The organism is Pseudomonas frigoris (assembly GCF_047758635.1).
Lineage (GTDB): Bacteria > Pseudomonadota > Gammaproteobacteria > Pseudomonadales > Pseudomonadaceae > Aquipseudomonas > Aquipseudomonas frigoris.
Genome location: NZ_CP180479.1, coordinates 3083921 through 3141591, shown reverse-complemented (window position 1 = coordinate 3141591; position 57671 = coordinate 3083921). Strand labels below are relative to the sequence as shown.

Below are 57671 nucleotides of genomic sequence, written 5' to 3'. Positions count from 1 at the left end.
CTACACCGACTGGACCATCGGCCACGTTCACGCCGGCGCTCTGGGTTGGGTGGCAATGATCACCTTCGGCTCGCTGTACCACATGGTCCCGAAAGTCTTCGGCCGCAAGCAGATGTACAGCACGCCGCTGATCAACCTGCACTTCTGGCTGGCGACCATCGGCACCGTGCTGTACATCGCCTCGATGTGGGTCAACGGCATCACCCAGGGCCTGATGTGGCGGGCGATCAACGACGACGGCACGCTGACCTACTCCTTCGTCGAAGCCTTGCAGGCCAGCCATCCAGGGTTCGTGGTGCGCTTCGCCGGCGGTGTGTTCTTCCTCAGCGGCATGTTGCTGATGGCTTACAACGTCTGGCGCACAGTGCGGGTTTCGGACGTTGAAATGGCCCACCGCGAAGCGCAGATTGCCTGAGGCAAGGGGCTTGAGATGATTGAGGTCGTGCTGAATGTGTTGGGCGTCGCGGGGCTTTGGCTGGCGGTTGAATACTGCCTGAAACACCAGACAACAGAGAGTCTGGATGAAGCCAGTTTGATTCCGTTTGCCGATGACCCGGAGGTGGCGCGGCGAGTGGAATTGGCGACGGGCAAGCGTGTGAAGACGGTGGCGCCGGAAGAAGCGAAACCGGGTTGGGTCAACCTCGAAATTTGACGCAACGCAAATCCAATGTGGGAGCGGCGATGCGGCGATCCGACTTGCTCGCGAAGGCGGACTGTCATTCAACATTGATGTTGAATGTTATGGCCTCTTCGCGAGCAAGCCCGCTCCCACAGGGTATGTGTCAGGTCAGAGAGTTCAGCTGCGTTCGCGGGGAATCAGGCTCTGCAACTGCTGCGCCAAAAAGTTCGCATCGAACGCAAATGTATCCGGGTCTTTCAAGCCATTGGTCTTGCGCCATTGCCAGCTACTGGACGGTGGCAGGCACACCAGCGAAATGCTGCCGTAGCGCGCGGCCGTCAGGCCCATTACGGCCAGTGAAATCTGACCACCGGCACCCATCACATCCGGCACAAACTCCACCGGTTTACCGGCAATCACAATGGACAGCTTCTCGGTCTTGAAGGTTGACGTCTCGACCGGAACGCTCGGCCCCGAGGCGACATAGGCCTCGCGGCTCACCTCCAGCAGATTCGGCGCCTGGACCGGTTCCAGCCATTGCTGGATCTGATCGAACAGTTCACCAATGCGCGTCGCCCACACGGCCGATTGCGACTCGAACAGTTGCTTCTTGTGCGCTTCGCTTTCTGCGTAATGGCGAAGCATCTCACCCAGTTGCTGTACGTCGTCCATTGCGGTGTTCCTTTGTTGAAGCGGTGCTGCGGACTTTGAGCATGGCAGATGCGCGCTGCCGGCGTACGACTAAAAGCGTGAACGGTATTGGCTGGGGGTCATGGCCAGGTATTTGCGAAAGGCACTGCCCATGTGGGACTGATGGGCGAACCCCGCGTCCAGGGCGATGTCGGCCAGGGACAGGTCGGTGTGTTCGATCATCCGGCGTGCCGCCTGAAGCCGCACTTCAACGAGGTAAGCGTGGGGTGTCAGGCCGATGGCCCGGGTAAAGTCGCGCAGGAAGCGCAGCTCGTTTTGTCCGTAGGTGGCGGCCAATTGTTCCAGGGTCAGGGGTTCGTGGAACTGCTCGGCGATCTGATCCAGCACTTGGGTGAAAACCCTGGACGTGACACGTTGCGCGGTATTGGTCTTCGGGTTCATCAAACCAACGAATTCCACCGCCCTTTGCTCAAGCGCCAGCCTGTCCGGTTGCGGAGCGAGCAACAGACGCCGCAGTTCCCGGCCCAGCATCAGCGCGCGGCGATTGCCTGTAGACTGCACACGGCGGTCAACCGAGGGTAAACACTGATTAGCCAACGGCTCGTCCAGACGCATCAGCAGGTATTCGCCACCGCTGGCCGATTCGGAAAACACCTCCACGCCGACCGGGGTGTAAGCCAGTACGCCAGGCAAGGTGTCGAAATCCACCCGATGATCCGAATCGATGGCGTGCACGCCGTGTTGACGTTCCAGCGTCACCCCAAGGGTTTGCCACTGCACAGGGTCACGCGCGCTGTAAGCCGCACGGGGCAAAAGCTGCAAGCAGAGTCTGCCGCCCAGCAGCTCCTGGCTCAGCGCCGCTGGCATGTGAAATTTCCTGATAGATCGCGATGAAGAGCCACGGGTACTCTCAAATAAGGGCATGCTCGAACAAGGGTTGCCATCAACAGGAGCACGACATGCGCACCATCGGCCTTATCGGCGGCATGAGCTGGGAGTCCAGCGCCGAGTATTACCGTCTCATCAATCAGCAGGTACGCGACCGGCTCGGGCCGTTGCGTTCGGCGAAGTTGCTAATGTACAGCGTCGACTTTGGCCCTGTCGAACAGGCCCAGCATGCCGGGCGCTGGGACGATGCAGCGGCGATTCTGGTGGATGCGGCGCGTAGGCTAGAGGCCGGTGGTGCCGATTGCGTGGTGCTGTGTACCAACACCATGCATAAAGTGGCCGGGCAGATTCAGGCAGCGATCGCCATTCCCTTCCTGCACATCGCCGATCCGGCCGGTCAGGCTGCCGTCGATACGGGTGCGCTGGAGGTCGGATTGCTCGGCACAGCGTTCACCATGGAGCAGGACTTCCTCAAGGAACGCCTGACTTCAATGGGGCTGACCGTACTGGTGCCGGAGGCCAATGAACGTCAGGCCGTCCACCGGATCATCTATGACGAGTTGTGTGTCGGGGTGATCAGCGAGGCGTCACGCAAGGTGTATCAGCAGGTCATCGAATCACTGACCCGACGCGGCGCCCAGGCAATCATCCTCGGTTGCACGGAAATCGGCCTGCTGATCAAACCCGAGCACAGCGCCCTGCCCTTGCTCGACACCACCGAACTGCATGCACAGGCGGCGGTGGCGTTCGCGTTGGGCGAGTGACTCAACCGGCCTTGGGCGTGCGACGCAGCCGCGCCATACTCAAGGCATCGACCCATCCACCATCACGCACGGCGTAGTCGCGAAACAGCCCTTCGGTTTCGAAGCCGAACTTGCGATAAAGCCCGATGGCAGCTTCGTTGTCGGCGTAAACCGAAAGCTCGAGCCGTTGCAGGTTCATCCAGTTGTCAGCGATGTCCAGCGCCGCCGCCAACAGCTTCGAGCCGACGCCCTTGCCCTGCCAGCCCACCGCGACGCCCATGCCGAGATTGCCAGCATGGCTGCGACGGATCCTCGAAAACTGCTCCAGGCCGATATTGCCGATGACCGTCCCTTGATGCAGCGCCACCAGCTGCACCACACGCTCATTATCCGGCGCCAGGCGCTTGCGCCAGACTTCGGGGGACTGAAATGGCATTTGCAGTACCTGCCGGGTAATGGCCGGGTCGTTGTAGAGCGCGGTAATGCCGTCGATGTGGGATTCGTTGAAACGTTCGAGGGAGATGACAGCGTCAGTGGCGGACATGGGTGATTCATCCTTGATACAGACATGGCCGCCCACTCTATACCGCGTACTTGCGACATGGCGAGAACCCATGTGGGAGATTCTATGTTGCAGGGCAACCCCGCAACTTCAGGCCGGCTGGTATTTGCTCTGATTTTTCATCAGGGCAAATGCCACCCGGCAGAGTTTCCGGGCAAGGGCCACCAATGCCTGGGTTTTCGAGAAGCCTCTTGCCAAATATGACTCGTAAAACGGTTTCCATTTAGCTGAGCGACAGGCTGCCATTGCGGCGTTGTAAGCCAACCGGCGTACTTCCGGATCCCCTTTTTTGGTCAAGTGCCGGGGGCCGTTCTTCTTCCCGGAGTCATCGACCGTAAGGTCCATCCCTAGAAACGCGATGAACGCATCACTATTGGCAAAATCACCGCGCATAAAGGTCGTCGCCAACCCGGTTGCAGTCAGTTCGCCAACCCCTTCGATGGCTTTGCAGCGGTCGATATTCTCTTCAATACCCGCCTCTTTGCAGACCTTGCGCAGCAGTTTCTGAATGGCCTGATCCGCTTGCTTGAAGGCCTTTTGCTGGGCGGTCTGCACTTTCTTCAACAAGGGTTCATTGGCCCAGCTCAGCATCAGACCGGCATGGTTCTGGATTAGCGTTGCACGCCTGTGGAGCAGGCTTTTCAGCGAGGTGTAGGCCTTGGGTGGCGGGCTCCAGATCCGCAGTCCGTCTTGTTCGTTCGTCAAATAACGCGCCAGCAGACGGGCATCGCAGGGATCGTTCTTGGCTCGCTGGCCGATGCCGCGGCGATAGTTGCTCACCCGATAAGCATCCACGACATAGACCTGGTGACCCATCGCATGGGCCAACTCGACAGTGTCCAGGTGGTAGATGTTGGTGGCTTCAACGGCGATAGCGCTTTGGGCGGGCAATGTTTTAAGCCAGCGTTTAAGGGCTGTTCGATCGTTCTTGATGGCGTCAGTGGTTTGCAGGTCGGAGCGATAGATAACTATTTCAGCCTTGGCGATATCGATGCCAACAACCGTCTGCGAAGTAAGGATTGTCATGACGAATCCTCGGAGCTAGGGTTTAAGAGCTTGTCGGGGTCTACCGTTGCGCTGGCTTGCCTCTATCGTCGGTTTTACCGATGAATTCCTTATCGGCGCTTTGGGTAGAAAGGGCGGGACGAGAAGTCTCCCACGGTCTGTACTGGTCAGAGTCAGAATCGAGCTTTTAGTCCCGCCCACCCCTTCAAGTCTAAACATACAAGCGAGCTTGGTCCGGGCGGCGATCCGACGATGGGGCCATCACATTCAACATTGATGTCGACTGTCCGGCCGCTATCGTCGGATCGCCGCCCGGACCAAGCACGCTCCCACATTTTGGACGGCGGTCACCCTTCGAACCACTCCCGCCGCTCTTCGAAGGTGTTCTGGATCAGATCAACGATCATCTGCACCTGCGCTGAACCCTCGGACTCGGCATTGACCGCCATCCACACCTGGCGCTGCATCGGTTGACTGAACAGCCCCGGCAATTCAATCAGGCCGCGGTCGAATCGACTGATGTATCCGGGCAGCAGGCCAATGCAGGCGCTGCAACGGATCATCTCCAGCATCAGCTCATAGGAATGCAACTGCACCACCCCGGCCAGGCGCTGGTCCACGAGGGTATTCCACGGGCGAAAACAGTCGACCTGACGGTCATGCTGCCATTGCACCAGCAGGAAATCCGCCAGGTCATCGAGGCTGTCAGGGCGGGACGCGACCCGTGAATAACGTTTGGCGATGTGGGGCAGGTAGTCGAGCCGCGCCAGACGCCGAGGCTCGCTGACAGCAAAACTCGGGCCTGGCAGCGGTGAATCGGTGCCGGCCAGCCACAGCACCACATCGGCACTGACCGCTTGCAGGGACAGTTCACTGTCGAGGGTGATGATGTCCAGGCGCACGCTGGCGTTACGCCGCAACAAGGCAACCAGATCGCGACCGAGAATGTCATGCAGGATCGATTCGGCGACGGCCAGGCGAATCAACGGCTGTTCGGTCACCGGCAAATCGCGCTCGTGGGCCAAAGCAATCAACTGCGATTGCAGCTGCACCCCGTCACGACTGAGGGCAACGCCATTCTCTGAGTGGCTGAAAAGCGAACACTGCAGGTGCGCTTCAAGCTGCGCCAATTGTTTGCGCAGCTGGGTGGTCTTGATGTTGAGACTGCGGGCCGCTTGCATGAAACAGCCGCAACGGGCACTGACCCGAAAAGACTGCGCCAGCACCGGATCGATCCCTGCCGCCAGTGCGCGCCAGGATGAAGTCTTTTCAACGGGCGAGCGGTACTCGGCAATTTGCTGACGATCCGTGGTTTCCATAAATGGCATCGCTGACTCCCTGTCGATCTGTCCTTGAAAGCCTCATCCTGCGCAGCGTTTATGAACCTGATGTGACACTCGGGGCGGAAAATCGATTCAGCCGCCAGGGGTTTGCCGGAAACTCACCGCCAGGCGATTCCAGCTGTTAATCGTGGTGACGGCGATGGTCAGGTCGACCATCTCGCCTTCGCTGAACTGCTCCAGGGCCTGCGCGTAGACGTCGTCCGGCACATGGTTTTCAGAGAGCAAGGTGACGGCTTCGGTCCAGGCCAGCGCCGCGCGTTCTCGCGCATTGAAGAAGCCGCTGTCGCGCCAGACCACGATCGAATACAACCGACGGTCAGTCTCGCCCAGGCGCCGGGCATCCACCGAGTGCATGTCGGTGCAGAAGGCGCAGCCATTGAGTTGCGAGGCTCGGATTTTGATCAAGTGCAGCAAGGCCGGCTCGATGCTGAGGTTGCTGGTCAAGGCCTCCATGGCAATCATCGCTTTCATCGCTTTCATCGCTTTGGGCGATGCGCTGTAGTAATCCAGGCGGGGGTTCATGGAGTGACCTCGTGGATCGAATGTGTGCCCCTCAAGGTAGGCGTTGATACGCAGGCGTTACAGATCCAATTCTGCGAAATACCCGTGGACCACTCAGGCACCAGACCAATCGGAGGTTTTTCGCCCTCGCAACTTTTGCGCTGGCGCTCATGCGGGTAATCTGGCCCGACGCACACGCGCCTCAATCGCCCCAGGAGCCTCGCCGGTATGGAACTTCACGTTGTCATCAACGGCCGCAAGGACCTGGCAGGCCAGTTGTACAATCAACTGCGCAGCGCCATCGAATCCGGCCGTCTGGCAGCCGGGACGCAACTACCGCCCAGTCGTTTACTCGCTGAACAATTGGGCATTTCGCGCAAGACCATTTCCGACACCTACACGCAACTGACCTACGAAAACTTCCTCACCGGGGTCATCGGCAAAGGCACCTACGTCAATGCCCGACCGGCGAAAATCACCCGTAAACAGAGCCATTCGGAGTTGGCCAGTGCCGAGGTCATCGAGTCCTGGCGCAACCTGCCGGTGTTCCTTCGCCATCCGACACTGGAAGGCTCGTTGCGCTACGACTTCATCGGCGGCGCCACTAGCAAGGGCCAGTTTCCCCAGGATGACTGGCGGCGCTGCACCGCTCACGCCTTGCGCCAGATCGCCGCTTCCAAGGGTTTCTACAGCCTGCCCGAAGGCCTGCCGGCGCTACGCAATGCGATCGCCCGGCACATCGCGTTTTCCCGCGGGGTCAATTGCCAGGACGAAGACGTGGTCGTGTGCAACGGCGCGCAACAGGCACTGGACCTGATCTCCCGGGTGCTCACCCGTCCCGGCAGCATTGTCGCCATGGAAGACCCCGGCTATCCGCCTGCACGCCTGTTGTTCGGTACCCACGGCGCCACGGTGATCGGCGTCCCGGTGGATGCGGAAGGCATTCAGGTGGACAAGATTCCCCTTGGCACCCGGCTGATCTATGTCACTCCGTCCCACCAGTTCCCGCTCGGCATGCCGATGAGCCAGGCGCGCCGGGTGGCGCTGCTGGAGCGGGCTCATGAGTTGGGCGCGATCATCATCGAGGACGATTACGACAGCGAATTCCGCTACGAAGGCCGGCCCACCGACTCGCTGCAAAGCATGGACGAACGCGGCATCGTCGCCTACGTCGGAACCTTTTCGAAAACCCTGCTGCCGGAGCTGCGCCTGGGTTATGCGATCCTGCCGCCAGCGATTCTCGAAGCGGTCATTCGCGCCAAGCAGCTCACCGATCTGCACACGTCCACCCTGCCCCAATGGGCGCTGGCCAAGTTCATCGCCGAAGGCTGTCTGCTCAAGCACATTCGGCGCTGCCATACGATCTATGCCGGGCGTCGTGAGCGGATCCTCGAGCGCATGGCCGGCGATCTTTCACCGTGGCTAGAGGCTGTCCCGACTACCGCCGGGTTCCACATGGTGGTTATGTGCAAAGTGTCTATCGATATTCCATTGGTGATTACACTTGCGAAAAAGGTCGAAGTCGGGCTGTATCCCATCGACAGTTTTTTCTATCAGCAAGCGCCGCAGGCCGGGCTTTTCCTCGGTTTTGGCGCCATCGAAACCCTCGACATCGACATCGCCCTGGACCGCCTGCGGGACATTTTGCAGCAGGTTGCCTGACGGATTGGTCTGCGTTTTTATCCCGCGATTGGCTATTGGTGGTCCGGGGATGCGGGCCTATCCTGCATAAGTGTTATCCCTCAATGAGCAGGATTCGTCCGGCCTGATTCAGGAGTGTGAGCAATGTCCAACGAAGTGATCAATACCGTTAAGGTGCAGGCCGCCGCCGGCCGCTCGGACGAACTGGGCAAGCAACTGCAAAAAATTGTCGACACCCTGCGCGAACTACCGGGCTGTGATTCCTATATGGTCGACCGCTGCCCCGAGGACGACAACCGCTGGACTGTCAGCGCCCGCTGGCAATCGGAAGCGGCCATGCAAATGCATTTCAACTGCCCTGAAGTACAAGGCTTTATCGGCCTGATCGACAGCCGTCTGGCCAACAGCGTCGACTTCAACAGTTTTCCTATCGTTTAGAAAATTAGGTCGCCGCCTTCGGCCACTCCTACAGGGCAATGGGTACCCCTGCAGGAGTGGCTGGAGGCGGCGATCTTGTTTTTTCAACGCGCATGATTGGTCCCCTCGCCTTCACGAAAATTGGCTGTTTGATTGGCCTTGGCCGAGACTTACTGTGGTCCCTGACGACTAACCAAAGCAGGTGATACCCATGAAAGCCTTCCGCTACTGCGCTGCCCCCCTCGCCGCTCTCGCCGCCCTCGCCCTGACCGTTTCCGCTGCGGCATTCGCCCACGAGCCTTCGGAAAAAGTCACGGTGTTGCAGGACCAGATGCTGAAAAACGTGCCGGGTAAAAAAGCGCTGATGATCGAAGTCGATTACAAACCCGGCCAATCGTCCATTGCCCACAAGCACGAGGGCACGGCCATGGCTTACGTTATTTCTGGATCGATCGTTTCTCAAGTGAAAGGCGAGCAACCGAAGACCTACAAGGCCAGTGAGTATTGGTATGAACCGGCCGGATCGGAACATTTGGTCTCGAAAAATGCCAGCGCCACCAAACCTGCCAAACTCTTGGTGTTTATGGTGTTAGCGCCCGACGAAAAAGTATTGATCCCTTTGGAAAACTGATAGCTGTTGCGCCAGCCATAAATAAACAGGCTCGAATTAAGCATTCGGGCCTTTTTATTTCCCGGCGTAATTAACCGGGGTCTTTTAAACCAAACAAAACTAGTAGTCACCTGACAAGTGCAGTGATTGGCCATTTCATTCAGTGACGACAGGTTTAGTCTGGAATCTCCGCCGCCTGTGTCCGGCCTATCAACGTTCCGACCCAAGTTGTTTCACGGGAGAAACACCATGAAACTTGCACTTGTCAGCACCTTGACGATGACGATTCTTTTAACGGGCTGTTCAATACCCACTGCACCGAAGGCTGTTTCTTCGCTCGACGGCGTCTTCACCGAGCCGGTGGGCCGCAGCAGCGCCACGCATGTCACCAATGGCAGCAACGTGTCCCTGGGCATCGTCTACAGCCGCAACACTCAGACTAACCGCGCCTACCTTCAGGATTACCAGGCCAACGCCGGCACCGGTTTCGGCCAGAGCCTGCTGGTGCAGTCGATTCACGACGCCTACGTTGCCACCTCCAAACCGGACCTTGCGGTGGACTGGGTCAAAGCATCCTTGCAACGTCAGTTTGGCTCGGTGACCGTATACCCCGACATGCAAAGTCTCAGGGCAGCTAAACCGGACGTGGTCGCCATCGTCGACACGCGCAGTCAATTGATGACATCTCGCAGTTCGGATATCAGCGCGAATGTCAGCGCAGCGTTCTACGACACCCACTTCAACTACATCGGCACTGCGCAAGGGCATGACGCTAAAGAACTGAGTCCGGTATGGGCGGACTATAAACGCAGCGAAGAGATAGTTGCCGACATTAACGAACAACAAAACGTGCAAGTTCGGGCCTTGCAGAAGTTTGACCAGTCGCTCAGCAATTTATTGACTAGACCGACAGATAAAGTGTCGATGATCGATAACACAACAGGCATAAATTTGTATTGAATGTGATACCCCCTTCGCGAGCAAGTCCGCTCCCACATTGATTATGTGTACGACGCAAAACTAATGTGGGAGCGGGCTTGCTCGCGAAAGGGTCCGACCAAACGACACAAATCCATCAGACCAAAAAAAAGCCCCGCCTCTTTCGAGACGGGGCTTCTTCATTCAGCGCCTGATCAGGCGGCCGGCTCCAACTCAGCGCTGGCAGTGACAGCGGCAGTGGTAGGCACTACCGCTTGACCGCTCAACGCCAGATCCAGCAACTCACGGTTGGCCACCGCATACATGGCGTAATCAGTGCCGCTGGCGGCACGGATTTCTACCAGCATGGCGCGCCAGCGTTCGATCATGCCTTCGTGCTCTTCCATCCACAGCTCCAGACGGGTTTCCACGTCCTGGGTGCCGTCGCCCTGTTGCAGGACCGAGATGGTGATTGCACGTTGTTGCCAGTCGACGTCATCTCGGAACGCTTCACGGGCCAGGGCCTGCCAGTTGTTTTCAACCGGCAGAGCGCTGATCTGTTGCAGGTACCAGGTGATGTCCAGCGCGCTACCAACAGCGAAGTAAGCCTTCGCCACGTCAGCTGCGTTCTGACCGGTCACGTCGGACGCTTCGATGATCGGCAGCAAGGTGTACAGGTGAGTGGTGCCTGCAACCATGCGCGCCAGCAACTCAGGAACGCCAGCCGCAACGTACGCCTGATAACGGGTCTGCCAGCCTTCGCGGGTCGGGCCTTCCAGCAGTTCGTCGAGCTTGAGGCCCAGCGCTGCCAGATGTGGACCGAAGTGCGCGACGTCACGGGCAGCATTCTGCTCGTTGCGACGGCTGCGCAGGAACCAGCGCGTAGCGCGACGGCCCAGACGCATCAGCTCATCCATCAGTTCCAGTTGCACGTCAGCGGAAACCTGGTAGTCCAGGGCTTCTATCTGCCGGAACCAGTGCGGGAGGTGGAAGATATCCCGAACAATTACATATGCACCGGCAACATTCGCCGGGCTCATGCCGGTCGACTCTTTGAGTCGTTGAACGAAGGTGATGCCCATGTGGTTGACCAGATCGTTGGCGATCTGGGTGCTGACGATCTCACGCTTCAGGCGGTGACGGCGCATGGCGTCGGCGAACTTGCTCACCAGGGTCGGCGGGAACGCAGTTTCCATGTCGCGCGTCAGGTAAGCGTCATCCGGCACCTGGGAGTTGAGCAGCGCTTCCTTGAGGTCGATCTTGCTGTAGGAGATCAGCACCGACAGCTCGGCACGGGTCAGGCCGTGGCCTTCCGCGAGGCGCTCGTTGATCGCTTCTTCAGACGGCAGGAACTCGATGGCGCGATCCAGCTTGCCGCGGCCTTCCAGATCGTTCATCAGACGCTTGTATTCGGCAATCCGCACGAAGGCACGGCGTGCTGCGAGAGACAGCGCCTGAGTCTGCTTGTAGTTGTTACCGAGCACCAGGTTGCCGACTTCGTCGGTCATGCTCGCCAGCAACTGGTTACGTTGCTTGTCGGTCATGTCACCGGCATGAACCACTTCGTTCAGCAGAATCTTGATGTTCACTTCGTGGTCAGAGCAGTCCACACCACCGGCGTTGTCGATGAAGTCGGTGTTGGAACCGCCGCCATTGAGGCCGAATTCGACACGACCCAGCTGGGTCATACCGAGGTTACCGCCCTCGCCCACGACTTTGCAGCGCAGTTCGTTGCCGTTCACGCGCAGTGCATCGTTGGCCTTGTCGCCGACATCGGCGTGGCTTTCGCTGCTGGCTTTGACGTAAGTACCGATACCGCCGTTCCACAACAGATCCACCGGTGCCTTGAGCAAGGCATTCAGCAGTTCGGTCGGGGTCAGCTTGTCCGCCTGAATGTCGAAGCGCTCTTTCATCTGCGGGGAAATCGCGATGCTTTTCGCGCTACGGGAGAAGATCCCGCCGCCTTCGGACATGATGCTGGTGTCGTAATCCGACCAGGCCGAACGCGGCAGGTCGAACAGGCGCTGACGCTCGGCGAAGCTGTTGGCCGGCTCCGGGTTCGGGTCGATGAAGATGTGCAGGTGGTTGAACGCTGCGACCAGTTGCAGCTTGTCGGACATCAACAAGCCGTTACCGAATACGTCACCGGCCATGTCGCCGACGCCGACCACCGTGATGTTGTCTTCCTGAACATTGATGCCGCGTTCACGGAAGTGACGTTGAACGCCAACCCACGCGCCCTTGGCGGTGATGCCCATTTTCTTGTGGTCGTAACCGGCCGAGCCGCCCGATGCGAATGCATCGCCGAGCCAGAAGCCGTAGTCGATGGCGATGCCGTTGGCGATGTCGGAGAAGGTTGCAGTGCCTTTGTCCGCTGCCACCACCAGGTACGGGTCATCATCGTCATGACGCACGACGTTGGCCGGCGGTACCAGCGCGCCGTCTTTCAGGTTGTCGGTGATGTCCAACAGGCCCGAGATGAAGATGCGGTAGCAGGCGATGCCCTCGGCCGCGATCTCGTCACGGCTGCCGCCCAGTGGCAAGCGACGCGGCAGGAAGCCGCCCTTGGCGCCCACCGGCACGATGACCGAGTTCTTCACTTGCTGGGCTTTTACCAGGCCCAGGACTTCGGTACGGAAGTCTTCTTCACGGTCGGACCAGCGCAGACCACCGCGAGCAACGTTGCCGAAGCGCAGGTGCACGCCTTCGACGCGTGGCGAGTAAACGAAGATTTCGAACTTCGGTACTGGCTTCGGCAGCTCTGGAATCTGGTGCGGGTTGAACTTGAAGCTGAAGTAGGACTTGTTCTGACCGTGCGCGTCGGTCTGGTAGAAGTTGGTCCGCAGGGTGGCCTTGATCAGGTCCAGGTAGCGACGCAGGATACGGTCTTCGTTCAACACCTGGACGTCGTCCAGTGCGCTCAGAATCGCGTGTTCCAGACGTTGCTGCTTGTCTTCCAGATCGTCAGTACCGAGCTTGCGGGCCAGGTAGAAACGGGTTTTGAACAACCGGGTCAACTCGCGAGCGATGTCGGTGTGGTTGTTCAGGGTGCTGGCGATGTAACCCAGGTCGAAGCCCAGGCGAATCTGCTTCATGTAACGGGCGTAGGCACGCAGCAGCGCGACATCGCGCCATGGCAGGCCGGCGGTCAGCACCAGGCGGTTGAACGCATCGTTCTCGGCATCGCCGCGCACGATGTGGACGAACGCGTCCTGCAAGGTGTCGTTGAGTTGCTGGATGTCGAGTTCCAGGCCTTCAGCGGCGGTGAACGCGAAATCGTGAATCCAGAACTCGCGGCCATTGTTGTGACGCAGGCGATACGGGAATTCACCCAACACGCGCAGGCCAAGGTTTTCAAGGATCGGCAACACGTCGGACAGTGCCAGCGGGGTATCGGCGTGATACAGCTTGCAGTGCAGCTCGCGTTGACCGGACACCTGGCCCAGTGGCTGATAGAAGCTCATCACCAGCGGATTGGATTCTTTCAGGCTCAGCAGGTGCTGCATGTCGACCACAGCCGAATGCGCGGCGAAACGCTCGCGGTAACCGGCCGGGAAGCCTTTCGGGAAGTCGGCCAACACGTTGGTGCCATGGGCTTCGCCGAAGGTTTCGACGGTCAGGGCCGAGTAGTCGTCCTGCCAGCTGCGGCAAGCCTGGATCACTTCGTTTTCCAGCTGCTGCGGGTCGATGTCCAGACGGTTTTTCGGATCAACACGCAGAATCAGTTGCACACGGGCCAGCACGGACTCGGAGAAGAAGGTCCAGAACTCGCAGTCCGAGGCTTTCAGGCGATCCATCAGCACTTGCTGGATCTTCTGGCGCACTTCGGTGGAGTAGATGTCGCGCGGCACGTAGGCCAGGCAGTAGCAGAAGCGGCCGTACGGGTCTTTGCGCAGGAACACGCGAATCTTGTTGCGTTCCTGGATCTGCACAATCGACATCACGGTGGCAAACAGTTCGTCGACCGGGGTCTGGAACAGGTCGTCGCGGGGCAGCACTTCAACTACCTGCGCCAGTTCCTTGCCCAAGTGAGCCTTGGCCTGGAAGCCGGAACGGCGTTCGATTTCTTCGACCTTGCGGCGGATGTACGGGATGACCCGCACGCTCTCGCCATACACCGAGGAGGTGTACAGGCCCATGAAACGGCATTCCTTGATGACGTTGCCGTCGGCGTCGATTTCACGGATCGACACGTAATCCGGGTAAGCCGGACGGTGTACACGGCTCGGGTGCGCAGCCTTGGCGAACGACAGCAGCGTCGGTTCGCGCAGGTAGTTCACGGCGTAGTCTTCGATGCGCAGGTCATCGTAGGTCAGGCCGGTGCGCAGCAATTTGGTCAGGCCGAGGAAGGAGTCCTGGTCGTAAACGATGTGGCCGCCATCAGCTTCATCGCGAACCACGAACTCTTCATAGCCGAGGAAGGTGAAGTGGTTGCCCACGAGCCATTCCAGGAAGCTTTTGATTTCGGCTTTTTCTTCAAAATCGACAGCGAACTGGCTGTTGTCCAGGCCGGTGAGGATTTCCTGGACCTTGGCTTTCATCGGCTCGAAATCGGCGACCGCGACGCGGACTTCACCGAGAACCTGTTCCAATTCCTTGCTCAGGACATTCAGTTCGGCCGAGTTGGCGCAACGGTCGATTTCCAGGTACATCAACGACTCTTGCAGTACGTCGTCGCCCTGGGTGCCTTTCGGCAGGATTTCCAGCAGCTCGCCCTTGCTGCCGCGACGCACGCTCAGCACAGTGGTTTGCAGGGTGTGGATGCTGTAGCCGCGACGGTTCAGCTCGGTGCGTACCGAGTCCACCAGAAATGGCAGGTCGTGGTGCAGCACTTCGACCGCGGTGTGGGTCGACTGCCAGCCGTGGCGTTCGTAATCGGGGTTGTAGACGCGCACTTGCGGTTGCGCGTGATCGAAGCGCTCAAGCAGGCGCCACGCAGAAAGGGTGCAGCCGGCGAGGTCGGACAACCGACGCTGGGTCAGCTCGTCCAGGGAAATGATGCCGAAAAATTGTTCCGCGAACAGCGCCACTTGTGGCAGTGCCTGTTCACTGATGTGCTGGGCCAGTGCCGCTTGCAGTTGGTGCTGGAAGTCGGCTTTGCTGGCTGCGGTGAAGAACGCCATCTGTGGTACTCCGCTTGGGCTTGTTATTGATGGAAGCGTCGCGTGCAAACCCCTTTCGGGGTAATCCGTCACCCTGTTCCTGATTCTCGGGCAGAGGAAACAGGATGACAGGTGGGTGAAGCTGGACGAGACACTCAGGTCACATTCACCTTCCATGAATGGGCATCTGCAAAAACGACTGGGCAAGGTACAGCGCAATGTCTTTACAGGTGCTCATCCGTTGCGCAGCTTAACCAGTGCGGCAAGGCCCGTGCTTGCAGCGCTGCGACATATTCGGTCATCGGTACGCAGCTTGCGCCTTGTGCATCGAACAACACTAGCAGCCGCACAGCAAAACGGGGGATTCAAGCCCGGTTTTGCGGCACATCCGTACCAGAAATGACCAGCAACACCCCAAATGTTCACGACACATCCTCTGACACTCAGGCGAGCAGAAATTCCCGAGGGCTGGCAGAATCGCCCTTTGTTCGTCTTCACAACGCTCGTCGAGCCAGGAATTCCCCATGCAAATGACCACCGCCCTCTTGATCGTCAACCCGTGCGACGACGAAGAAGACAACATGGCCATGCTCTGCTGCCACAGCGATCAGGGCGATATGTTCCTGATGACCCGCTACCCGGACGAGGACGCGCTGGACATCACCCTCGACGGCGAGCCTTCGACGCTGGACGGCGTCAAAGTCACCCTCAGCCCTACCCGCCTGCTGATCGAAATCGCGGCGGCGGACGCTGATGCGCTGAATGGTGATGATTCGCTGGAAATCATTCACAGCACTGATGCGGCGGATTTGGCGGAAGTGGAAGAAACACTGCAAAACATCCTTAAAGGCACTGGCACCTATATCAGCCAGCTCTAAGCCTCGGATTCTCGAGTGTCTGAACTGGCGCCATCGCGAGCAAGCTCGCTCCCACATTTGATCGCATTTTCTTGAAACAACTCGGTCACCTGTGGGAGCGAGCTTGCTCGCGATGAGGCCCGAGAGTTCACTCCCCTACCCTGGTCCTACAAATTTCAAACAATCTTGCCGGTCAATTCCCGCACTTTGCACAAAATGCCGTTAGTCGCCGCCCCCCGCGATAGATTAAAGTAACGCCCCCAGCCCTGGCGTTATTCGAACGTCTTCGGTCACCCTTTCCAGGAACAGTCATCGATGGAACATCGTGAAGCGCTGCTAGCGCTGCGAACCTTTCTTTCAACGCAGATTCTCGGCCAGGAAAAACTCATCGAGCGCTTGCTCATCGCCTTGCTCGCCGACGGCCACATGCTGGTCGAGGGCGCTCCGGGCCTGGCCAAGACCAAGGCCATCAAAGAACTCGCCGAAGGCATCGAAGCACAGTTCCATCGCATCCAGTTCACCCCCGACCTGTTGCCCGCCGACATTACCGGTACGGAAATCTATCGCCCGGAAACCGGCAGCTTCGTGTTCCAGCAAGGCCCGATCTTCCACAACCTGGTGCTGGCGGACGAAATCAACCGTGCCCCGGCCAAGGTTCAGTCGGCCTTGCTCGAAGCCATGGGCGAGCGCCAGGTCAGCGTCGGGCGCAGCACATACGAGCTGTCGCCGCTGTTCCTGGTAATGGCCACGCAAAACCCGATCGAGCAGGAAGGCACCTATCCATTGCCCGAAGCTCAGCTCGACCGGTTCCTGATGCACGTGAAAATCGGCTTCCCGGACGCCGCCGTCGAACGTCGGATCCTGCAACAGGCCCGTGGCGAAGCGTTGAATGGCGAAACCAAGCCCGAGCGCCGGGTCAGCCAGCAGGCGATCTTCGCCGCGCGCAAGGAAATCCTCGGCTTGTATATGGCCGACGCCGTGGAGGAATACCTGGTGCAACTGGTCATGGCCACGCGCACCCCGGCCAAGTTCGACCCGGAGATGGCCGAGTGGATCGCCTACGGCGCCAGCCCGCGCGGTTCGATTGCCCTCGACCGTTGCGCCCGGGCCCACGCCTGGCTGGCCGGTCGCGACTTTGTCAGCCCGGAAGACATTCAAGCGGTGCTGTTCGATGTGCTGCGTCACCGCATCATTCTTTCCTTTGAAGCCGAAGCCGCGGGCATCGACCAGGACCGAGTGGTCCAGCGGATTCTCGACGTCGTAGCCGTCGCTTGACCCCGATGAACGCCCTCCTGCCGCCCGAGCCGGGCATCCGTGTCAGCCTCGCCGAGCTGATCGAGATGCGCCATCGCGTGCGTGAAGTGCAACTGTTTTCCACGCCGAGCCAGCGCAGCCCGCTGATCGGCTTGCACCACTCCAAACTGCGCGGGCGCGGGGTGGACTTCGATCAGGTGCGGGTCTATCAGGCCGGCGATGATGTGCGAAGCATCGACTGGCGCGTCACCGCCCGCACCCAGGAACCCCACACCAAGCTGTTCCATGAAGAGCGCGAGCGGCCGATTTTCATCATGGTCGAGCAAAGTCGCCGGCTGTTTTTCGGCTCGGGGCTGATGTTCAAATCAGTGCTCGCCGCCCAGGCCGCGAGCCTGATCGGCTGGGCCGCACTGGGTCATAACGATCGCGTCGGCGGACTGGTGTTCGGCAACAACGAACACTATGAAATCAAGCCACGACGCAGCAAACAGAGCCTGCTGCAGTTGCTCAACCGTCTGGTGCGAGTCAATCAGTCGCTGCACACGGAAAACGAGCCGGACCGGGACGCCTTCAACATTGCCCTGCGCCGTGCCCGGGAAGTCCTGCGCCCCGGCAGCCTGGTGATCATAATCTGCGACGAACGCACCTTGTCCGATGGCGCCGAGCAACAGCTTAGTCTGTTGTCGCGGCATTGCGATCTGTTGCTGCTGCCGGTATCTGACCCTCTCGATCACGCCCTGCCCGCCGCCGGACTTTTACGTTTCGCCGAACGCGGTGCGCAACTGGAACTCGATACCCTGAATTTCGAGCTGCGCCAGACCTATCGCGCCCAGGCCGAAGCGCGCATCGCTCGCTGGGAATTGCTGGCGCAGAAGCTGCGGGTATTGCTGATGCCCCTGAGCACCCAGAGCGAGATGGTTGAACAATTGCGCGAGTACCTGAACCCACAGAAACCGGGGAAAGGCCGATGAGCAGCCTCGATCAACTGCAACCACTGATCTCCCCGCCACCGATCGAAATCTGGCCTCCGGCACCGGGCTGGTGGCTGTTGCTGCTGTTACTGCCGCTCATCGGTTTCGGTCTGTGGAAGGCCAGGCACTTCTTTGCGAACAAACGCCCGATCGTGCGCACCGAACAACCGCTGGACCCGGTGCGCCTTGCCGCGCTGGCAGAACTCGCGCGGATGCCAAAACCCTACGACGGCGCTCCGGCCGGTGCCTGGTTGCAGCAACTCAACGGTTTGCTCAAACGCCTGTGCCGCAACCACTACCCCTACAGCCAGAGCCATACCCTCAATGGGCGCAAATGGCTGGCATTCCTCGACAATCGTTGCCCGGCCGCCGGCCTGACCCGCTGGATGGTGCTGGTCGAAGGCGCCTACAAACCCGAATGCAAACTCGACGACAAGGCCATCGCCGGCCTGACTCAAGCGGTCGACACCTGGATTCGTAAACATGTTTGAGTTCGCCTGGCCGTGGATCTTTGCCCTGCTGCCGCTGCCCTGGCTGATGCGCATCGTGCTGCCTGTCGCCGACAGTGGCGAACCGGCGCTCAAGGTCAGCTTCCTCGGCGACCTCGAAGGCCTGGTCCGCCGCCGCGCCCGGGCCAACCTGCCGGCCTGGCGCCAACAGGCACCGTTCATTCTGCTGTGGCTGTTGCTACTGATCGCGGCGGCGCGCCCGCAATGGCTTGGCGAACCGCTGCCCATCGCCGCCAGCGGTCGCGATCTGCTGGTAGCGGTCGACGTGTCCGGCTCGATGGATTTCCCCGACATGCAGTGGCAGGACGAAGACGTCAGTCGACTCACGCTGGTTCAGCACTTGCTCGGTGACTTCCTTGAAAGTCGCGATGGCGATCGCGTCGGCCTGATCCTGTTCGGCAGCCAGGCGTATCTGCAAGCACCGCTGACGTTCGACCGGCACACGGTGCGCGTGTGGCTCGACGAAGCGCGGATCGGCATCGCCGGCAAGAACACCGCCATCGGCGATGCCATTGGCCTGGCCCTCAAACGCCTGCGCCAACGCCCGGCACAAAGTCGCGTGCTGATTCTGGTCACTGACGGCGCCAACAACGGTGGCCAAATCGATCCGCTTACGGCTGCGCGGCTGGCGGCCAGCGAAGGCGTGAAAATCTACCCGATCGGTATCGGCGCCGATCCGGAGCAAAGTGGCACGTTGGGTTTCCTTGGGGTCAACCCGAGCCTCGACCTCGATGAACCCTCCTTGATGGCGATCGCCGAAGCCACGGGCGGCCAGTATTTTCGCGCCCACGATGACAAGGAACTGCAAGCGATCAAGGACACCCTCGACAAACTGGAACCGGTGACCCAGCAACCGACTCAGGCCCGCCCGGCTCAGGCGTTGTACCACTGGCCTTTGGCAATAGCGTTGCTGTTGAGCATGCTGTTGGTGGTTCGCGAGCGCTGGCCTGACAACCCGTTGCGGCGACTGTTTACCAAGGATCTGTTTTTGCAATCGCAACTGCCCGACTGGCGCCAGCGGCTTAAACGCCTGCGTCTGCGGAGGCGCCGATGAGTGCACTCTGGCCGTACTTGTTCCGCCCCTGGTGGTTGCTGTTGTTGCCATTGCTCGGCTGGTTGCTCTGGCAGCTCTGGCATCGGCAGAAACGCGCCGGGCGCTGGCAGATGATTCTGCCACCGGCCTTCCACGCGGCGTTGCTCAGTGGTGGCAACGGTCGCGACAGCAAATTGCCGTGGGTCATCCTTGGATGTGCCTGGGTGCTGACCGTTCTGGCGCTGCTCGGGCCGAGCTGGGAACGTGTCGAGCAAGCCAGTCAGAAACCCGCCGACCCGCTCGTCGTGGTCCTTGAGCTGACCCCGGAAATGCTCGCCACCGACGTACCATCCAACCGGCTGGAACAGGCCCGGCGCAAGCTGTTCGACCTGCTGGAGAACCGCAGCGACGCCCAGACTGCGATTGTCGTCTACTCCGGCAGCGCTCACACGCTGGTGCCGCTGTCGGATGACCTGTCGACCAGCCGCAATCTATTGGATGCCCTCAAGCCTTCACTGATGCCCCAAGCAGGACATCGCGCCGATCTGGCGGTGACCAAGGCCCTTGCCCTGCTGGAACAGGGCGCCCTCGGTGACGGGCGGATCCTGCTGATCGGTTCGACCTTGACCGAACTGGAACGCCATGGGATTGAGCAGGCGCTGGACGGCAAGTCGACACAATTTCTGATGCTCGGTATCGGCACTGCCGAAGGTGCGCCGATCACCCAGGAGGACGGCAGTTTTCTGAAGGACGACCAGGGCGCAATTCTGGTACCACATCTGGACGAACCAGGCCTGAAAGCCTTTGCCAACGACCTGAACGGAAGCTATCGCCACGCGCGCCTGGATGATGCCGACCTGCGCGCCCTCGGCTTGCTCGACGGTCCACGCGCGTTGCGCAACGACGGCCAGACTCTGCGCCTCGATACATGGGCCGACCAGGGTTACTGGCTGTTGTTGCCGTTGTTGCTGCTGGCGGCGTGCGCCGGCCGTCGGGGCTGGTTGTTCTGTCTGCCACTGCTCTTGCTGCTACCACAGCCGAGTTACGCCTTCGACTTCAACGATTTGTGGCTGCGGCCCGACCAACAGGGGCTGATCTTGCTGAAGCAGAAGCGCCCGGCCGAGGCTGCGCAGCATTTCGAAGATCGCCAATGGCAAGGCGTGGCGCTCTACGAGGCAGGCGACTACAGCGGCGCCGCCCAGCGGTTCGCCGAAGGCAGCGACGCCCACGCCCACTACAATCGTGGCAACGCCCTGGCCAAAAGCGGTGAATTGGAAGCGGCGCTGGACGCCTACGAACAGGCGCTGGAACGCCAACCGGATTTGCGCCCGGCCCTGACCAACAAGGCGCTGGTGGAAAGTCTGCTGAAGCAGAAAAACACTCCGCCGCCCGTTGCGCCGGACAAAAACGCTGGTAACGAGACCGAGCCCCCCACGCAAGAACCGCCGCCGGGCGCGGCCACGCAACCGTCGGATAAGGGCGAACCGAAAACCGACGGCCAACAAACCACGACGGACTCCGAGCAACAGAGCAAAACGCCGTCGAAACCCGGCACCAATGAAGTCCCGGGCAGCGAGCTGGGGAATGAAGACAGCACCCGACCACCGATGCGTCCGGCCAGCGACAGCATCGATGGTGAACAGCGCCAGGCGCTGGAGCAATGGCTGCGCAAGATCCCGGATGACCCGGGTGAATTGCTCAGACGCAAATTCTGGTACGAACAGCAACAACATCAGGATCAGGGAAAAACTCGATGACCCGCTTCACCACTTTCTTGCTCGCACTGTTGCTCTGCACTGTTCAGGCACAGGCAGCCGCGCTGGTCGCCAGTGTGGATCGCAGTCGCCTGAACAGCGGCGAAACGATTGAACTGACCCTCGAATCCAACGACGTGACGCAGTTCGGCAAGCCTGACCTGGCACCGCTGGAGCCGCTGTTCGAAGTGCGCGGCACCCGCCAGGTCAACCAGTTGACCACCCTGAACGGCGACAACCGTGCGACCACCCGATGGATCATCACCCTGCTGCCTCGGCAGAACGGCAGCGTGGTGATTCCGTCACTGCAACTGGGTGACGTGCAGAGCCAGCCAATCACCGTGCAAGTGGTCGAAACCGAAACCCAGGACAGCCCGACCAAACGGGCCCCGGTGTTCATCGACGCCAGCCTCGATCAAAACAGCGTGTACGTACAAGCCCAGGCAATCCTGACCTTGCGCATCTACCATTCGGTGTCGCTGTACGACGACAGCAGCTTGCCCCCTTTGCAAATCCCCGATGTGCGCATCGAGCAACTGGGCGAGGCGCGCACCTACGAGAAAGACATCAATGGTCTGCGCCACGGCGTGATCGAGATGCGCTACGCAATCTACCCGCAACACAGCGGTGAGTTGGTCATTCCGCCGCAGATATTCAATGCCGCACTCGTGGACGCACAACCCGCCAAGGACTCCGCCGCGCAGGCACCGAAATCCGGCAAACTGATGCGGGTCAGCTCCGCCGAGATTCTGCTGACGGTCAAGGCCAAACCCATCACCTACCCGGCCGACGTGCCATGGCTGCCGGCCCGCAGCCTCAGCCTGAGCGAAAGCTGGAACCCGGAACCGGATCACGCGCAAGTGGGTGATTCGTTGACCCGCAGCCTGACTGTAAAGGCTGAAGGCCTGGACAGTTCGCAATTGCCGCCGCTGCCCGCCACCGACGTCAACGGCTTGCGGCGCTACCCGGATCAACCGGTGCTGGGCAACCAGAACAGCGAGCGCGGGCTGATCGGCAGCCGCGAAGATCGTGAGGCCCTGGTGCCAACGCGCAGCGGCGCAATCGAGTTGCCAGCGGTTGAAGTGATCTGGTGGAACACCTTCGAGGACCATCTGGATCACAGCAGCCTGCCGGCCCGAACCCTGCCAGTGGCGAATAATCCGAGCCTGATGGTCGACACCCCGGCCGGCATGCCACAAGTCTTTTCCGCTGCCGACAACGAAGCCCTCTGGTGGTGGAAACTCAGCACCCTGATCCTGGCCTGCACTACCCTGCTGGGCTTCGGTCTCTGGTGGCGCGCCCGCTGGCAACCGGCGATCCTGCGCGCCGCGCAGACCGGCCCGAGCCCGCGCACCGTGCTCGACGATCTCAAGCGCGCCTGTCAGGCCAACGACTCCCACGCCACCCGCCAGGCCCTCGACGCCTGGGCCCGGCAACAACCGGAAACCCTGGCCGATATGGCGGCGCGTTTTGTGCCGCTGTCCGACGCCCTCGATGGCTTGAACGGCGCGCTCTACAGCGAAACCGGCCAGCATTGGCAAGGTGAAGACTTGTGGCGGGCGATCAAGGCGATCCCGATTGCCGAGCGGGTTCAGGACCCGGTGGGCGACAGTGGGTTGCCACCGCTTTATCCGAAGTAACGGCCCCTAGCTGTTGAGATGGAACTCGGCGTCCAGATGAATGGCCTGTAAAAAAGCGCTGTCGTGGGAGACGACGATCAATGCCCCTTGGTTCTGATTGAGCATCTGCTCCAGCGCAATTTTACTGGGCAAGTCCAAATGGTTGTCCGGTTCGTCCAGCAACAGCAATTGCGGTGGCCGCTGTGCATATAACTGCGCAGCCAGTGCGATTTTCAGACGCTCACCGCCACTCAACTGACAGGTCTTGAGCGTCGCACGATCCGCATCAATGCCCATCTGCGCCAACCGGGTTCGCGCCTCGGCTTCGGGCAACTGCGGATTACTCTCGTAGAGCCATTGCACCGCCGTGCGTTCGGGGTGCTGCAATCCGGCGTGTTGATCCAGCCAGCCAACATGACAACTGCGCACGACCTCGCCTTCGCGCACCGGCAGTTGGCCGGCAATCACCTGCAACAAGGTCGACTTGCCGCTACCGTTAGCGCCTAGGATAGCCATGCGCATAGGCCCCGTCAGCGTCAGATTGACCGGCGTTGCGTAACCGAACGGGAGAATGACGTCGCTGAGCTGCACAATCAGCTTGCCATTGGGCACTACGCTTTCCGGAGACAACATCATGCGTTGTATGTCCGGCGCACACCGCGCACGGGCCTCGGCGATCCGTTGTTGCTGTTGCTCCCGGGCCACCTGTTGATTGAGGCGCAATTTTCCCTGACTGTTTTCACTGCGCTCTTTCTGTGCGTTGGTGATCAGCTTGGTCTGATTGCCGTCGCGGGCCTGACGGTCTCCGCGCGCATTACGCCGTTGCTGACGCTCCATCTGCACGGCCATCTCACGTTGCTCGCGCTTGGCCTGCGCCCGCTCCCCTTGCAATGCCGACTGGAACGACTGCTGTTCTTGCTCGCGTGCCGCCGCATACTGACTGTAGTTGCCGCCATAAACCGCCAGCCCCAAAGGTGAAAGCTCGACAATTTCGTTTACGTGCTCCAGAAGACCCCGGTCGTGGCTGATCAACACCAGGCCGTTGGGCCAGCGATCGATCTGCTGCGATAACTTGTATTGCTGATCAATATCCAGGTGATTACTGGGCTCATCCAGAATGAGCCAGTCGGCTCTGGATAACCACGCCCCCAGCAACGCCACCCGTTGCCGTTCGCCACCACTGAGTGCATCGGTGCGCGCGTCGGCATTCAAATGGCCCAGGCCGATCTGCTGCAGTTCCGCCTCAAGGCGTGTGGCGCAATCCCATTGGTCGACCGCCAGCGAATGGTCGTCATCGTCGACGCTGCCTTGGGCAATGCGATCCAGCGCCGCCAGAATAGGGTCGACCCCGGCCAGCGCGGCAACGCTGGGATAGCGCTCGGGTTCCAGTAACTGCGCCACGGCGTAAACCCGGCCTTCGCGACGGACGATGCCGCTGGTGGGCCGTTGCTCCCCCGTCAGGAGCCGGCCAAGCAAGGACTTGCCACAGCCATTGGCGCCCACGATGCCGGTGGCCCTGGTACTGAAGGTGTGGTTCAAGTGATCAAACAGAACGCGCCCGTCGGGCAGGTTGAACGACACTTGATCCAGTTGAAGTAACCGTTGAGTCATGACGCCTCCTTAAACATTAAAACTCCCTGATGCTGCGCAGCAGCGTTCGACTGCCCTCTACCATACTGAAGCTGTACCCCCCAATCGACAGGCAATCTTTCAAGGCATTCAGCATCCCCGCTCTTTTGCCAGTAAACTCTCTCCCCTTTCGCCGTTGTCATTTTCCTCGCGGCCATTACCTTATTTCCTACGGAGTTCACCTTGCGTCTGTTTCACACCTCCGACTGGCACCTCGGGCAGAACCTGCACGGCCAGGAACGCGATTTCGAACACGCCTGCTTTCTCGAATGGCTGTTGCGCCAGCTGAAGCTGGACCAGCCTGATGTGCTGCTGATCGCCGGCGATATCTTCGACACGGTCAACCCGCCGGTCAAAGCCCAGGAACGTCTCTACGATTTCATCGTCAGCGCCCATGAACAACAGCCGAAGCTGACCATCGTGATGATCGCCGGCAACCATGACTCCGGTTCGCGGATCGAACTGCCCGCGCCATTGATGCGGCGTTTGCGCACGCATGCGCTGGGGCGTGTGCTGTGGCTGGATGACGGTCAACTCGACGCCGAGCGCTTGTTGCTGCCATTGCCGGATGCCAAGGGCAAAACCGTCGCCTGGTGCCTGGCGCTGCCGTTCCTGCGCCCCGCCGAAGTGACCGGCGCGCACTTGGGCGACAACTACCTGCGCGGCATCGGTCAGGTTCACGAATGGCTGATCGAAGCGGCTAATGCCAAACGCAAGCGGGGCCAGGCACTGATCGCTATCAGCCACGCGCACATGGCTGGCGGTTCGGTGTCGGAAGACTCCGAGCGCAGCCTGATCATCGGCAATGCCGAAGCGCTGCCCGCCAACCTGTTCGGGCCGAGCATCAGTTACGTCGCCCTCGGTCACTTGCACAAGCCGCAGAAGGTCAATGGTGAAGAGCGTATCCGCTACAGCGGCTCGCCAATTCCGCTGTCGTTCTCCGAGATTGGCTATCAGCACCAGATTCTCGACATCAAACTCGAGGGCGAAACCCTGGTCAGCGTCGAACCCAAACTGATCCCCCGGGCTGTGAATCTGCAACGCATCGGTCCCGCGCCATTGGCGGAAATCCTGCTGCAACTGGCCGACTTGCCGAACATCGACCTGCTGGCCGATATCCAGCGCCAGCCATGGCTGGAAGTTCGGGTGCGCCTCGATGAGCCGCAACCCGACTTGCGTTTTCAAGTGGAAACCGCCCTGCAAGGCAAAGCCGTGCGCCTGGTGCGGATCGCCGCTGAATACGCCGGCAACGGCAGCCGCGATGGCGTCGATGACGGCACGACCTTGATCGAACTCGACCAGCTCTCACCTCAGGAACTGTTCAGCCGCGCCTGGCAGGACAACTACGGCAGCGAGGTCGACGAGCAAACCCTCAAGGACTTCGCCGAGCTGTTGCAAGACGTGCAGATGGAGAGCGAACAACCATGAAGATCCTCGCGATCCGCCTGAAAAACCTCGCCTCACTGGCCGGGCCTTTTGAAATCGACTTTACCGCTGAGCCGTTGGCCAGCGCCGGTCTGTTCGCGATCACAGGGCCGACGGGCGCCGGTAAAAGCACCTTGCTCGATGCCTTGTGCCTGGCGCTGTTCGGTGCTGTGCCTCGGCTGAGCAATGCTCAGGTGTCTGCCAAAGCGCCAGACGCCGACGGCGAGATCAGCACTGGCGACCCGCGCACGCTGCTGCGTCGCGGCACGGGTGAAGGTTATGCCGAAGTAGATTTCGTTGGCATCGATGGCCGTCGCTACCGCGCTCGCTGGGAAGCTAACCGCGCCCGCGAGAAGGCCGGCGGCAAGCTGCAAGCCAGCCGCCAGAGCTTGCGCGACATCGATCTGGATCAACTGCTGGCCAGTCAGAAAGTTGAATTCAAAATCCATCTCGAATCCGTACTGGGCCTGAACTTTGAGCAATTCACCCGCGCGGTGTTGCTGGCCCAGAGTGAATTCAGTGCTTTTCTCAAGGCTAACGACAACGAACGTAGCGAACTGCTGGAAAAACTCACCGACACCGCGCTCTATACGCGCCTCGGCCGCCGGGCTTTCGACAAAACCAAAGAAGCTCGCGAAACCCACAAGCTGCTGCAGGACCAGGCCACCGGCGTGACACCGTTGTCGCCAGAAGCTCGGGCTGAACTCGATGAACGCTTCAACGAGGCTCAGCAACAACTCAAGAGCCAGCAAGCGCAACTCAAGCAATTGGAGCTGCAACACACCTGGCTCAAGGACCTGCGTCAATTGCAGGACGAGCAGCAGAGCGCCACCGAGCAGTTGCAATCGGCCCGGCAGCACTGGGAAGGTCTGGCCGGCGAACGTTTGAAGCTGACTCGCCTGGAGCAACTGGCCCCGCAACGGCACCAGTTCGCCCGCAAGACCGAACTCACCGCCCAGCTCACACCATTGGCTGCGCAGATTCAGCAGCACACCCAACAGCAAACCGAACTGAATGAGCGCCAGGCGCAACTCGAAAACAGCCTGAGCGCTGCGCAGACCGCACTGGTCGAAGCCCAAGGCCAACACACCTCCAGCGCTCCGCTGCTGCGTCAGGCCTTCGAAGAGCAAAGCACCCTCGCTCGCCTGGTCAAGGACGCCGGCCTCGGTGCCGACCTCAAGCAGCAGGCGGAACTGGCCTGCACTCAGAGCCAAAACACGATTCAAGGCTTGCTAGACCAACAGAAACAGGTCGCCGAACGTTTGCAGCGGATTGCCGGGGAGCTTGAGCAAAGCACCCCTCTGGCGCCCTTGTGCGATGCCTGGAACGCCTACCGTGATCGCCTGCAACAGCTGATGCTGATCGGCAATCGCCTGAACAAGGGCCAGGCTGAACTGGCCGCCCTGGAACAGAGCGCCGCTCGCGCTGCCGAGGACCTATCCACTCAGCGCCAGAGCCTTGAAGTGCTGTACAAAGAGGCCGGCGCCGAACCGGAGGCGGTGGCCGAACAGATCCAGATTCTCGGGAGTCTGTTGCAGGATAACCGCAAGCAACAGCGGGCCTTTGAAGAGCTGACGCGCCTGTGGGCCAGTCATCAGGAACTGGACAAGCGCGCGTCCGAACTCCAGCAGCGCCAGCTCACCGCTCAGCAAGAACGAGAACGTCTGACCCAGGGCGGTGTGAAAGCCAAGAACGAATTGGTCGTTGCCGAACAGACCCTGACCGTCACCCGCGAGCTGCTGGAACGCCAGCGCCTGGCCCGCAGCGCCAGCGTCGAAGAACTGCGCGAGCAGTTGCAGGACGATCAGCCGTGCCCGGTCTGTGGCAGCCCCGACCATCCTTATCATCAGCCCGAAGCCCTGCTGCAGAGCCTTGGCCGGCATGATGAAAGCGAACAGGCCAACGCCCAAAAAGCCGTCGACCTGCTGAAAGAAAAGCTCACTGACCTGCGTGCTGAAGTGGGCGGTGTGATTGCGCAGCAAAAGGAGTTGCTGCAACAACAAGAACACCTCGCGACCCAGCAGCAGAGCCTGGCACCGAGCCTTGAAGCACATCCGTTGTCTGCGCAGCTGCTCATGCAGGATGCGCTCAAACGCGATGCCTGGCTGGTGCAGCAAAGCAGTCAGCTAAACCAGAGCATCACTCAGGACGAACAACGGCAGACCGCCCTGCTCTCTCTGCAACAGGACGCCGCGCGCCTTCAACAGCAACTGCGTAGCGCTGAAGCGGCGAGCCAGCAAGCATCCCAGCACTTGGCCAACCAACAACGTGAGTTGAGCAGTGATCGCCAGCGTCTGGACGAGGAGTTGACGGCGTTCAGCAACCTGCTCCCGGCCGACACGCTGCAAGCGCTGCGCAACGAACCGGCCGCGACCTTCATGAAATTGGACCGGCAGATCAGCCAGCGCCTGGAACAACTCGATCAGCAACGCGATGAACTCAGCGAACAGCAACAACGGCAGCAGACGCTGGAGAAAGAACAGGACCGCCAACTCACTCGCCTCCAGCAGTTGGAAACGGCCCGCCAGCAGTTCACCGCTCTCGCCGACCAGCAACAGGCCTGCCAGCAAAAACTCACGCAATTGCTCGGCGAACACGCCAGCGCCGAGCAGTGGCAGCAGCAATTGGATCAAGCCGTCGAACAGGCGCGCAATGCTGAAGCGACGGCCAATCAGGAACTGCAAACCGTGCGTACGCGGCTGGTGCAGCTGGGCGCCGAACTCAAGGCCCAGCAGGAACGCTCGCAGGCACTGGAAACCGAAGATCGCGAGCTGAGCGGCAAGATTGCCGACTGGCGCGCCTTGCATCCGGAACTGGATGACGGTGGTCTGGAAGATCTGCTGAGTGTCGACGACCAGCAGGTCAGCGAACTGCGTCAGCAATTGCAGCAAAGCGAAAAAGCCATCGAACAGACCAAGGTTCTGTTGCAGGAACGCGATCAGCGTCTGCTCAATCATCAAGCACAGCACAACGGCAATCTCGACGCCGAACAGCTGGCGACGGCGCTTGCCGAGCTACAAAACCTGTTCACCGCCAGCGAACACCGTTGCGCCGAGCTGCGCGCCGAACAGGCCGAGGATCAGCGCCGGCAAAACGCTAATCAGGCCCTCGCGCAGCAGATCGCCGACGCCTACACCGAATACCAGCGCTGGGCACGTTTGAATGCACTGATCGGTTCGGCCACGGGCGACACCTTCCGCAAGATCGCCCAGGCCTACAACCTCGACCTGCTGGTGCATCACGCCAACGTTCAGTTGCGGCAACTGGTGCGGCGCTATCGCCTCAAACGTGGCGGCAGCATGCTCGGGCTGTTGGTGATGGACACCGAGATGGGTGATGAACTGCGTTCGGTGCATTCGTTGTCCGGCGGCGAGACGTTCCTGGTGTCGCTGGCCCTGGCGCTCGGTTTGGCGTCGATGGCATCGAGCACGCTGAAAATCGAATCATTGTTCATCGATGAAGGCTTCGGCAGCCTTGATCCGGAATCCCTGCAACTGGCCATGGATGCTCTCGACGGCTTGCAAGCGCAGGGACGTAAAGTCGCGGTGATTTCACACGTGCAGGAAATGCATGAACGGATTCCGGTGCAGATTCAGGTCCGCCGTCAGGGCAACGGCCTGAGTACGCTGGAGGTGAAATGAATACGCTGTATTCCTTCCGCCGCTGCCCCTACGCGATGCGGGCGCGCATGGCCCTGCGCTACTGCGGCGTTGCGGTGAACATTGTCGAGGTCAGCCTGAAGGCCAAACCTGCCGAAATGCTCGCGTTGTCGAGCAAAGGCACGGTGCCGGTGCTGAGCGTCGACGGTCAGGTGATCGATGAAAGCCTGGCGATCATGCACTGGGCGTTGGCGCAGAGCGATCCGCAGGATTGGTTGCTCAAGGATGACCCTGTCGGGCAGCAACTCATCGCCGGGTTGATCGAAGAAAACGATCAGATGTTCAAGGTGCATCTGAATCGCTACAAGTACGCCGAGCGATACCCCGAGCAGCCAATGGCGTTTTATCGCGCCGAGGGCGAGGTGTTTTTGTGCAGGCTTGATCAGTTGCTGGAAGGACGCGACTACTTGCTGGCCGAGCATCCGAGTCTGGCGGATGTGGCACTGATGCCGTTCGTGCGGCAGTTCGCCCATGTGGATCGCGAATGGTTCGGGCAGACGCCCTATCACCGCTTGCAGGGCTGGTTGCAGCGAATCCTTGAGTCGGATTTGTTTGTCGGCGTAATGCAGAAGGAGCCGCACCTCCCCCTGTAGCAGCTGGCGAAGCCTGCGTTCGGCTGCGCAGCAGACGTGAAACCAGAGCACGCGGTCTTCCAAATAGATCTGAAATAACGGATTTACGACTGCTGCGCAGCCGAACGCAGGCTTCGCCAGCTGCTACAAGGTGAGTCGTCTCAACGACTCAGGCCAATGCTTTACACATCTCTAACGCCGAGCAATCCACGTGGAACGGCCCGAAAAAACTGCCTTGGCGTTTGATCGGCGGATTGCCGGCCAGCAGCCCCAGGGCCTTCGCGGTTTCAATGTTACGAGCAAGGTTGTGATTGGCTTCGATAGTCCGTGCCACCGACCCCGCCGAGCCCTGTCCGATCCCCAACAAGGAGGATCCATTGGTCATGAACGCCAGGAAGGCGATGACCCAAAGTCTGTGCCCTATCATTCCCCGGCGACTCCTGCGAGTTCAGCGTGATCGACCATCGCGGTTTGCGAACGGTGTTCAAACTGGATGCCGGGATGAGCGACTTGAATCGGCGCATCGAGGGTCTGTTGCGATTGAGGCGAGAAGCTGACAACCAGCACCAGGACTACGTAAAGACCGATAGCCAGGTAGGCGCCGTGTTTGGCAGAAGTGATGATTGCGCTGGCCATGATGTTCTCCGCAGGCGTGTTTCGATGCCCACAGAATCGATCAAAAAAGCGGTGATAACCACTCAGGGTTATCCATAGTGACCATCAGCTTCGTTGATCATTAAGCCAGTCTATTTCAGTCTTCAATAAAACTCATCAAGCGCTCGCGGGCCGCATCCGGCTCGTCTGGAACGGGCTGGGCAGCCGAAAGAATGGGGGTGGAATAGAGAAACAGAAGAACCACGGCCAGACGCATTGCCATGCTGTCGATCCTTATCATGGGAAGGAGTCAAAAAATCAGCGTCAAATTTAAACTTATGGCCATGTGATATCAAGCAATACATTGATAGCAATATGATGCTGTCGTAAACGCGTTATGCAGGAGCGACATCACTCAGGTTTCTCAAAGCTTTTCAGCTCGATCGGCGCAAGTGACTTCGCTCCTGCATAAAAGGTGCAGGGTTCAAATTTCAGGCTTGGGTCTTGTGATCCAGAGCCGCGTAAAAGTTGGCGCTCTGTTGCAGGTATTTCTGGGTGTAGCTTTGGGCGTGGGATTTTTTGTCGCTGATTTCAACGTTGGCGCTGGCTGGCAAAGCAACGGTGGCTGAGATAGCGGAAGCGGCGATTACGGAGAAGAGATTGAAGTTCATGGCGATGTTCCTCGGATTCAGTTGGCTTGCTTGCCCGGTGGGGCCGTGAAGCAAACTTAACCTTCGAGGTTGGCGCCTTGAAATCTTTTGTAGCATTAGCAGATATCAGCGTCATTAATAGAAGGATGCAGGCCCCATCAACCGGGGCCTGCGGCCTATTGACGCACCATGAACTTGAGGTCGCTCGGGGCATCCATCGGCAGTTTTTGCACGGTTTTACCCAGCAGGCCTGTCTTTGAATCGCGCTCGACGACGACAATCTGGTTGCTTTTCTGATTGGCGATCAACAAGAACTTGCCACTCGGGTCGAGGCTGAACTCGCGCGGGTGATCACCTTCTACTGAACGGCGCTGCAGTTCCTTGAGGTGCCCGGTCGCAGGATCGATGGCGAACACCAGCAGCTGATTGGCGGTGCCACGGTTGCTGACGTAGAGGAACTTGCCATCGCTTGACGCGTGAAGTGCAGCGGCTGCCTTGTCCGAAACGGGCTGATCCGTCGCCAACTCAACCATCTGCGTTTGCTCGAGTTTGCCGTCCTTGTAATCGAACACCGCAACCTGCGCGCTCATTTCCATGGTCAGCCACGCGTGCTTGCCATTGGCACTGAACAGCAGATGACGCGGCCCGCTACCGGGTGGCAATTGGACGGACGCCGGTGTAGCGGCGGTCAAGGGCAGTTCCGGGTTGGCCTTTGGGTCGAAGCGGTAGACAAAGATCTTGTCAGCGCCCAAGTCATTGGAGAACACATACTGGCCGTCCGGCGACGAAACCGTTGAATGCACGTGCGCCGACATCTGCCGCTCTGGATTGACCCGGCTTGATGGATGGCTGCTCATCTGCACCACGGGCTTGAGCTTGCCGTCGGCACCTACCGGCAACACCGCCAGGGTGCCACCCGGATCTTCAGCCACTGAATAGTTGCTGACAAACAGGTGACTGGCTTCAACGCTGAGGCCCGAATGCGTCGGCTCGTTGCCCAGGCTTTGCACCTGATTGATCAGGCTCAGCTCATGGGTTTGGGGGTCGATCGCATAACTGCTGACACGCCCCACCGGATCGGTCTGTCCCGGGCCGTTTTCGTTGACCACGAACAGCTGACGCTGATCCTTGGACAGGGTCAGCCAGGATGGGTTTTCGCTCTTGACCACTTGCAGCGGCTTGGCATCGATCTGCCCGGTAGCACTGTCGAAGTTCAGGCGATAAATCCCCTGGCTCTGACCGGCTGTGTAGGAACCGACCAGCAACTGATAGTCGTCGGCCGACGCAACCTGAAAACCCATCGCGCCGACGCTGCCGGCGATCAACAATGGCAAGAGCTTACGCATCCTCATTCGCTTCTTCCTCGTCGTCATCACCGCGAAACGCGGTCATGCACACCAACCGGTGCTCACCGGAAGTGCCGGTGATCAGCCAGCTTTGCAGGTCTGGATCGAAGGTCGCGGCCTCGACCTCGGCCGGGGTGAACTCCCAATGCTTGGACACACGACCGTCCAAGCATTCGATGTGCAGGTTATCGTCTTCATCGAGGGAGAATTCGAAGGCGTGCAGCCCGTCGATTTCCACCATATCGCAGTGTTCGAGGGTGGCGAGCAAGGTGTCGGCTGGGGCGGTCATGGCAGTCAATCTTTGAATGGGAAAGACGCAATGATAGCTCAATGTGGGAGCAGTCCAGTGCCGGTCACTCAACTCAAAGATGACGTCGAACAAATGTGTGTGGGGCTTGCTCGCGAAAGCGGTGTAACAGTCAAAGATCAGTCGACTGACACTCCGCTTTCGCGAGCAAGCCCGCTCCCACAGGGATTGTGCTCGGTCGTTACAGCGCGTCGCGGGACGGTTGGCCATCCACCAGGCGCTGAATACGCAGCGGATTGCCATTCTTCAAGGCATCCGGCAGCAAGCTGTCAGGGTAGTTCTGGAAGCACACCGGGCGCAGGAAACGGTCGATGGCCAAGGTGCCCACCGACGTGCCGCGCGCATCGGATGTCGCCGGATACGGCCCGCCATGGACCATCGAATCGCAGACTTCCACCCCGGTCGGATAGCCGTTGAGCAGGATCCGTCCGACCTTCTGTTCCAGCAACGGCGTCAGCTCAGCGCACTGCTCGAAGTCCGCCGGTTCGCCAATGATCGTCGCCGTCAGCTGTCCGTGCAGACCGTTCAGGGCTGTGCTGAGCTGCGTCTGATCGGCCACTTCGACAAACACCGTGGTCGGGCCGAACACTTCTTCCTGCAGCACTTCATTGCCATTGATCAACAGGCTGACATCGGCCTTGAACAGTTGCGGTTGCGCCTGATTGCCTTGTTGCGGACTGCCGGCCAGATGCTCGATACCGGGATGAGCGAGGAGTTTTTGCACACCTTTGCCATAGCTGCTCAAGGTCCCGGCATTGAGCATCGTTTGCGCCGGTTGATCGCCGATCAGGCCCGCCACCTGTTGCATGAAGGTGGTGAACTGCGACGAACGAATGCCGATCACCAAACCGGGATTGGTGCAGAACTGACCGCAACCCTGCACCACCGAAGCGGTCAGGTCACGGGCGACCGATTCGGCGCGAACTTGCAGCGCCTGCGGCAATACGATCACCGGGTTGATGCTCGACATCTCGGCGAACACCGGAATGGGCTGCGCACGCGCGGCAGCCATGTCGCACAACGCACGGCCGCCCTTGAGCGAACCGGTAAAGCCAACCGCCTGAATCGCCGGATGCTTGACCAGCGCTTCGCCGACCCCACCGCCGTAGATCATGTTGAACACGCCGGCCGGCATCCCGGTTTTTTCTGCGGCGCGGATGATCGCGTCGGCCACCCGTTCAGCGGTGGCCATATGACCGCTGTGGGCCTTGAACACCACCGGGCAACCGGCGGCCAACGCCGACGCGGTGTCGCCTCCCGCCGTGGAAAACGCCAACGGAAAGTTACTGGCGCCAAACACCGCGACCGGCCCGAGGCCGATGCGGTACTGACGCAAGTCCGGACGCCGCAACGGTTGGCGCTCAGGCAACGCCCGATCGATCCGCGCACCGTAGAAATCACCGCGACGCAGCACTTTGGCAAACAGACGCATCTGGCCGCTGGTGCGACCTCGCTCGCCTTGAATGCGTGCGGCGGGTAGCGCGGTTTCGCGGCAGACCAGCGCAACAAAGTCGTCGCCCAGCGCGTCCAGTTCGTCGGCAATCGCGTCGAAAAATTGCGCCCGGCGTTCGGCGCTCAAACTGCGATACGTCGGGTAAGCCGCGGCGGCAGCCTTGGCGGCGGCGTCGACTTCTTCAAGGGTGGCCTGGTGAAAACTGTAAGGCAGGTTTTCGCCCGTGTTGGCATCAACGCTTTTGACGATGATTTCGCCGGCAGCGCTGCGCTGACCGCCGATGTAGTTGTGACCAAGAATCTGGGTCATGCCTGTCTCCTTAAAGGGTGCCAACGGTGCCGGGCTCGAACGCCGCTTCAACCGGTACAATCCCGTTGATCAACGGTGCACCGAACTCGGCCTGACTGATCTCGAACACGTCACCCGGCTGGGTGCGAACGCCATCGGCAAAGGACAGGGTCGCGGTGCCGAAGAAGTGAATGTGCACATCGCCCGGACGCAGGAACTGGCTGTATTTGAAATGGTGGTACTCGAGGTTTTCCAGGCTGTGGCACATGTTGGCCTCGCCGCTGAGAAATTCGTTCTGCCACAGCACTTCACCGTCACGCAGGATGCGGCTGGTGCCTGCCAGATGCTCCGGCAGTTCACCGACCCGAAGTTCCGGGCCATAACTGCAACTGCGCAGTTTGGAATGGGCCAGGTAGAGGTAATTCTTGCGTTCCATTACGTGATCGGAGAACTCGTTACCCACGGCAAAACCGAGTCGATACGGTTTGCTGTCATGGCCGATGACGTAGAGGCCGCTGAGCTCCGGCTCCTCCCCCGCGTCTTCGGCAAACGGTGGCAGCGGGAACGGTTGGCCCGGACGCACGACGATGCTGCCGTCGCCCTTGTAGAACCATTCCGGTTGTACGCCGGCCTTCCCCGCTACCGGCTTGCCGCCTTCCACGCCCCATTTGAAGATGCGCATGGTGTCGGTCATCGCCGCTTCGTCGCCGACTTGCTGATGCATCTTGTCCCGTGCCGACGCGCTGCCCAAATGGGTCAGGCCTGTACCGCTGACCAGCATGTGCGCCGGGTCCGGGTGATCCAGCGGTGGCAGGATACGCAGCTTGGCCAACAGTTCTGCATAGTCATGGCTGATGCCCAGGCCCAGGGTTTTCACCTGCTGCTCAAGATTGACGCCCGCCTCGATTGCCGCCAACGCCAGGTCGCGAACCGTGCGCGCGTCCTGCACCTCGCGCACCAGATCGCCCTCGACCACGCCCACCCGACGCTCGCCATTACTCAATTCGAACTGAACTAAACGCATGATTTTTTCTCCTGTAAACGAAATTCGAAAACACCGCAAAACCAATGTGGGAGCGGGCTTGCTCGCGAAGGCGGTGTGTCAGTCACCATTGATGTTGAATGTAACGACCTCTTCGCGAGCAAGTCGGATCGCCGCACCGCCGCTCCCACATTTGATTGGGGTTAACCTTCAGATTTATGCGCGGGTCGCGCCACGGGCGCTGGCAGCGAACTGGTCGGCCGGCAGTACGTGCTTGCGTTCCAGCAGGCGATAGACCACACCGGTCAAAATCAGCCCGAACACCATCACGCCGGACAAGAAGTACAGACCCGAAGCCAGGTTGCCGGTGTATTCCTTGAGCGCGCCGATCACGAACGGACCGATGTAGCCGCCAAGGTTGCCCACCGAGTTGATCAACGCGATTCCGGCCGCCGCACTGGCCCCGGCAAAGAAGCGGCCCGGCAAGGTCCAGAACACTGCGGTGCAGGAAAACAGCGCGAAGGCCACCAGGCACAACGCCGCCAGTTGCAGCACCGGCACTGTCAGCCAGGCGCTGAGGAACAGGCCGATGGCACCCAACACGTAAAGGACTGCCAGGTGGCCGTAGCGATCATTCAAGCGGTCGGAACTGCGCGGGATGATCAGCAAACCGATGATCCCGAAGATGTACGGCACCGATGACACGAAACCGGTCACCAGATCCGTGCCACCGAACTGTTTGATCAGGGTCGGCAACCACAAACCCAGGCCGTAAATGCTCAGGGTCACCGGGAGATAGAACAACGCCAGCAGCAAGACACGTTTGTCCTTGAGGGCGTGCAACGGGTTGCCGTGGCGGGTCTGGCCGTACTCCTCAAGATCCTTTTTCAGTTCGCCGGTCAGCCAGTCTTTTTCGGCCTGGTCCATCCATTTCACCTGTTTCGGACCGTCCGGCAGCCAACGCAGCACTGGCCAGGTCAACAGGATCGCCGGGGTGCCGATGACGATGAACAGCCACTGCCAGCCATGCAGGCCAAGAATGCCGTCCATGCCGAGCAGACCGCCGGACACCGGACCGGTGATCAACATGGCGATGGGTTGGGAAAGGATGAACAACCCGAGGATCTTGCCGCGATGGCGCACCGGGAACCACTGGGTGATGTAGTAGAGAACGCCCGGGAAGAACCCGGCTTCCGCCGCGCCGAGCAGAAAGCGCATCACATAGAAACTGTGCGGCCCCTGGACGAAGGCCATGCCGATGGTGATGGCGCCCCAGGTGACCATGATTCGCGCGAACCAGCGCCGCGCGCCAAAGCGTTCGAGCATCAGGTTGCTGGGGATTTCCAGCAGGAAATAGCCAATGAAAAACAGCCCGGCACCCAAACCGTAAGCCGCGTCACCGATGCCGAGGTCGGCGCCCATGTGCAATTTGGCGAAGCCTACGGCGGAGCGATCCACATAGGCGATCAGGTACAGCAGGATCAGGAAGGGAATCAGTTTCAGCGTGATGCGACGAATAAGCCGCAGTTCCTGGCTCATGAGATCGGTCTCCGATTGTTGTTGTTATAGAACCTCGGGGGACGCCTCTCGCGGAAAACCGCCAGGGCAATCCCTCCGTTGAAACGGACTATATAGTAATACTATTTAATCAACAACACTTCCAAACATTCGGATTTACGCCTATGTTACGCCTCAGCTTGAACAATATAGTCATACAATAAGAGAACCGATTATGTCTGATAAGAAACCCACCCTGCGCTCCGCCCAATGGTTTGGCACTGCCGACAAGAACGGCTTCATGTACCGCAGCTGGATGAAGAATCAGGGCATCGCCGACCACCAGTTCCACGGCAAGCCGATCATCGGCATCTGCAACACCTGGTCGGAACTGACCCCGTGCAACGCGCATTTCCGCCAGATTGCGGAACACGTCAAACGTGGGGTGATCGAGGCTGGGGGCTTTCCCGTGGAATTCCCGGTGTTCTCCAACGGCGAGTCGAACCTGCGTCCGACCGCCATGCTCACTCGCAACCTGGCGAGCATGGACGTCGAAGAAGCGATTCGCGGCAACCCGATTGACGGTGTTGTGCTGCTGACCGGTTGCGACAAAACCACCCCGGCGTTGTTGATGGGCGCGGCCAGTTGCGACGTACCGGCAATCGTCGTCACCGGCGGGCCGATGCTCAATGGCAAGCACAAAGGTCAGGACATTGGTTCGGGCACCGTGGTCTGGCAGCTCAGCGAACAGGTCAAGGCTGGCACCATCACCATCGACGATTTTCTTGCGGCCGAGGGTGGCATGTCCCGCTCGGCCGGCACGTGCAACACCATGGGCACCGCTTCGACCATGGCCTGCATGGCTGAAGCACTTGGCACCTCCCTACCCCACAACGCGGCGATTCCGGCGGTGGATGCACGTCGTTATGTGCTGGCGCACATGTCCGGCATGCGCGCGGTGGAGATGGTTCGCGAAGATCTGAAGCTGTCGAAAATTCTCACCAAAGAAGCCTTCGAAAATGCTATTCGAGTGAACGCCGCCATTGGTGGTTCGACCAACGCCGTGATCCACTTGAAAGCCATTGCCGGGCGCATCGGTGTCGAGCTGGACCTCGACGACTGGACCCGCATCGGTCGCGGCATGCCGACCATCGTCGACCTGCAACCGTCCGGGCGTTTCCTGATGGAAGAGTTCTACTACGCCGGTGGCCTGCCAGCGGTGCTGCGTCGTCTGGGTGAAGCCAACCTGATTCCGCATCCGAATGCCCTGACCGTCAACGGCAAGACTCTCGGCGAGAACACCAAAGACGCACCGATCTACGGCCAGGACGAAGTGATCCGCACCCTCGACAACCCGATCCGCGCCGACGGCGGCATTTGCGTATTGCGCGGCAATCTGGCGCCACTCGGTGCAGTGCTCAAGCCTTCCGCCGCCAGCGCCGAACTGATGCAACACCGCGGGCGTGCGGTGGTGTTCGAGAACTTCGACATGTACAAGGCACGGATCAACGATCCGGAGCTGGAGGTGGATGCCAACTCGATTCTGGTGATGAAAAACTGCGGTCCGAAGGGTTACCCGGGTATGGCCGAAGTCGGCAACATGGGCTTGCCGGCCAAGTTGCTGGCTCAGGGCGTGACCGACATGGTGCGTATTTCCGATGCGCGCATGAGCGGCACGGCGTACGGCACTGTCGTTCTGCACGTGGCCCCGGAAGCGGCCGCTGGCGGACCTTTGGCGACGGTAAAGGAAGGTGACTGGATCGAACTTGACTGCGCCAATGGTCGTCTGCACCTGGACATTCCCGACGCCGAACTGGCGGCGCGCATGGCTGATTTGCAGCCACCGCAGCAATTGATCGTGGGTGGTTATCGTCAGCTGTACATCGACCATGTGTTGCAGGCGGATCAGGGTTGCGATTTCGACTTCCTGGTCGGTTGCCGCGGCTCCGAAGTCCCCCGCCACTCCCACTAACACCACCAGTCCCCTGTGGGAGCGGGCTTGCTCGCGAAGGCGGTCGATCATCCAGCATTAATGTTGAATGTGCGGCCCTCTTCGCGAGCAAGTCGGATCGCCGCACCGCCGCTCCCACATTTGATCTATGCCCGCCTCAAGATTGCGCCGCGCCTGTTATCATGCGCAGCACCCCATCGCCCAGGATCGCGCCGTTCCCCATGGATTACCGCAAACCCTCCGACCGCAAAAGCATGCATTCGCGCATCGTCCAGGAACTGGGCATGCAGATCGTTTCCGGACGCTTCAAGCCGTGTGACAAACTGCCCGCCGAAGCCCTGTTGTGCGAGGAGTACGCGGTCAGCCGTCCAGTCCTGCGCGAAGCCACCCGGGTATTGGTCGCCAAGGGTCTGGTGTATTCCCGTCCGCGAGTGGGCACCGTGGTCAAGCAGCGCAAGGAATGGCACATGCTCGATCCCGATGTGCTGCATTGGCTGATGCAAAGCAGCCCGCAAAATGAATTCTTCGATTTGCTGACCAGCGTGCGCAGCATCATCGAACCCGCCGCGGCCGCCCTCGCCGCGCAGTTCGCCACGGACGATGACATCGCCTCCATCGGTGAAGCCTACCAACGTATGGAAGCCGCACCGACCCCCGAAGCGCTCTTGCAACCGGACCTGGATTTCCATAGCCGGATCGCCGATGCGACCCATAACGACTTGCTGGCCAACCTGTGCAACATGCTGTCGGTGGCGATTGCCGAAGCCTTGAAGCATTCCAACCAGCGACCGAATCTGCATGAACTGGCATTGCCACGGCACAAGGCGATTCTGACGGCGATCGAGAACCGGGATGCGCTGGGTGCGCGGCATGCCACGTTGGTGCAGCTGGATGATGCGCGTAGCGCGTTGAATGCGGTGCTGGGTACCGATCCCTCATAACTACCACAAATCCAATGTGGGAGCGGGCTTGCTCGCGAAGGCGGCGTGTCAGTCAGCACAGGTGTTGAATGGTAGACCGCCTTCGCGAGCAAGCCCGCTCCCACATTGGGTTCAGCGTCAATTTTGAGATCGAGTAGGAGGCGGCTTTACAGCCGCCGTCCTCTCACACCACCGTACGTACGGATCCGTATACGGCGGTTCAAGCTATGCGGCTAAGCCGGTTTATCGTATCCAGTACCGAAACTAACCCAAGCTGACCCCATAGTTTCTTCGGCAGCGCCTGATTCATATGAGATGCGCCTGAGCTCCACCATGGGCCTCGGCCATTGAAGGCTGATTTGCAGGCGCGAGCTTCGCTAAGCCCCAGGCGCATCAAGTTACGTGCCCTCGTTGAGGGCCGCTTCCATTGTCGCCAGACGACGCAGCGAAGTTTGCGCCGCACCCAGCCGTCAATTTCCTCAAGTGGCCGTTTGCTCTGACTGAGCTTGAAGTAGCCTGCCCACCCGCGCAGCACAGGATTTATCCGTTCGATGACATTCGCCATCTTGTGGCCCCGCGCCCCGCGCAGCAGGTCTCTTAGCCAGTCGCGCAAGCGACCCAGACTCATCGTCGCCACTCTCAGCTTCGGTTGCTGATGCCAGCTCATCCCATAACCCAGATAGTCGCAGACCCAAGGCCGTGCTACGTGGCTCTTTTCCCGGTTCAGCGTCAGTTTCAGGCGCTGATTCAGGAAGCGCTCAACACCGACCATCACCCGTGCGCCAGCCCGCTGACTGCGCACATAAATGTTCGCGTCGTCGGCATAACGCACGAAGCGGTGGCCTCGTCGTTCCAGTTCGCGGTCGAGTTCGTTGAGCAGGATGTTCGACAACAACGGCGAGAGCGGGCCACCTTGCGGCGTCCCTTCCTGCCGTCGGCTGACGAGTCCGTCCGACATCGTTCCCGCTTCGAGGTAACGACGGATCAGCGTGAGCACACGCCTGTCTTCGATTTGACGCGCCACATAGGCCATCAGGACATCGTGGTTGACCCGATCAAAGAACTTCTCCAGATCGAGTTCCACGCACCAACGATGACCCGCCGCCACATGGCCGCGGGCTGTTTCGATGGCTTGATGAGCGCTTCTGCCCGGACGAAAACCGTAGCTGTAGTCCGAGAACAGCGGGTCGAAGACCGGCGTGAGCTGTTGCAGCAGGGCTTGTTGGATCAGGCGATCCACGACGCCGGGAATCCCCAGCTGCCTTGTGCCACCTTTGGGTTTGGGGATGTCGACGGCGCGTACACCTTGCGGGTGGTACTCGCCGACCAGCAACCGATCCTTGAGGATTGGCCAATACTGTTTCACGTAGTCCGCCAAGTCGTCGACCGTCATGCCATCGGCACCCGGTGCGCCCTTGTTGCTGACCACGCGTTGATACGCACGCCTAAGGTTGGCCGGTGCAAGCACCCGCTCCATCAGCGTGTCCGGCTCCGCGTTCGTCCACGTCACAGACGCCGCCGATACCTGTGCGCTGTCAGCCGTCATCCTCGGATACTGTCCGGGACTCGGAGTAACAGTCTTCTCTTGGAGAAATTTCTGCATTTCGGTATTCAACGAGACTTTGACGCCTACTGGCGGCATAACTTGTTCGGCCCTTGGTGACGGGGTTATTCGCCACTTACTACGGCCTCGGCTGACTTCTGCACGTTCATCCCGTCGCCTCTCGACGCTCGGTAGCACTGTGGCAAACGTGCAGATCTCCCAGGGTAATTCGCGCGACCTTCCTGCTTATGCCTGTCGGATCTACGTCGCAGCGTCCCGTGCAAGTATTGGGCTTTAGGGAAACACGCCCCTTTACCCCGCTGCGCCGCCTCTATCCGCTTGCTGTTCGTCAAGCCAGCATTTTGCCTCGGGCTTCCTTCAGATTCGCGGTCACCCGCGACACCCTTGCCTCTGGCTAACACTTCCCCTTGCCGGGTGTGTAGAGGACTTTCACCTCCAAGTCACCAGCGAGGCCACCACAGCCAAGCTGGTTGCGCTTGCGCGCAACGCGCCATGCCTGGCGCACATGTAAAAAAGCCGCAACCTTGGTTGCGGCTTTTCTATTTCAGCCAGGCATCAGTGAGCGAACAGCGAATTACCTTTCTGCCCCGCCAATTTCTCCGGTTTGATCAGGAACCGTGCCAGCGCTGGCAGCAGCCACAGTGCGCCGAACATGTTCCAGAGCAGCATGAAGGTCAGCATCAGGCCCATGTCGGCCTGGAACTTGATGGCCGAGAAGATCCAGGTGCACACGCCGATCGCCAGGCACAGGCCGGTGAACAGCACGGCTTTACCGGTGGACTTCAGCGTCTGGTAGTACGCCTCTTGCAACGGCAGACCAGCACGCAGGAAGCTTTCCAGACGGCTGTAGATGTAGATGCCGTAATCCACGCCAATCCCCACCCCGAGCGCCACAACCGGCAGGGTTGCGACTTTCACGCCAATGCCCATGAAGGCCATCAGGGCGTTGCCGAGTACCGAGGTCAGGACCAGCGGCAGCACGATGCACAACGTCGCTGCCCAGGAGCGGAAGGTGATCATGCACATGGTCGCCACGCAGATGTACACCAGGATCAGGATGGTCAGCTCGGATTCCTTGATCACCTCGTTGGTGGCGGCCTCGATCCCGGCGTTACCGGCGGCAAGGATGAATTCCAGGCCTTCCTTGTTGTTCTCCTTGGCGAAGTCCTGCACTGCATGCACGGCGCGATCCAGGGTTGCGGCCTTGTGATCGTTGAGGAACACCAGCACCGGCGCCAATGAGCAGCTGTTGTTGTACAGACCATCAGCCCGAGCAATCGAGTTGTTCAGCACGTCCGGGTTACGCGACAGGGTTTCCCATTTCAAGTTGCCTTCGTTCATGCCCTTGATCATCTGCTTGGACACGGTCACCAGCGAGATCGCCGACTGCACGCCCTCGGTGTTCTGCATCTTCCACATCAGCTCGTCGATCGGCGCCATGGCTTCGTAGCGCGAGCAGCCTTCGGACTTGGTCTTGACCATCACCACCAACACGTCGGAACTGGTGGAGTAATTGCTGATGATGAAGTTGTTGTCCTTGTTGTAGCGCGAGTCCGGACGCAGTTCCGGAGCGCCCTGATCGAGGTCACCGATTTTCAGGTTCTGGCTGTACCAGAGGCCGCCGCTGAAGGCCACCAGGGCCAAAACAATCGACACCGGGGCAACTTTCGGGCTGGCAAAGTTCGACAGCAGACGCCAGAACGGATGTTCGCGGTGCGCGTCTTTCTTGCTGCGTTCCACGGCGCGTTTGCTGATGCCAACGTAGGAAATCGCCACCGGCAGCAGGATCAGGTTGGTGAACACGATCACCGCCACGCCGATAGACGCGCCGATGGCCAGTTCACGAATCACGCCGATGTCGATGATCAGCAGCGTGATGAAACCCACCGCATCCGCGAGGATCGCAATCATCCCCGGCAGGAACAACTGACGGAACGTGCGCCGCGCTGCAGTCAAAGCGTTGTCTGCCTCGCTGGACTGCAAGGCAATACCGTTGATCTTCTGCACGCCGTGGGAAATACCAATGGCGAAGATCAGGAACGGCACCAGCATCGAGTAGGGATCAAGCCCGAAACCAAAGAAGTGCATCAAACCGAGCTGCCAGACCACCGCCACCAACGTGGTGCTCAACACCGCCACGGTGCTGCGCATGCAGTTGGTGAACCAGTAGAGCAGGATCAACGTGATGATGAAGGCGACGCCGAAGAACATCACCACCATGACCAACCCATCGATCAGGTCGCCGACTTTCTTGGCGAAACCGACGATGTGGATCTGCACGTTAGGGTTCTGGGCTTCGAATTTGTTGCGGATCTTGTCTTCGAGTTCGTGAGAGAACTTGCGATAGTCCAGCGCCAGCAACTTGCCTTGGTCTTGCGGGTCCGGGTAGGACTCCAGCAGCGGGATATCGACAATGCTCGACTTGAAGTCGTTGGCCACCAGACGCCCGACCTGACCGGACTTGAGCACGTTGTTGCGCAACAGGTCGAGGCTTTGCTGGGAGCCGTTGTAGCTCTGCGGAATCACTTCACCACCGGCGAAGCCCTCCTCTGTCACTTCGGTCCAGCGTACGCTCGGGCTCCACAGCGACTTGAGACCGGAACGGTCAACACCTGAAATGTAGAACACCTCGTCATTAATCTGACGCAGAGTCTCCATGTACTCCTTGGAGAAGATGTCGCCATCAGTGGCTTCCACCGAGATGCGCACCGTGTTGCCCAGGTTCGCCAGATCGTTGCGATGCTCCATCATCTTTTGAATGAACGGATGCTCGAGCGGGATCATTTTTTCGAAACTGGTGGACGGCCGGATCAGCGTCGCTTGCCAGAACAGGAAAATACTGACCAGCAGGCAGATGACGATCACTGCCGGGCGGTTGTTGAAAATCAGGCGTTCGAGAAACGTCGCCTTGTCATGATGATGAGTGCTCAAGGATGTCATAGACCCGCCTTCTTATTATTTGCCCGGCTCATTTGGACGACCCATTTTTTCCATTCTCTGCGCCGGTTGGCGAGGTGACACGAACGCCACCCTGTCCTGCCAGAATCAGATTGCCGTTGCCCGCTGCGGTGACTGCCGAAACGGAAATGCGATCCGGACGGTTGAACACGCTGAAGGTTTCGCCGTTGTCGTTGCTGCGGATCACCGAGCCGCCGTTGCCGACGATCACGATGGAACCGTCATCAAGCAGCGTCGCGCCGGACAGACCGAATTCCAGCGCACCGCGAGCGGCCTTGAGTTCAACCGGTTCCCAGGTCGTGCCGAAATCGGTGGAGCGAAACAGATTGCCCCGCAACCCGTAGGCCAGCAGCGTATTGGCTTGAGCGGTGCCGATCACACCAAACAGCGAGCCCTCATAGGGACCTTCAAGCTTCTCCCAGGTCTGGCCCCAGTCGGCGGAGCGGAACATGCTGCCCTGCTCGCCGACGATGAACAGACCGGAATCCTTGACCGCCGCGATGGCGTTGAGGTGGTACTGGTCTTCGTTGTCGAGGCGATCGCTGACATCTTCCCAGTTCTTGCCGCCGTCGGTGGTGGCCAGCAACGCGCCATAAGCACCCACGGCAAAGCCGCTGTTGACGTCCTGGAACCAGACGTCGAGCAGCGGCGATTCACGTTTCAGATCTTCGAATTGCTTGGTCCAGGTGACGCCGCCGTCCTCGCTCGCGAGGATCTGCGCGTCATGGCCGACAGCCCAGCCGTGTTTGTCGTCGACGAAATACACCGACGTCAGCAGTTGCCGCGTCGGCACCTTGGCTTGGGTCCAGGTCGCGCCCTGGTCATCGGAATACAAAATGTGCCCGCGATCCCCGGCCGCCACCAGGCGCTTGCCGGCGTGCACGACGTCGAGCATCAGGCTCTTGCTGGCTTTGGCAGATTCAACGGAATAAACAATGTCGGATGCTGGCGCAGCAGCGGCCAGCGCAGGTGCCGACAGCACGGCACAGCCCAACAGCGAGAGCGCTGTAGCCAGCAACGCGAATTTGCGTAGTGCCGGCGGGCGGCAGATACCCACACCCATGACAGGCTCACTCATAGACCTTCCCCCATTATTATTGTTAGGTCGTTCAACCTTTCTGGGCGCCATAAGGGTGCTCTTTGCGAATGCCTTTTCTGGAGCATAGTCCTGAAATACGCAATCTAGAGCCCCTTCGGAAGCTGGCTTATCCTATCGGGGTTTGGAAAGGTCTGACAATCGACGCCACGTTATGTTTTGTTAACTGGGGGGATAACGGGCGTGGGTGAATGTGGGGGTATTCGGACGGATGATGGATGAATCAAGTGGAGAAAGCCGTGGTGTCTGCTCTGACGTCTTCGCGAGCAAGCCCGCTCCCACATTTAACCGTGTTCTACCAGAAGAATGCGGTCGAATGTGGGAGCGGGCTTGCTCGCGAAAGGAGCGCTGCGGTCTGCCAGGCAGACCGCAGTGTCAATATCAAGCCAGGCTTTTGCTGACCACTTCAAACACATCGCTCGACAGCTGACCCGAAGCGCGAATCCGCTCCAGCTCACCTTTCATCAACGCCTGACGCGCGTCGTCATACTTGCGCCAGCGAGTCAGCGGCGCCAACTGCCGAGAAGCGATCTGCGGGTTGAACCCGTTCAACTCAATCACCAGATCCGCGAGGAACCGATAACCCGAGCCATCGGCCGCATGGAAATTGATCAGGTTCTGCCCGGCAAACGCCCCCACCAGCGCACGCACCTTGTTCGGGTTCTTGATATTGAACGCCGGATGCTGCATCAACGCCTTGACCCGCTCCAGACCACCGGGCAATACACTGCCGGCCTGGACGCTGAACCACTGATCCATGACCAGCGGATTGTCCTTGAAGTGCTCGGCAAAACTCGCCAGTGCCGTGGCCTTCTCTTCTTCGAACGACGAATTCACCAGCACCGCCAACGCCGTCAGGCGCTCGGTCATGTTATCGCTCGTCTCGAATTGCTCCAGCGTCGCCGCCAATACTTCCGGTTTACCGCTGCGCATCAGGTACGACAGCGCAATGTTCTGCAACGCGCGACGAGCGAAGTGCTCGGCCTCGGCTACATATGGGGTTTTCTTCGAGAGATCGCGATTGGCCTGATAACGCAGCCACAACGCCTCGAACAAACCCTCTGCCAATTGTTTACGAGCAAACTCGCGAGCGATGTGAATGGCGTCAACGTCAGCCACTTCGCTGATTTCTGTCAGATACGCCTCGCCCGGCAGCGAAAGCATTTCCGCGACCATCGCCTGATCCAGCGTCTCGTCAGACAACACGGTGCGCAAGGCAGAAATCAGACGCTGATCCAGCACCAGTTTCTCGCCCTTTTGCTGCTGAGCAATCAGCTCTTGCAGCACCTGAACCGACAATTGCTGACCCGCATCCCAGCGGTTGAAACCGTCGCTGTCGTGCTGCATCAGGAACATCAGCTGATCGCGGTTGTACGGGAAGCTCAGTTTCACCGGCGCCGAGAAGCCACGCAGCAACGAAGGCAATGGCTGTTCCGCGATGTCGATGAAGGTGAATGTCTGCTCGGCTTCGGTCACCGAAATGACCCGCGAGGTGCCCTGAGCGCTGGCTTCACCGGAAAGACGCAACGCAATGGCCGCACCTTTGGAGTCCAGCAGGCCCAACTCGACCGGAATCACGAACGGCAACTTCTCAACCTTGTCCGGGGTTGCCGGGCAGCTTTGACGGAAGGTCAGGCTGTAGGTTTTCGCCGCCGCGTCGTAGGACTCGCTGACTGCCAGGCGCGGTGTGCCAGCCTGGCTGTACCAGCGCTTGAACTGGGCCAGGTCGACACCGTTTGCGTCTTCCATGGCCTTGATGAAGTCGTCGCAAGTCACGGCCTGGCCGTCATGGCGTTCGAAGTACAGGTCGCTGCCTTTGCGGAAGCCTTCGGCTCCGAGCAAGGTATGGATCATGCCGACCACTTCCGAACCCTTTTCGTACACGGTCAGGGTGTAGAAATTGGAAATCTCGATGAAGCTGTCCGGGCGCACGGCGTGAGCCATGGGACCAGCATCTTCGGCGAACTGGTGGGTGCGCAGATACGCCACGTCCTGGATGCGCTTGACCGTGGCCGAGTTCATGTCGGCGGAGAAGCCCGAATCGCGGAACACGGTGAAGCCTTCCTTCAGCGACAACTGGAACCAGTCGCGGCAGGTCACGCGGTTGCCGGACCAGTTGTGGAAGTACTCGTGGGCAACAATCGCCTCGACCCGCTGGTGCGCGGCGTCGGTCGCGGTTTCAGCGCGGGCCAGCACGGCGCTGGAGTTGAAGATATTGAGACCCTTGTTCTCCATGGCGCCCATGTTGAAGTCGTTGACTGCGACGATCATGAAGATGTCCAGGTCGTACTCGCGACCGTAAACCTCTTCGTCCCAGCGCATGGACTTTTTCAGGCTGTTCATGGCGTGCTGGCACTTGTCGATGTTTTCCGGCTCGACATAAATGCGCAGTGCCACGGAGCGATCGGTCATGGTGGTGAAGGTGTCTTCGACGCACCACAAATCACCGGCCACCAGCGCGAACAGGTAGGCAGGTTTCTTGAACGGATCTTCCCAGGTCGCCCAGTGCCGGCCGTCTTCGCCCGGACCGCTGGCAATCGGGTTGCCGTTGGACAGCAGCACTGGATAGCTGTGCTGCTCGGCGACGACCGTGGTGGTGAACGTGCTCATCACGTCCGGACGGTCGAGGTAATAGGTGATCTTGCGGAAGCCTTCGGCCTCGCACTGGGTGCAGAACATCGTGCCGGATTTGTACAGGCCTTCCAGCGCGGTGTTGGTTTCCGGGTGGATCTTGACGCTGGTGTCGACCGTGAAGGTGGTGCTGGTCGGGTGCAGGGTCAGGTGATTCTCGGTCAGTTGGTAGTCCGCTTCGGTCAACTCGCGATCAGCCAGGGTGACCGACAGCAACTCAAGCTGCTGACCATCCAGCACCAACGGCGGCAGGCCCGGGCCACGTTCAGGATTGCGGCGCATCACCAGTTGCGCATGGACCAGGCTGTGGTCCTCGAACAACTCGAAGGTCAGGTGCGTCTCGTCGATCAGGTACTCGGGCGCCTGATAGTCCTTCAGGTAGATCATCTTCGGTTGTTCGGTGCGCATGCTGGAGTCCTTACTGATGCACGGCGAGCTGGTAGGCCGTGTATTTACGAATATTGATTACGCCGGTGTCGAAAATCAGGTACTGGCCCTTGATTCCCAACAGCGTGCCTTCGGCGATCGGATTCTTGTCCAGGTTGAAGCTGACGATCTTGGCCGGGTATTGCTCGACCGGATAGCGGATTTCGAGCGTTTCTACATCGGCAATAGTCTGGATCGCCTGTAGGCCGAATCGTTCCTGTAAACCTTGCAATCCTTCGGCGCAGCTGTCGAACAGCTGATCACGAACCTGCGCCAGGTCGACCGACACCGCATCGCCCTTGAGTAAAGCACGCCAGTTGGTCTTGTCCGCCACCTGACTGCGGAACAGGTCCTCGACGAAGCCCGACTGTTGACGGGTCGAGACGCGCATGATCGGCAAGGCCTGACGGGCGCCCTGATCGATCCAGCGGGTCGGCAGCTGGGTGGCGCGGGTAATCCCGACCTTCACCCCCGAAGAGTTGGACAGATACACAATGTGATCCGTCATGCAGAACTTCTCGCCCCACTCTGGCTCACGGCAGGTGCCAGCGTCGTAGTGGCAACGCTCCGGGCTCATGATGCAGATATCGCATTGGGCCAGTTTGGTCATGCACGGGTAGCAGTAACCCTGGCTGAAACTGGTTTTGGTCTTGCGTCCACAATGGGTGCAGTGAATCGCCCCCAGGTATTCCAGGCGCACCGTGGTCCCGATCAAGGGATTGACCGGCACCTCGACGTCGTCCAGAAGAAACGCGTACTGCACGTTCGGCCCGTCAAGGCGCGCCGACATTTTGCTGATTGCACCGCGGCCAATCTCGATCAATGTACGGCATCCGATTTGAACAGGATATTCGGCACTTCGATCGACTTCGAGCCGCACTCCTGCACGCCCATGTAACCGGTGCGATGGTCTTCGGGCAGGTTCTGGATTTCCCAGGCGATCATCGCTTGCAGCGACAGTTCGCGTTGTTCGGCGGTGAGTTTGCCACCGTCGGACCATTTACCGATTTCCACCGCCAGTTTCAGGCTCTGGTAGATATCAGGGGTGATATTGTTGATCATTTCGTTAAAAGAGGACATCAAGGGCTCCGCGCTCTTTAATACATAACAGTTTTAGGCGGCCAGTTTACGGCGGTTGTACAAACCACCCAACAAGCCGGTCAAGCATCCGACGAGCAACCCGCCGACGTGGGCCGCATTGGCAATTTCACCGAAGCCGATCATCGAGACCAGCCCGGACAGGCACAGCAATAGCCACACCAGCATCATCACCAGCACGCCACGCGGCAGGCTATAAGCACGGTTCGGCGAAATCATCTGGAAAATCCAGCAATGCCCGAGCAGGCCATAGAGCACGCCGGACAACCCGCCAAACAGGGTCGGGCCACTGAAATAATATTGGGCGTAGTTGGACACCAGACTGAAGAGCAACGTCAGGCCAATCAGGTTGATGCTGCCCTGGCGCGACTCGATGCGTCGCCCCAGTTCCCAGTACCACATGCCGTTCATGGCCAGGTGCAGGATGCCGAAGTGGATCAGCATCGGTGTCACCAGACGCCACCATTGCCCCGCCGCCAGGCTGTCAGCCAAGGGCACAAAGTGGATGTACTCGCCGACAATGCGGTAATCGAGGAAGGTCAGCCAGCGCATCGTGTCGAGGTTTTCGCCCAGCAGCGTCACCGCGCCGACAAGCAGGCTCAGCAGCAACACGAACGCTGTCGCCTTGGCGTGGCGCAGTTGCTCGACGAAACTTGGGCGCTTTATGGTTTGCGCCACAGGAATGTCCAGCTGTTGATCGGGATCACCGGCCGGGTAGCGTTCGTACAACGAGCGCACGTCTTCGCTGATGTTGGCCGGCACCCATAGCACTTGCTCACCCGCCTCTTCGCTGACCCGATGCGGCACCTGCATGCGCTGCAACAGTTTGACGAACCCGCTCAAGTCCACCGCCAGCGGCAGCCGCAAAACGGCAACGGCACTCATCGCAGCACCTCCGGCCGCTCGACATCGACCCAGACAAATTTGTGCGGGTCGAGACGGGTTTCCTGGTCCAGCCGGTAGGCGACCAGTTTGCCGTAGAGCACTGCGCTGTAATCCAGGCAGGCCAGGTTCGGCCGGATCGGCACCGGTTTGCCGCTGCGCCAGTAATGGCCCACGAACAACAGTGGCTCGTCGACGCCATAGCGCAGCAAGGTGTTTTTTTCAGTGGACGACAGCGGCGTCCGGGCCACGGGTTCGGGCAAGGCGTCAGGCTGGAACACAATGTCTCCGTAGGTTTGCGGGTCGTCTTCCCAGAACTTGGTGCGGAAGAACGAACGCGTCAGGCCATCGCCGCTGGTCATTGTCAGACCATGAGGCAAGCGCATGTCAGTGCCGCGTAGCAGGCGGTCGAACACGGTGCAGGCGAAACTGCCCGGCACCGCGGAGGCCTGGAGAAAGTGCTCATCGACGCACCCGTTGGGGAACAGGACTCGCAGCGGTTCGATCAGCCCCGCGTCCCAGCAGGCATGCACCACCCGGAATCGCCCGGCATCGACGAACAATGGCATCTCATAGAACCATTGCAGGAAGTCATGCCAGTCAGCCGGATGGTCTTCGAATTGGGTCAGGGTTTCGTTCAGCAAACGGGCATGGCGCGGGGTGTGTTCGCGCACGAACTGCTTGCCGCTGCCCGGAGGCGCCGGCGTGCTCCAGCCGAGGGCGTTGAATTCATGGTTGCCCATGATGCACAGCGCCTGACCCGCTTCGACCATGTCGTGAACGATGTGCAGCGCTTCGCGAATCCGCGGGCCGCGGTCGATGATGTCGCCGACGAACACCGCCATGCGCGACGGATGCCGCCAGACGCCAGCGTGTTTTTGGTAACCGAGCCGGTCGAGCAAGTGCTCAAGGGTCAGAGCGCAACCGTGCACGTCACCGATCAGGTCGTAGCTTCGCGCGGGATCGAGCATCAGTCGCCTCCACCACCCAACTTGCTGCCCCAGCCGAGTTTGGTCCGGCAGACTTCATAGTAGTTGTGGTCGAGCGGGTGTATCAGCCGCAGCTTCTGGGCCTTCTTGCTGATGGTGATGGTGTCACCCGGCGCGCAGGTGAAGTGGTTCTGCCCGTCACAGGAGACTTGCGGGTAGATCTGCATATCTTTGGACACGACGATTTTCAGCTCACTGTTGCCATCGACCACGATCGGCCTGCCCGACAAGGTATGGGGGTACATCGGCACAATCACAATAGCGTCAAGCTTGGGATGCATGATCGGCCCGCCCGCCGACAGCGCGTAGGCGGTCGAACCGGTGGGCGTAGCGACGATCAGGCCGTCGGCCTTCTGGCTGCAGACGAACTGGCCGTCGATGTACAGTTCGAACTCGATCATCCGCGTCGACTTGCCGGGGTGCAGCACCACGTCGTTCAGCGCGTCGCCCTGACCAATGGCCTCGGCGTGACGACGAACTTCGGCTTGCAGCAGGAAGCGATTTTCCACCAGATAGTGGCCGTCGAGCACCTCGGCGACTTTGACTTCCAGTTCATCGGGGCGAATATCGGTCAGGAAGCCCAGGCTGCCACGGTTGATGCCGAGCACCGGAATATTGTGTCGGGCCAATGCCCGCGCGGCGCCCAACAGGCTGCCGTCACCACCGACCACAATCACCATGTCACACACTTCGCCGAGCATCTTGCGCGACGAAGTTTGCAAGCCATGCCCCGGCAGCACTTCGGCGATGGTGTCTTCGAGGATCACGTGCAGGTGACGATCGAGCAGAAACCGTTTCAGTCGGCGAACGGTATCCAGCACCTGAGAACTGCCCAGGCGACCGATGATGCCGATATTACGAAATTGCTCCATGGGGCTCCTAAAGTTAGGGTCTGTTGACGCTTGGTGGCGGCCGCGTTGCGGGATTTGCCAAGGAAACAGCCATTGGCGGCATCCCGCGCCTTGCCTCGCACACGTTGGCCCAGCAACGCGGCTCGCCACCAAGCGTCAACAGACCCTACGGGTCAGCGGCGGCGAAAAACACGATTATGGGCGAAAGCGCGGGATAGACAAAATCCTTTCAGCCACAACGGTGTACTCACGATTGAGGCTATGCTCGCAAGATGATCCTATTTCCCGATTTGCTGCAGTTACCCCACCAGTTGCGCCACCCCGAAGTGCGCGACCTGGCATGGGTCATCCTCGCGCCGCCGATGCTTGGCGTCACGACGTGGCCGCAGCGTCACCCACTGACCGGCAGTGATTGGGTACAAGCGCCGGAGCAGCTGGAACGGTGGCTGCGGCAACTCGATCACGACAGTTATGACTTGCTGCACTGGTTGGCGCAGGCCCGGACCCGGCGACTGGGCTTGTACTACGAACGCCTCTGGCAATACGCCGTGCAGCACGCGCCGGGTATCGACCTGATTGCCGCCAACATGCCGATCCGCCGCGAAGGCCACACGCTGGGCGAGCTGGACATGCTGCTGCGCGATCGTGACGGCGTGCATCATCTGGAACTGGCGATCAAACTTTACCTTGGCCCGCAAAATGGCGACGGACACGACACGGCGCAGTGGCTCGGCCCCGGTTGCCACGATCGGCTGGACCGCAAACTGGCCCATCTGACGCAGCATCAATTGCCGATTTCGGCGCGCCCGGAGAGCCGCGAAGTATTGGCGGCGCTGGATATCCAGCAGTTCAGTGCACATTTGTGGCTGGGCGGCTATTTGCTGTATCCGTGGCCGGGACCGGCCGAGCCACCGAATGGTGCACATCCCCAGCATTTACGCGGTAGCTGGCTGCACCAGAAGGACTGGGCAGACTTTGTCGTGCAACGCCCGTTCGGTCGCTGGCAACCCCTGCCCCGCCACGCCTGGCTGGCGCCGGCGCACTATCCGGTGGAGCAGACCTGGAGCACTGAACAGCTGAATGCCTGGCTCAGCGATCTGGAACCACTGGCCCCGGCGCAGTTGCTGGTGCGACTCACAGAAAACACCCAGGGCGATTGGGAAGAAGCCGAACGGCTGTTTCTGGTGGCGGATCTTTGGCCTAACGTTCCTGGCAGTGGTTGAGTCTTTTAGCGTCTGGGCTGGCCCTATCGTCGGAACGCCGCCCGGACCAAGCTCGCTCCCACATTTGATCTCCTTTTGGCGAAGATCCCTGTGGGAGCGAGCTTGCTCGCGAAGGAGCCGACGCGGTCTAAACCGATAACCGCAATGCCAGCGCCGCCAACGTCACCAACAACACCGGCACCGTCAGCACAATCCCGACCTTGAAGTAATACCCCCAGCCGATCCGAATGCTCTTGCGCTCCAGCACATGCAACCACAGCAACGTCGCCAGGCTGCCGATCGGCGTAATCTTCGGCCCCAGGTCACTGCCGATGACGTTGGCGTAGATCATCGCGTCCTTCACCACCCCGGTCGCCTGGCTGGCATCGATCGACAGCAAACCGATCAGCACCGTCGGCAGATTGTTCATCATCGACGACAGCAGCGCCGTCAGCACGCCCGTGCCCATGGCCGCGCCCCACACGCCGTAACCGGCAAAACCATCCAGCCATCCGGCCAGATACCCCGTGAGCCCGGCGTTGCGCAGGCCATAGACCACCAGGTACATGCCCAGCGAGAAAATCACGATATGCCACGGCGCTTCTTTGATGACTTTGCGCGTGGAAATCTTGTGACCTCGGGCGGCAATGGCCAGCAGCAACGCCGCGCACACCGCAGAAATGGCACTGATCGGAATCCCCAGCGGTTCCAGCGCGAAGCAGCCGAGCAGCAGAATCACCAACACGGCCCAACCGGCATAAAACGTGGCGCTGTCGTGGATCGCAGAAGCCGGATGCGCCAGTTGCTCGGGGTCGTAATCCTTGGGAATGTCACGACGGAAAAACCACATCAACATCGCCAGGGTTGCCGCGACACTCACCAGGTTGACCGGGATCATCACCGCCGCGTAACGGTTGAAACTGATATGGAAGAAGTCCGCGGAAACGATGTTCACCAGGTTCGACACCACCAACGGCAGACTCGCCGTGTCAGCGATGAAACCGGCGCCCATGACGAACGCCAGGGTCGCCGCCGGGGAAAAGCGCAACGCCAGCAGCATGGAAATCACGATGGGTGTGAGAATCAGCGCTGCCCCGTCGTTGGCGAACAACGCCGAGACCAACGCACCGAGCAGCACCATATAAGCAAACAGCTTGCGTCCGCTGCCCCGCCCCCAACGGGCGACGTGCAGCGCCGCCCAGGCGAAGAACCCCGCCTCGTCCAGCAACAGACTGATGACAATTAGCGCGACAAAGGTCCCGGTGGCGTTCCAGATAATCTGCCACACCATCGGGATATCGCTCAGGTGTACGACCCCGAAAATCAGCGCAAGTACCGCGCCGAATACCGCACTCCAGCCGACGCCAAGGCCTTTTGGCTGCCAGATCACCAAGGTGATGGTCAGCAGGAAAATCAACGATGCGGTCAGCATGCAGTGCAGCCTTGTCGGAAAAGCAAACCGCGATTCAGCCGCAACACACGAGCGGAGTAAAGCCCAAACTTGCTGCCTCCCCCTCAACGCACCGGGCTCGATGTAGCAGCTGCCGAGCCTGCGAGGCAGCGTTCGGCGACGCAGTCGTCGTGAAATCAGGCACTGCGGTGTCCCAGGAATACCGCGTTCGCAGGGTTTACGACGACTTCGTCGCCGAACGCAGCCTCGCGGGCTCGGCAGCTGCTACGACAGATCGGTGTGCTATAGCCGGATCACATGACCCTCGATCGGCGCGATCTGGCCATGGAACAGCCTGGAAATCACGCTCTGCGCGGCTTCATAGCCTTTGCTCTCGACCACTTCCAGCAATGGTTTATCAGCCGCCGTCAATTGCCGGTAGAAACGCTGCAAACCCTCACCAATATGCTGACTGACTCCTTCCGCCCCCCACTCGGTATTGCGCTTGCGGATCTGGATCGGCGCAAAAAAGAACACTGGTTGCGGACCTTCAATGGCCGTCAATCGAGCCTCATCGGTGCTTTGCGCAGAACCAGCGAAGCAGCTGTAAACCAACTGCCCGGCAAAATGCTGGTGGACCTGATCACGTAAATCCAGGCCGCCGGAAAAATCCACATACAACGTAGGGCGGTCATTGGCCAGGCTCGCCAGTTCTGCGTAGGCCACCGTTCGCTCATAACAACCGAGCTTCTCGACAAACGCCTTGTTGCCGGTCGAGGTCAGCGCCACCCGCTCCAGGTCAGGGTGATTTTCCAGGCAGACCGCCGTGCCATAGGCGGTTTTACTCGACGCGCTGGAGAACACCAGCCAGGACGCGCCAAAGAACTGCTTGTCCTGCAGGAAATCCGCCAGCATCGACGAGGTCAGGAACAGCGGTTTGAGCAATATCTGCAGGTTTTCGGTTTCTGGGCTGTAGTACGAATCCCAACTGCAACGGGTGTATTGATTGTAAGCCGACGTCAGTGCCTGCCGATGCTCGGCGGCGTCATAGAAACCACGCTCGGTGACCCGTTCCGGGCGCATCCACAGATGGCTGGCAATCGGAAAATACCCGTAGAAACGCTCCCCGACTTTGATACCGGCCACATCAGACGCCACAACATCGGCAAAACCCCACGCCGGGACGTGTCCCCATTCCGCCAACCCTGTAGGAAAGAATTCCCAGTAGTTCATCGAATTGCCATAGGCCGCGTAGGTAATGTTGTTGGTGGTCAACGCGCACCGGTCGATCTTGAAAATCACCTCGCCGGCAGCCGGAATCAGGCTACGTTGCTCCTGCTCGATTCGGCTTTGGTCAAGGGCGTTTTTGCGGGTGATCAGCCGTGTTACCGTGCTCGGACTTTGCATCTTTCAGACTCCTGCTGCGAGTGAATGGCGGGTAGCACCAGAGTAGTGGCAGCCAATGAAGAGCGGGTTCGGAAACACCAAGGGCATCGCGCCCACCCTCAATCCCCGCGCAAAGCCGCTGAAACGGCCGAGCCAGGCTCGGGCGATTTTCACCGTAGAGGCGATTTACGAAGCATTTGTTCGGATTTGGCAGCGCGACGGCTGGTCGGGGTTGACCACGCGTGCGGTGGCCCTGGAAGCAGGCGTCGCCATTGGCACGTTGTACGATTACTTCCCGAGCAAGGAAGCCTTGCTGTCAGGTTACGTCCGACATTGCCTGGAGCACCTGTTGCAGCAGGTGGATGAACAGGTCGTACAGCCCACGGATCTGGATTGGCAGACCCGGACCAACCGTCTGATACGCCTGACCTGTGACCCGGTCGAGGCCAGGCAACCGTTGTTCGACTATGAACTGATGACCCTTGAACACCAGATCGCCGAACCCAAACACCATCGGCGAGTGTTCCAGGAGCTGTCGCAGAAGTGGCGCGAAGCCTTCGCAGCCTGTACCGATTTACCCGTATGCCCTTCAGAAACAACCATTGATGCCTGGCTAATCACGGCTTGGGGCGGGCGCCGTTATTGCGTCAGCGCACAACCTGCGGCGGCGCAAACCGCCGCATGGCTGCTGGAGATCGAATCGATGATCTGTGGCCGGCTCCGTGGCTAAATGAGCGTCATTGCTTTTTATGCTGCTCGACCCATTGCCCATAGGCATTGATGAATTTTTGCAAAAACGGTTTTAGCGACTCGGACAGGTTACCTGCCTCGTCGAACGCTGAACCGGCGCCGCTCAGATAGGCTTCCGGTTGCTGCATGCACGGCACATCCAGAAACACCATGGACTGGCGTAGGTGATGGTTGGCGC

At 59.9% G+C, this 57671-nt stretch carries 49 protein-coding genes and 1 pseudogene (2 of these 50 running past the window's edge); 21 read left to right on the top strand and 29 right to left on the bottom strand.

The window, feature by feature from the left end; genetic code table 11:
* Both ccoN and ACMXYH_RS14420 read left to right on the top strand, forming a co-directional pair.
* Positions 1–415, top strand: the final stretch of a protein-coding gene (gene ccoN / locus ACMXYH_RS14425; protein WP_415767485.1) for a cytochrome-c oxidase, cbb3-type subunit I. It extends 1013 nt beyond the left edge of the window; the window shows 415 of its 1428 coding nt (coding positions 1014–1428); the start codon falls outside the window, past its left edge; its stop codon occupies positions 413–415.
* Positions 416–430: 15 nt separating this feature from the next.
* Positions 431–652: a cbb3-type cytochrome c oxidase subunit 3 gene (locus ACMXYH_RS14420; protein ID WP_415767484.1), complete on the top strand. Its 222-nt coding sequence runs from the start codon at positions 431–433 to the stop codon at positions 650–652.
* 144 nt (positions 653–796) lie between these two features.
* Here ACMXYH_RS14420 and ACMXYH_RS14415 read toward each other — a convergent pair whose 3' ends face one another.
* Entirely contained in the window at positions 797–1291 is a 495-nt protein-coding gene (locus ACMXYH_RS14415; protein ID WP_046046933.1) for a hypothetical protein, read from the bottom strand.
* A gap of 69 nt (positions 1292–1360) precedes the next feature.
* Positions 1361–2137: an AraC family transcriptional regulator gene (locus ACMXYH_RS14410; protein ID WP_415767482.1), complete on the bottom strand. Its 777-nt coding sequence runs from the start codon at positions 2135–2137 to the stop codon at positions 1361–1363.
* A 92-nt stretch (positions 2138–2229) separates the two neighbouring features.
* On the opposite strand from ACMXYH_RS14410, the gene ACMXYH_RS14405 reads away from it, so the two are divergent.
* On the top strand, positions 2230–2922 hold the full coding sequence (locus tag ACMXYH_RS14405) for an aspartate/glutamate racemase family protein (RefSeq protein WP_415767481.1): 693 nt from the start codon (positions 2230–2232) through the stop codon (positions 2920–2922).
* Position 2923: 1 nt separating this feature from the next.
* Here the strand turns inward: ACMXYH_RS14405 and ACMXYH_RS14400 are convergent, their stop codons facing one another.
* The 4 genes and pseudogenes from ACMXYH_RS14400 to ACMXYH_RS14385 form a co-directional block, all read right to left on the bottom strand.
* A complete protein-coding gene (locus tag ACMXYH_RS14400) occupies positions 2924–3445 on the bottom strand; it encodes a GNAT family N-acetyltransferase (RefSeq protein WP_415767479.1) in 522 nt (173 codons plus the stop codon).
* Between the two features lie 82 nt (positions 3446–3527).
* Positions 3528–4489 (bottom strand): annotated as a pseudogene (locus ACMXYH_RS14395) (IS110 family transposase).
* Between the two features lie 326 nt (positions 4490–4815).
* Positions 4816–5796 carry a LysR substrate-binding domain-containing protein gene (locus ACMXYH_RS14390; protein WP_415767478.1) on the bottom strand — a complete coding sequence of 327 codons (981 nt, stop codon included), beginning with the start codon at positions 5794–5796 and terminating at the stop codon, positions 4816–4818.
* 87 nt (positions 5797–5883) lie between these two features.
* Positions 5884–6333, bottom strand: coding sequence for a carboxymuconolactone decarboxylase family protein (locus tag ACMXYH_RS14385; RefSeq protein ID WP_415767477.1), 450 nt, complete (start codon positions 6331–6333; stop codon positions 5884–5886).
* 207 nt (positions 6334–6540) lie between these two features.
* Here ACMXYH_RS14385 and ACMXYH_RS14380 point away from each other — a divergent pair, with 207 nt between their 5' ends.
* From ACMXYH_RS14380 to ACMXYH_RS14365, 4 genes are all read left to right on the top strand, one after another.
* Entirely contained in the window at positions 6541–7974 is a 1434-nt protein-coding gene (locus ACMXYH_RS14380) for a PLP-dependent aminotransferase family protein (RefSeq protein ID WP_415767476.1), read from the top strand.
* Between the two features lie 123 nt (positions 7975–8097).
* Positions 8098–8391 (top strand): putative quinol monooxygenase, encoded by a 294-nt coding sequence (locus tag ACMXYH_RS14375; RefSeq protein WP_008150809.1) that lies wholly within the window; start codon positions 8098–8100, stop codon positions 8389–8391.
* A 190-nt stretch (positions 8392–8581) separates the two neighbouring features.
* The gene (locus tag ACMXYH_RS14370) at positions 8582–9001 is read left to right on the top strand and encodes a cupin domain-containing protein (protein ID WP_415767475.1); all 420 of its coding nucleotides are present in this window, start codon (positions 8582–8584) and stop codon (positions 8999–9001) included.
* A gap of 228 nt (positions 9002–9229) precedes the next feature.
* Positions 9230–9940, top strand: coding sequence for an ATPase (locus tag ACMXYH_RS14365; RefSeq protein ID WP_134421587.1), 711 nt, complete (start codon positions 9230–9232; stop codon positions 9938–9940).
* A gap of 173 nt (positions 9941–10113) precedes the next feature.
* Here the strand turns inward: ACMXYH_RS14365 and ACMXYH_RS14360 are convergent, their stop codons facing one another.
* A complete protein-coding gene (locus ACMXYH_RS14360; RefSeq protein WP_129443840.1) occupies positions 10114–15021 on the bottom strand; it encodes an NAD-glutamate dehydrogenase in 4908 nt (1635 codons plus the stop codon).
* 503 nt (positions 15022–15524) lie between these two features.
* Here ACMXYH_RS14360 and ACMXYH_RS14355 point away from each other — a divergent pair.
* From ACMXYH_RS14355 to ACMXYH_RS14325, 7 genes are all read left to right on the top strand, one after another.
* Positions 15525–15878: a hypothetical protein gene (locus ACMXYH_RS14355; RefSeq protein ID WP_129443838.1), complete on the top strand. Its 354-nt coding sequence runs from the start codon at positions 15525–15527 to the stop codon at positions 15876–15878.
* A gap of 294 nt (positions 15879–16172) precedes the next feature.
* Complete coding sequence (locus ACMXYH_RS14350; RefSeq protein ID WP_008150800.1) at positions 16173–17132, top strand: AAA family ATPase; 960 nt, start codon at positions 16173–16175, stop codon at positions 17130–17132.
* Positions 17133–17137: 5 nt separating this feature from the next.
* Positions 17138–18082, top strand: coding sequence for a DUF58 domain-containing protein (locus ACMXYH_RS14345; RefSeq protein ID WP_033054674.1), 945 nt, complete (start codon positions 17138–17140; stop codon positions 18080–18082).
* Positions 18079–18573 (top strand): DUF4381 domain-containing protein, encoded by a 495-nt coding sequence (locus ACMXYH_RS14340; protein WP_415767474.1) that lies wholly within the window; start codon positions 18079–18081, stop codon positions 18571–18573. Before ACMXYH_RS14345 ends, ACMXYH_RS14340 begins: the two co-directional genes overlap by 4 nt.
* Complete coding sequence (locus tag ACMXYH_RS14335) at positions 18566–19645, top strand: vWA domain-containing protein (protein ID WP_415767473.1); 1080 nt, start codon at positions 18566–18568, stop codon at positions 19643–19645. Before ACMXYH_RS14340 ends, ACMXYH_RS14335 begins: the two co-directional genes overlap by 8 nt.
* Positions 19642–21381: a tetratricopeptide repeat protein gene (locus ACMXYH_RS14330; RefSeq protein WP_415767472.1), complete on the top strand. Its 1740-nt coding sequence runs from the start codon at positions 19642–19644 to the stop codon at positions 21379–21381. Before ACMXYH_RS14335 ends, ACMXYH_RS14330 begins: the two co-directional genes overlap by 4 nt.
* On the top strand, positions 21378–23018 hold the full coding sequence (locus ACMXYH_RS14325) for a BatD family protein (protein WP_415767471.1): 1641 nt from the start codon (positions 21378–21380) through the stop codon (positions 23016–23018). The genes ACMXYH_RS14330 and ACMXYH_RS14325 overlap by 4 nt, the downstream gene beginning before the upstream one ends.
* A 6-nt stretch (positions 23019–23024) precedes the next feature.
* Here the strand turns inward: ACMXYH_RS14325 and ACMXYH_RS14320 are convergent, their stop codons facing one another.
* Positions 23025–24608 carry an ABC-F family ATP-binding cassette domain-containing protein gene (locus ACMXYH_RS14320; protein WP_415767470.1) on the bottom strand — a complete coding sequence of 528 codons (1584 nt, stop codon included), beginning with the start codon at positions 24606–24608 and terminating at the stop codon, positions 23025–23027.
* A 201-nt stretch (positions 24609–24809) separates the two neighbouring features.
* On the opposite strand from ACMXYH_RS14320, the gene ACMXYH_RS14315 reads away from it, so the two are divergent.
* The 3 genes from ACMXYH_RS14315 to ACMXYH_RS14305 are packed head-to-tail and all read left to right on the top strand — an operon-like array spanning position 24810 to position 30303.
* Positions 24810–26054 carry an exonuclease SbcCD subunit D C-terminal domain-containing protein gene (locus ACMXYH_RS14315; protein WP_415767469.1) on the top strand — a complete coding sequence of 415 codons (1245 nt, stop codon included), beginning with the start codon at positions 24810–24812 and terminating at the stop codon, positions 26052–26054.
* Positions 26051–29692 (top strand): SbcC/MukB-like Walker B domain-containing protein, encoded by a 3642-nt coding sequence (locus ACMXYH_RS14310; RefSeq protein WP_415767468.1) that lies wholly within the window; start codon positions 26051–26053, stop codon positions 29690–29692. Before ACMXYH_RS14315 ends, ACMXYH_RS14310 begins: the two co-directional genes overlap by 4 nt.
* A complete protein-coding gene (locus ACMXYH_RS14305) occupies positions 29689–30303 on the top strand; it encodes a glutathione S-transferase (RefSeq protein ID WP_415767467.1) in 615 nt (204 codons plus the stop codon). The genes ACMXYH_RS14310 and ACMXYH_RS14305 overlap by 4 nt, the downstream gene beginning before the upstream one ends.
* Before the next feature lie 148 nt (positions 30304–30451).
* Here the strand turns inward: ACMXYH_RS14305 and ACMXYH_RS14300 are convergent, their stop codons facing one another.
* The 9 genes from ACMXYH_RS14300 to ACMXYH_RS14260 all read right to left on the bottom strand — a co-directional run bounded on the left by ACMXYH_RS14300 (position 30452) and on the right by ACMXYH_RS14260 (position 37441).
* Complete coding sequence (locus ACMXYH_RS14300; RefSeq protein WP_415767466.1) at positions 30452–30709, bottom strand: hypothetical protein; 258 nt, start codon at positions 30707–30709, stop codon at positions 30452–30454.
* Positions 30706–30918, bottom strand: coding sequence for a hypothetical protein (locus ACMXYH_RS14295; RefSeq protein ID WP_415767465.1), 213 nt, complete (start codon positions 30916–30918; stop codon positions 30706–30708). Before ACMXYH_RS14295 ends, ACMXYH_RS14300 begins: the two co-directional genes overlap by 4 nt.
* 115 nt (positions 30919–31033) lie before the next feature.
* Positions 31034–31159, bottom strand: a complete 126-nt coding sequence (locus ACMXYH_RS14290) for a hypothetical protein (protein WP_255141673.1) — start codon at positions 31157–31159, stop codon at positions 31034–31036.
* A 208-nt stretch (positions 31160–31367) separates the two neighbouring features.
* Complete coding sequence (locus tag ACMXYH_RS14285; RefSeq protein WP_008030101.1) at positions 31368–31547, bottom strand: hypothetical protein; 180 nt, start codon at positions 31545–31547, stop codon at positions 31368–31370.
* 155 nt (positions 31548–31702) lie between these two features.
* The gene (locus tag ACMXYH_RS14280) at positions 31703–32872 is read right to left on the bottom strand and encodes a lactonase family protein (protein WP_415767698.1); all 1170 of its coding nucleotides are present in this window, start codon (positions 32870–32872) and stop codon (positions 31703–31705) included.
* The gene (locus ACMXYH_RS14275; protein ID WP_129443814.1) at positions 32865–33161 is read right to left on the bottom strand and encodes a DUF5629 family protein; all 297 of its coding nucleotides are present in this window, start codon (positions 33159–33161) and stop codon (positions 32865–32867) included. Before ACMXYH_RS14275 ends, ACMXYH_RS14280 begins: the two co-directional genes overlap by 8 nt.
* A 199-nt stretch (positions 33162–33360) precedes the next feature.
* Positions 33361–34941 (bottom strand): aldehyde dehydrogenase (NADP(+)), encoded by a 1581-nt coding sequence (locus ACMXYH_RS14270; protein WP_415767464.1) that lies wholly within the window; start codon positions 34939–34941, stop codon positions 33361–33363.
* A gap of 10 nt (positions 34942–34951) precedes the next feature.
* Complete coding sequence (araD1, locus tag ACMXYH_RS14265) at positions 34952–35944, bottom strand: AraD1 family protein (RefSeq protein WP_415767463.1); 993 nt, start codon at positions 35942–35944, stop codon at positions 34952–34954.
* Positions 35945–36118: 174 nt separating this feature from the next.
* Positions 36119–37441 (bottom strand): MFS transporter, encoded by a 1323-nt coding sequence (locus tag ACMXYH_RS14260; RefSeq protein ID WP_134421601.1) that lies wholly within the window; start codon positions 37439–37441, stop codon positions 36119–36121.
* A gap of 193 nt (positions 37442–37634) precedes the next feature.
* Here ACMXYH_RS14260 and ACMXYH_RS14255 point away from each other — a divergent pair, with 193 nt between their 5' ends.
* Both ACMXYH_RS14255 and ACMXYH_RS14250 read left to right on the top strand, forming a co-directional pair.
* Positions 37635–39371, top strand: coding sequence for an IlvD/Edd family dehydratase (locus ACMXYH_RS14255; protein WP_008157040.1), 1737 nt, complete (start codon positions 37635–37637; stop codon positions 39369–39371).
* A gap of 200 nt (positions 39372–39571) precedes the next feature.
* Entirely contained in the window at positions 39572–40291 is a 720-nt protein-coding gene (locus ACMXYH_RS14250; RefSeq protein WP_046053637.1) for a FadR/GntR family transcriptional regulator, read from the top strand.
* A 199-nt stretch (positions 40292–40490) separates the two neighbouring features.
* Here ACMXYH_RS14250 and ltrA read toward each other — a convergent pair whose 3' ends face one another.
* The 9 genes from ltrA to ACMXYH_RS14205 all read right to left on the bottom strand — a co-directional run bounded on the left by ltrA (position 40491) and on the right by ACMXYH_RS14205 (position 52786).
* Positions 40491–41912, bottom strand: a complete 1422-nt coding sequence (ltrA, locus tag ACMXYH_RS14245; RefSeq protein ID WP_415767462.1) for a group II intron reverse transcriptase/maturase — start codon at positions 41910–41912, stop codon at positions 40491–40493.
* Between the two features lie 477 nt (positions 41913–42389).
* Positions 42390–44774, bottom strand: a complete 2385-nt coding sequence (locus tag ACMXYH_RS14240; RefSeq protein WP_134421603.1) for an efflux RND transporter permease subunit — start codon at positions 44772–44774, stop codon at positions 42390–42392.
* A 28-nt stretch (positions 44775–44802) separates the two neighbouring features.
* Positions 44803–45870 (bottom strand): WD40/YVTN/BNR-like repeat-containing protein, encoded by a 1068-nt coding sequence (locus ACMXYH_RS14235; RefSeq protein WP_129444550.1) that lies wholly within the window; start codon positions 45868–45870, stop codon positions 44803–44805.
* Positions 45871–46269: 399 nt separating this feature from the next.
* The gene (pepN, locus tag ACMXYH_RS14230; protein WP_415767461.1) at positions 46270–48927 is read right to left on the bottom strand and encodes an aminopeptidase N; all 2658 of its coding nucleotides are present in this window, start codon (positions 48925–48927) and stop codon (positions 46270–46272) included.
* 10 nt (positions 48928–48937) lie between these two features.
* A complete protein-coding gene (locus ACMXYH_RS14225) occupies positions 48938–49768 on the bottom strand; it encodes a DUF2797 domain-containing protein (RefSeq protein WP_415767460.1) in 831 nt (276 codons plus the stop codon).
* Entirely contained in the window at positions 49765–50025 is a 261-nt protein-coding gene (locus ACMXYH_RS14220; RefSeq protein WP_129444558.1) for a YeaC family protein, read from the bottom strand. Before ACMXYH_RS14220 ends, ACMXYH_RS14225 begins: the two co-directional genes overlap by 4 nt.
* A 33-nt stretch (positions 50026–50058) precedes the next feature.
* Complete coding sequence (locus ACMXYH_RS14215; protein WP_134421606.1) at positions 50059–50928, bottom strand: rhomboid family intramembrane serine protease; 870 nt, start codon at positions 50926–50928, stop codon at positions 50059–50061.
* A complete protein-coding gene (locus tag ACMXYH_RS14210) occupies positions 50925–51899 on the bottom strand; it encodes a metallophosphoesterase (protein ID WP_415767697.1) in 975 nt (324 codons plus the stop codon). Before ACMXYH_RS14210 ends, ACMXYH_RS14215 begins: the two co-directional genes overlap by 4 nt.
* Positions 51896–52786, bottom strand: coding sequence for an NAD(+) kinase (locus ACMXYH_RS14205; RefSeq protein ID WP_007906781.1), 891 nt, complete (start codon positions 52784–52786; stop codon positions 51896–51898). The genes ACMXYH_RS14210 and ACMXYH_RS14205 overlap by 4 nt, the downstream gene beginning before the upstream one ends.
* Before the next feature lie 251 nt (positions 52787–53037).
* On the opposite strand from ACMXYH_RS14205, the gene ACMXYH_RS14200 reads away from it, so the two are divergent.
* On the top strand, positions 53038–53988 hold the full coding sequence (locus ACMXYH_RS14200) for a DUF1853 family protein (protein ID WP_129444564.1): 951 nt from the start codon (positions 53038–53040) through the stop codon (positions 53986–53988).
* Between the two features lie 127 nt (positions 53989–54115).
* On the opposite strand, the gene ACMXYH_RS14195 is transcribed toward ACMXYH_RS14200, so the two are convergent.
* Together ACMXYH_RS14195 and ACMXYH_RS14190 are read right to left on the bottom strand one after the other, a co-directional pair.
* Positions 54116–55399 carry an arsenic transporter gene (locus ACMXYH_RS14195; RefSeq protein WP_134421608.1) on the bottom strand — a complete coding sequence of 428 codons (1284 nt, stop codon included), beginning with the start codon at positions 55397–55399 and terminating at the stop codon, positions 54116–54118.
* Between the two features lie 261 nt (positions 55400–55660).
* Entirely contained in the window at positions 55661–56764 is a 1104-nt protein-coding gene (locus ACMXYH_RS14190) for a DUF2855 family protein (RefSeq protein WP_415767459.1), read from the bottom strand.
* A gap of 55 nt (positions 56765–56819) precedes the next feature.
* Here ACMXYH_RS14190 and ACMXYH_RS14185 point away from each other — a divergent pair, with 55 nt between their 5' ends.
* The gene (locus tag ACMXYH_RS14185; RefSeq protein WP_415767458.1) at positions 56820–57473 is read left to right on the top strand and encodes a TetR/AcrR family transcriptional regulator; all 654 of its coding nucleotides are present in this window, start codon (positions 56820–56822) and stop codon (positions 57471–57473) included.
* 7 nt (positions 57474–57480) lie between these two features.
* On the opposite strand, the gene ACMXYH_RS14180 is transcribed toward ACMXYH_RS14185, so the two are convergent.
* A protein-coding gene (locus tag ACMXYH_RS14180; RefSeq protein WP_129444572.1) for an NADPH-dependent FMN reductase crosses the window boundary here: on the bottom strand, positions 57481–57671 show its final stretch. It continues 370 nt past the right edge of the window; 191 of the gene's 561 nt are visible here — the last part of the coding sequence; the start codon falls outside the window, past its right edge; the stop codon is at positions 57481–57483.

Bases quoted from the DNA above. Each gene is read 5' to 3' on its own strand.
- ACMXYH_RS14420 (WP_415767484.1), top strand. From the start codon at position 431: ATGATTGAGGTCGTGCTGAATGTGTTGGGCGTCGCGGGGCTTTGGCTG.
- ACMXYH_RS14415 (WP_046046933.1), bottom strand. From the start codon at position 1,291: ATGGACGACGTACAGCAACTGGGTGAGATGCTTCGCCATTACGCAGAA.
- ACMXYH_RS14410 (WP_415767482.1), bottom strand. From the start codon at position 2,137: ATGCCAGCGGCGCTGAGCCAGGAGCTGCTGGGCGGCAGACTCTGCTTG.
- ACMXYH_RS14405 (WP_415767481.1), top strand. From the start codon at position 2,230: ATGCGCACCATCGGCCTTATCGGCGGCATGAGCTGGGAGTCCAGCGCC.
- ACMXYH_RS14400 (WP_415767479.1), bottom strand. From the start codon at position 3,445: ATGTCCGCCACTGACGCTGTCATCTCCCTCGAACGTTTCAACGAATCC.
- ACMXYH_RS14390 (WP_415767478.1), bottom strand. From the start codon at position 5,796: ATGCCATTTATGGAAACCACGGATCGTCAGCAAATTGCCGAGTACCGC.
- ACMXYH_RS14385 (WP_415767477.1), bottom strand. From the start codon at position 6,333: ATGAACCCCCGCCTGGATTACTACAGCGCATCGCCCAAAGCGATGAAA.
- ACMXYH_RS14380 (WP_415767476.1), top strand. From the start codon at position 6,541: ATGGAACTTCACGTTGTCATCAACGGCCGCAAGGACCTGGCAGGCCAG.
- ACMXYH_RS14375 (WP_008150809.1), top strand. From the start codon at position 8,098: ATGTCCAACGAAGTGATCAATACCGTTAAGGTGCAGGCCGCCGCCGGC.
- ACMXYH_RS14370 (WP_415767475.1), top strand. From the start codon at position 8,582: ATGAAAGCCTTCCGCTACTGCGCTGCCCCCCTCGCCGCTCTCGCCGCC.
- ACMXYH_RS14365 (WP_134421587.1), top strand. From the start codon at position 9,230: ATGAAACTTGCACTTGTCAGCACCTTGACGATGACGATTCTTTTAACG.
- ACMXYH_RS14360 (WP_129443840.1), bottom strand. From the start codon at position 15,021: ATGGCGTTCTTCACCGCAGCCAGCAAAGCCGACTTCCAGCACCAACTG.
- ACMXYH_RS14355 (WP_129443838.1), top strand. From the start codon at position 15,525: ATGCAAATGACCACCGCCCTCTTGATCGTCAACCCGTGCGACGACGAA.
- ACMXYH_RS14350 (WP_008150800.1), top strand. From the start codon at position 16,173: ATGGAACATCGTGAAGCGCTGCTAGCGCTGCGAACCTTTCTTTCAACG.
- ACMXYH_RS14345 (WP_033054674.1), top strand. From the start codon at position 17,138: ATGAACGCCCTCCTGCCGCCCGAGCCGGGCATCCGTGTCAGCCTCGCC.
- ACMXYH_RS14340 (WP_415767474.1), top strand. From the start codon at position 18,079: ATGAGCAGCCTCGATCAACTGCAACCACTGATCTCCCCGCCACCGATC.
- ACMXYH_RS14335 (WP_415767473.1), top strand. From the start codon at position 18,566: ATGTTTGAGTTCGCCTGGCCGTGGATCTTTGCCCTGCTGCCGCTGCCC.
- ACMXYH_RS14330 (WP_415767472.1), top strand. From the start codon at position 19,642: ATGAGTGCACTCTGGCCGTACTTGTTCCGCCCCTGGTGGTTGCTGTTG.
- ACMXYH_RS14325 (WP_415767471.1), top strand. From the start codon at position 21,378: ATGACCCGCTTCACCACTTTCTTGCTCGCACTGTTGCTCTGCACTGTT.
- ACMXYH_RS14320 (WP_415767470.1), bottom strand. From the start codon at position 24,608: ATGACTCAACGGTTACTTCAACTGGATCAAGTGTCGTTCAACCTGCCC.
- ACMXYH_RS14310 (WP_415767468.1), top strand. From the start codon at position 26,051: ATGAAGATCCTCGCGATCCGCCTGAAAAACCTCGCCTCACTGGCCGGG.
- ACMXYH_RS14305 (WP_415767467.1), top strand. From the start codon at position 29,689: ATGAATACGCTGTATTCCTTCCGCCGCTGCCCCTACGCGATGCGGGCG.
- ACMXYH_RS14300 (WP_415767466.1), bottom strand. From the start codon at position 30,709: ATGATAGGGCACAGACTTTGGGTCATCGCCTTCCTGGCGTTCATGACC.
- ACMXYH_RS14295 (WP_415767465.1), bottom strand. From the start codon at position 30,918: ATGGCCAGCGCAATCATCACTTCTGCCAAACACGGCGCCTACCTGGCT.
- ACMXYH_RS14290 (WP_255141673.1), bottom strand. From the start codon at position 31,159: ATGGCAATGCGTCTGGCCGTGGTTCTTCTGTTTCTCTATTCCACCCCC.
- ACMXYH_RS14285 (WP_008030101.1), bottom strand. From the start codon at position 31,547: ATGAACTTCAATCTCTTCTCCGTAATCGCCGCTTCCGCTATCTCAGCC.
- ACMXYH_RS14280 (WP_415767698.1), bottom strand. From the start codon at position 32,872: ATGCGTAAGCTCTTGCCATTGTTGATCGCCGGCAGCGTCGGCGCGATG.
- ACMXYH_RS14275 (WP_129443814.1), bottom strand. From the start codon at position 33,161: ATGACCGCCCCAGCCGACACCTTGCTCGCCACCCTCGAACACTGCGAT.
- ACMXYH_RS14270 (WP_415767464.1), bottom strand. From the start codon at position 34,941: ATGACCCAGATTCTTGGTCACAACTACATCGGCGGTCAGCGCAGCGCT.
- araD1 (WP_415767463.1), bottom strand. From the start codon at position 35,944: ATGCGTTTAGTTCAGTTCGAATTGAGTAATGGCGAGCGTCGGGTGGGC.
- ACMXYH_RS14260 (WP_134421601.1), bottom strand. From the start codon at position 37,441: ATGAGCCAGGAACTGCGGCTTATTCGTCGCATCACGCTGAAACTGATT.
- ACMXYH_RS14255 (WP_008157040.1), top strand. From the start codon at position 37,635: ATGTCTGATAAGAAACCCACCCTGCGCTCCGCCCAATGGTTTGGCACT.
- ACMXYH_RS14250 (WP_046053637.1), top strand. From the start codon at position 39,572: ATGGATTACCGCAAACCCTCCGACCGCAAAAGCATGCATTCGCGCATC.
- ltrA (WP_415767462.1), bottom strand. From the start codon at position 41,912: ATGCCGCCAGTAGGCGTCAAAGTCTCGTTGAATACCGAAATGCAGAAA.
- ACMXYH_RS14240 (WP_134421603.1), bottom strand. From the start codon at position 44,774: ATGACATCCTTGAGCACTCATCATCATGACAAGGCGACGTTTCTCGAA.
- ACMXYH_RS14235 (WP_129444550.1), bottom strand. From the start codon at position 45,870: ATGAGTGAGCCTGTCATGGGTGTGGGTATCTGCCGCCCGCCGGCACTA.
- pepN (WP_415767461.1), bottom strand. From the start codon at position 48,927: ATGCGCACCGAACAACCGAAGATGATCTACCTGAAGGACTATCAGGCG.
- ACMXYH_RS14220 (WP_129444558.1), bottom strand. From the start codon at position 50,025: ATGTCCTCTTTTAACGAAATGATCAACAATATCACCCCTGATATCTAC.
- ACMXYH_RS14215 (WP_134421606.1), bottom strand. From the start codon at position 50,928: ATGAGTGCCGTTGCCGTTTTGCGGCTGCCGCTGGCGGTGGACTTGAGC.
- ACMXYH_RS14205 (WP_007906781.1), bottom strand. From the start codon at position 52,786: ATGGAGCAATTTCGTAATATCGGCATCATCGGTCGCCTGGGCAGTTCT.
- ACMXYH_RS14200 (WP_129444564.1), top strand. From the start codon at position 53,038: ATGATCCTATTTCCCGATTTGCTGCAGTTACCCCACCAGTTGCGCCAC.
- ACMXYH_RS14195 (WP_134421608.1), bottom strand. From the start codon at position 55,399: ATGCTGACCGCATCGTTGATTTTCCTGCTGACCATCACCTTGGTGATC.
- ACMXYH_RS14190 (WP_415767459.1), bottom strand. From the start codon at position 56,764: ATGCAAAGTCCGAGCACGGTAACACGGCTGATCACCCGCAAAAACGCC.
- ACMXYH_RS14185 (WP_415767458.1), top strand. From the start codon at position 56,820: ATGAAGAGCGGGTTCGGAAACACCAAGGGCATCGCGCCCACCCTCAAT.